The organism is Alicyclobacillus tolerans, assembly GCF_900142255.1.
GTDB lineage: Bacteria > Bacillota > Bacilli > Alicyclobacillales > Alicyclobacillaceae > Alicyclobacillus_I > Alicyclobacillus_I tolerans.
Map to the genome: position 1 here is coordinate 1 of NZ_FRAF01000002.1, position 57,671 is coordinate 57,671.

At 46.2% G+C, this 57,671-nt stretch carries 53 protein-coding genes and 1 riboswitch (1 of these 54 running past the window's edge); of the genes, 43 read left to right on the plus strand and 10 right to left on the minus strand.

Annotated elements, in window-relative coordinates; all coding sequences use genetic code 11:
* The first annotated feature begins 416 nt into the window (after positions 1 to 416).
* Complete coding sequence (locus BUA75_RS16345) at positions 417 to 539, plus strand: hypothetical protein (protein ID WP_278247821.1); 123 nt, start codon at positions 417 to 419, stop codon at positions 537 to 539.
* A 215-nt stretch (positions 540 to 754) separates the two neighbouring features.
* Positions 755 to 1,507 carry a gamma-glutamyl-gamma-aminobutyrate hydrolase family protein gene (locus tag BUA75_RS01250; protein ID WP_072872773.1) on the plus strand — a complete coding sequence of 251 codons (753 nt, stop codon included), beginning with the start codon at positions 755 to 757 and terminating at the stop codon, positions 1,505 to 1,507.
* Positions 1,508 to 1,639: 132 nt separating this feature from the next.
* Here the strand turns inward: BUA75_RS01250 and BUA75_RS01255 are convergent, their stop codons facing one another.
* Both BUA75_RS01255 and BUA75_RS01260 read right to left on the minus strand, forming a co-directional pair.
* Complete coding sequence (locus BUA75_RS01255; RefSeq protein WP_072872774.1) at positions 1,640 to 3,412, minus strand: peptide ABC transporter substrate-binding protein; 1,773 nt, start codon at positions 3,410 to 3,412, stop codon at positions 1,640 to 1,642.
* A gap of 239 nt (positions 3,413 to 3,651) precedes the next feature.
* A complete protein-coding gene (locus tag BUA75_RS01260) occupies positions 3,652 to 5,448 on the minus strand; it encodes a peptide ABC transporter substrate-binding protein (RefSeq protein ID WP_072872775.1) in 1,797 nt (598 codons plus the stop codon).
* Positions 5,449 to 5,711: 263 nt separating this feature from the next.
* On the opposite strand from BUA75_RS01260, the gene hisC reads away from it, so the two are divergent.
* From hisC to BUA75_RS01335, 15 genes are all read left to right on the plus strand, one after another.
* Complete coding sequence (gene hisC / locus BUA75_RS01265; RefSeq protein ID WP_072872776.1) at positions 5,712 to 6,839, plus strand: histidinol-phosphate transaminase; 1,128 nt, start codon at positions 5,712 to 5,714, stop codon at positions 6,837 to 6,839.
* Between the two features lie 147 nt (positions 6,840 to 6,986).
* Complete coding sequence (pdhA, locus tag BUA75_RS01270) at positions 6,987 to 8,027, plus strand: pyruvate dehydrogenase (acetyl-transferring) E1 component subunit alpha (RefSeq protein WP_423219862.1); 1,041 nt, start codon at positions 6,987 to 6,989, stop codon at positions 8,025 to 8,027.
* The gene (locus BUA75_RS01275) at positions 8,024 to 9,010 is read left to right on the plus strand and encodes an alpha-ketoacid dehydrogenase subunit beta (RefSeq protein ID WP_072872777.1); all 987 of its coding nucleotides are present in this window, start codon (positions 8,024 to 8,026) and stop codon (positions 9,008 to 9,010) included. Before pdhA ends, BUA75_RS01275 begins: the two co-directional genes overlap by 4 nt.
* On the plus strand, positions 9,007 to 10,323 hold the full coding sequence (locus tag BUA75_RS01280) for a dihydrolipoamide acetyltransferase family protein (RefSeq protein WP_242650223.1): 1,317 nt from the start codon (positions 9,007 to 9,009) through the stop codon (positions 10,321 to 10,323). Before BUA75_RS01275 ends, BUA75_RS01280 begins: the two co-directional genes overlap by 4 nt.
* Before the next feature lie 140 nt (positions 10,324 to 10,463).
* Complete coding sequence (locus BUA75_RS16230) at positions 10,464 to 11,033, plus strand: TetR/AcrR family transcriptional regulator (RefSeq protein ID WP_278247825.1); 570 nt, start codon at positions 10,464 to 10,466, stop codon at positions 11,031 to 11,033.
* Positions 11,034 to 11,039: 6 nt separating this feature from the next.
* Entirely contained in the window at positions 11,040 to 11,984 is a 945-nt protein-coding gene (gene paaA, locus BUA75_RS01290; protein ID WP_072872779.1) for a 1,2-phenylacetyl-CoA epoxidase subunit PaaA, read from the plus strand.
* Between the two features lie 84 nt (positions 11,985 to 12,068).
* Positions 12,069 to 12,434 (plus strand): hypothetical protein, encoded by a 366-nt coding sequence (locus BUA75_RS01295; protein ID WP_072872780.1) that lies wholly within the window; start codon positions 12,069 to 12,071, stop codon positions 12,432 to 12,434.
* Positions 12,431 to 13,222 (plus strand): 1,2-phenylacetyl-CoA epoxidase subunit PaaC, encoded by a 792-nt coding sequence (paaC, locus tag BUA75_RS01300; protein ID WP_072872781.1) that lies wholly within the window; start codon positions 12,431 to 12,433, stop codon positions 13,220 to 13,222. The genes BUA75_RS01295 and paaC overlap by 4 nt, the downstream gene beginning before the upstream one ends.
* Positions 13,223 to 13,251: 29 nt before the next feature.
* Positions 13,252 to 13,722 carry a 1,2-phenylacetyl-CoA epoxidase subunit PaaD gene (gene paaD / locus BUA75_RS01305; RefSeq protein WP_072872782.1) on the plus strand — a complete coding sequence of 157 codons (471 nt, stop codon included), beginning with the start codon at positions 13,252 to 13,254 and terminating at the stop codon, positions 13,720 to 13,722.
* 36 nt (positions 13,723 to 13,758) lie between these two features.
* Positions 13,759 to 15,075, plus strand: a complete 1,317-nt coding sequence (locus tag BUA75_RS01310) for a phenylacetate--CoA ligase family protein (RefSeq protein ID WP_072872783.1) — start codon at positions 13,759 to 13,761, stop codon at positions 15,073 to 15,075.
* Positions 15,076 to 15,162: 87 nt separating this feature from the next.
* Positions 15,163 to 15,471, plus strand: a complete 309-nt coding sequence (locus tag BUA75_RS01315) for an EthD family reductase (RefSeq protein WP_072872784.1) — start codon at positions 15,163 to 15,165, stop codon at positions 15,469 to 15,471.
* Between the two features lie 3 nt (positions 15,472 to 15,474).
* Positions 15,475 to 16,248, plus strand: coding sequence for an enoyl-CoA hydratase-related protein (locus tag BUA75_RS01320; protein WP_072872785.1), 774 nt, complete (start codon positions 15,475 to 15,477; stop codon positions 16,246 to 16,248).
* 54 nt (positions 16,249 to 16,302) lie between these two features.
* A complete protein-coding gene (locus tag BUA75_RS01325; RefSeq protein WP_072872786.1) occupies positions 16,303 to 17,088 on the plus strand; it encodes an enoyl-CoA hydratase-related protein in 786 nt (261 codons plus the stop codon).
* A 32-nt stretch (positions 17,089 to 17,120) separates the two neighbouring features.
* Positions 17,121 to 17,531: a thioesterase family protein gene (locus BUA75_RS01330; protein ID WP_072872787.1), complete on the plus strand. Its 411-nt coding sequence runs from the start codon at positions 17,121 to 17,123 to the stop codon at positions 17,529 to 17,531.
* 77 nt (positions 17,532 to 17,608) lie between these two features.
* Positions 17,609 to 19,036, plus strand: coding sequence for an NAD-dependent succinate-semialdehyde dehydrogenase (locus BUA75_RS01335; RefSeq protein WP_072872907.1), 1,428 nt, complete (start codon positions 17,609 to 17,611; stop codon positions 19,034 to 19,036).
* A 124-nt stretch (positions 19,037 to 19,160) separates the two neighbouring features.
* On the opposite strand, the gene acs is transcribed toward BUA75_RS01335, so the two are convergent.
* Entirely contained in the window at positions 19,161 to 21,116 is a 1,956-nt protein-coding gene (gene acs / locus BUA75_RS01340) for an acetate--CoA ligase (protein WP_072872788.1), read from the minus strand.
* 265 nt (positions 21,117 to 21,381) lie between these two features.
* Here acs and BUA75_RS01345 point away from each other — a divergent pair, with 265 nt between their 5' ends.
* Positions 21,382 to 21,969: an RNA polymerase sigma factor gene (locus tag BUA75_RS01345; protein WP_072872789.1), complete on the plus strand. Its 588-nt coding sequence runs from the start codon at positions 21,382 to 21,384 to the stop codon at positions 21,967 to 21,969.
* On the plus strand, positions 21,950 to 22,723 hold the full coding sequence (locus BUA75_RS01350) for an anti-sigma factor (RefSeq protein WP_072872790.1): 774 nt from the start codon (positions 21,950 to 21,952) through the stop codon (positions 22,721 to 22,723). The genes BUA75_RS01345 and BUA75_RS01350 overlap by 20 nt, the downstream gene beginning before the upstream one ends.
* Positions 22,724 to 22,844: 121 nt before the next feature.
* Here the strand turns inward: BUA75_RS01350 and BUA75_RS01355 are convergent, their stop codons facing one another.
* Entirely contained in the window at positions 22,845 to 24,395 is a 1,551-nt protein-coding gene (locus tag BUA75_RS01355; RefSeq protein ID WP_072872791.1) for an NHL repeat-containing protein, read from the minus strand.
* 187 nt (positions 24,396 to 24,582) lie between these two features.
* Here BUA75_RS01355 and BUA75_RS01360 point away from each other — a divergent pair, with 187 nt between their 5' ends.
* The 17 genes from BUA75_RS01360 (at position 24,583) to BUA75_RS01440 (ending at position 43,267) form a co-directional block, all read left to right on the plus strand.
* Entirely contained in the window at positions 24,583 to 25,080 is a 498-nt protein-coding gene (locus BUA75_RS01360; RefSeq protein WP_072872792.1) for a hypothetical protein, read from the plus strand.
* A gap of 18 nt (positions 25,081 to 25,098) precedes the next feature.
* Entirely contained in the window at positions 25,099 to 26,025 is a 927-nt protein-coding gene (locus BUA75_RS01365; protein ID WP_072872793.1) for a LysR family transcriptional regulator, read from the plus strand.
* On the plus strand, positions 26,022 to 26,525 hold the full coding sequence (locus BUA75_RS01370) for a hypothetical protein (RefSeq protein WP_072872794.1): 504 nt from the start codon (positions 26,022 to 26,024) through the stop codon (positions 26,523 to 26,525). Before BUA75_RS01365 ends, BUA75_RS01370 begins: the two co-directional genes overlap by 4 nt.
* Positions 26,526 to 26,949: 424 nt before the next feature.
* Complete coding sequence (locus tag BUA75_RS01375) at positions 26,950 to 28,509, plus strand: 4Fe-4S dicluster domain-containing protein (protein WP_083573991.1); 1,560 nt, start codon at positions 26,950 to 26,952, stop codon at positions 28,507 to 28,509.
* Positions 28,510 to 28,576: 67 nt separating this feature from the next.
* Positions 28,577 to 31,567, plus strand: a complete 2,991-nt coding sequence (locus BUA75_RS01380) for a molybdopterin-dependent oxidoreductase (protein ID WP_072872795.1) — start codon at positions 28,577 to 28,579, stop codon at positions 31,565 to 31,567.
* Between the two features lie 218 nt (positions 31,568 to 31,785).
* Positions 31,786 to 32,856, plus strand: a complete 1,071-nt coding sequence (locus BUA75_RS01385; protein WP_072872796.1) for an ATP phosphoribosyltransferase regulatory subunit — start codon at positions 31,786 to 31,788, stop codon at positions 32,854 to 32,856.
* Positions 32,850 to 33,491, plus strand: coding sequence for an ATP phosphoribosyltransferase (gene hisG, locus BUA75_RS01390; RefSeq protein ID WP_072872797.1), 642 nt, complete (start codon positions 32,850 to 32,852; stop codon positions 33,489 to 33,491). The genes BUA75_RS01385 and hisG overlap by 7 nt, the downstream gene beginning before the upstream one ends.
* Positions 33,488 to 34,780, plus strand: coding sequence for a histidinol dehydrogenase (gene hisD / locus BUA75_RS01395; protein ID WP_083573993.1), 1,293 nt, complete (start codon positions 33,488 to 33,490; stop codon positions 34,778 to 34,780). Before hisG ends, hisD begins: the two co-directional genes overlap by 4 nt.
* A complete protein-coding gene (gene hisB / locus BUA75_RS01400; RefSeq protein ID WP_072872798.1) occupies positions 34,777 to 35,409 on the plus strand; it encodes an imidazoleglycerol-phosphate dehydratase HisB in 633 nt (210 codons plus the stop codon). The genes hisD and hisB overlap by 4 nt, the downstream gene beginning before the upstream one ends.
* The gene (gene hisH / locus BUA75_RS01405; protein WP_072872799.1) at positions 35,406 to 36,062 is read left to right on the plus strand and encodes an imidazole glycerol phosphate synthase subunit HisH; all 657 of its coding nucleotides are present in this window, start codon (positions 35,406 to 35,408) and stop codon (positions 36,060 to 36,062) included. Before hisB ends, hisH begins: the two co-directional genes overlap by 4 nt.
* Positions 36,049 to 36,819, plus strand: a complete 771-nt coding sequence (locus BUA75_RS01410; protein WP_072872800.1) for a 1-(5-phosphoribosyl)-5-[(5-phosphoribosylamino)methylideneamino]imidazole-4-carboxamide isomerase — start codon at positions 36,049 to 36,051, stop codon at positions 36,817 to 36,819. The genes hisH and BUA75_RS01410 overlap by 14 nt, the downstream gene beginning before the upstream one ends.
* Positions 36,813 to 37,580: an imidazole glycerol phosphate synthase subunit HisF gene (gene hisF, locus BUA75_RS01415; protein WP_072872801.1), complete on the plus strand. Its 768-nt coding sequence runs from the start codon at positions 36,813 to 36,815 to the stop codon at positions 37,578 to 37,580. The genes BUA75_RS01410 and hisF overlap by 7 nt, the downstream gene beginning before the upstream one ends.
* Positions 37,571 to 38,323 (plus strand): bifunctional phosphoribosyl-AMP cyclohydrolase/phosphoribosyl-ATP diphosphatase HisIE, encoded by a 753-nt coding sequence (hisIE, locus tag BUA75_RS01420; protein ID WP_072872802.1) that lies wholly within the window; start codon positions 37,571 to 37,573, stop codon positions 38,321 to 38,323. Before hisF ends, hisIE begins: the two co-directional genes overlap by 10 nt.
* Before the next feature lie 5 nt (positions 38,324 to 38,328).
* The gene (locus BUA75_RS01425; RefSeq protein WP_072872803.1) at positions 38,329 to 39,258 is read left to right on the plus strand and encodes a DMT family transporter; all 930 of its coding nucleotides are present in this window, start codon (positions 38,329 to 38,331) and stop codon (positions 39,256 to 39,258) included.
* Positions 39,255 to 40,061 carry a DODA-type extradiol aromatic ring-opening family dioxygenase gene (locus tag BUA75_RS01430; RefSeq protein ID WP_072872804.1) on the plus strand — a complete coding sequence of 269 codons (807 nt, stop codon included), beginning with the start codon at positions 39,255 to 39,257 and terminating at the stop codon, positions 40,059 to 40,061. Before BUA75_RS01425 ends, BUA75_RS01430 begins: the two co-directional genes overlap by 4 nt.
* A 70-nt stretch (positions 40,062 to 40,131) precedes the next feature.
* Positions 40,132 to 40,228: riboswitch (TPP riboswitch) on the plus strand.
* 85 nt (positions 40,229 to 40,313) lie between these two features.
* A complete protein-coding gene (locus BUA75_RS01435; protein WP_072872805.1) occupies positions 40,314 to 40,892 on the plus strand; it encodes an ECF transporter S component in 579 nt (192 codons plus the stop codon).
* Complete coding sequence (locus BUA75_RS01440) at positions 40,889 to 43,267, plus strand: ATP-binding cassette domain-containing protein (protein ID WP_083573995.1); 2,379 nt, start codon at positions 40,889 to 40,891, stop codon at positions 43,265 to 43,267. Before BUA75_RS01435 ends, BUA75_RS01440 begins: the two co-directional genes overlap by 4 nt.
* On the opposite strand, the gene BUA75_RS01445 is transcribed toward BUA75_RS01440, so the two are convergent.
* Positions 43,245 to 44,438: a glycosyltransferase family 39 protein gene (locus BUA75_RS01445; RefSeq protein ID WP_083573996.1), complete on the minus strand. Its 1,194-nt coding sequence runs from the start codon at positions 44,436 to 44,438 to the stop codon at positions 43,245 to 43,247. The two genes, BUA75_RS01440 and BUA75_RS01445, sit on opposite strands and share 23 nt — an antisense overlap.
* A gap of 275 nt (positions 44,439 to 44,713) precedes the next feature.
* On the opposite strand from BUA75_RS01445, the gene tkt reads away from it, so the two are divergent.
* Complete coding sequence (tkt, locus tag BUA75_RS01450; protein ID WP_072872807.1) at positions 44,714 to 46,705, plus strand: transketolase; 1,992 nt, start codon at positions 44,714 to 44,716, stop codon at positions 46,703 to 46,705.
* A gap of 113 nt (positions 46,706 to 46,818) precedes the next feature.
* Here tkt and BUA75_RS01455 read toward each other — a convergent pair whose 3' ends face one another.
* Positions 46,819 to 47,427 carry a TetR/AcrR family transcriptional regulator gene (locus BUA75_RS01455; protein ID WP_072872808.1) on the minus strand — a complete coding sequence of 203 codons (609 nt, stop codon included), beginning with the start codon at positions 47,425 to 47,427 and terminating at the stop codon, positions 46,819 to 46,821.
* Positions 47,428 to 47,502: 75 nt separating this feature from the next.
* Positions 47,503 to 48,378 (minus strand): LysR family transcriptional regulator, encoded by an 876-nt coding sequence (locus BUA75_RS01460; RefSeq protein WP_072872911.1) that lies wholly within the window; start codon positions 48,376 to 48,378, stop codon positions 47,503 to 47,505.
* Between the two features lie 228 nt (positions 48,379 to 48,606).
* On the opposite strand from BUA75_RS01460, the gene BUA75_RS01465 reads away from it, so the two are divergent.
* Positions 48,607 to 50,682 (plus strand): peptidoglycan D,D-transpeptidase FtsI family protein, encoded by a 2,076-nt coding sequence (locus BUA75_RS01465; RefSeq protein WP_072872809.1) that lies wholly within the window; start codon positions 48,607 to 48,609, stop codon positions 50,680 to 50,682.
* A 528-nt stretch (positions 50,683 to 51,210) separates the two neighbouring features.
* Here the strand turns inward: BUA75_RS01465 and mnmA are convergent.
* Positions 51,211 to 52,365 carry a tRNA 2-thiouridine(34) synthase MnmA gene (gene mnmA, locus BUA75_RS01470; RefSeq protein ID WP_072872810.1) on the minus strand — a complete coding sequence of 385 codons (1,155 nt, stop codon included), beginning with the start codon at positions 52,363 to 52,365 and terminating at the stop codon, positions 51,211 to 51,213.
* 255 nt (positions 52,366 to 52,620) lie between these two features.
* On the opposite strand from mnmA, the gene BUA75_RS01475 reads away from it, so the two are divergent.
* Positions 52,621 to 53,538, plus strand: coding sequence for a hypothetical protein (locus tag BUA75_RS01475; protein ID WP_072872811.1), 918 nt, complete (start codon positions 52,621 to 52,623; stop codon positions 53,536 to 53,538).
* Positions 53,539 to 53,579: 41 nt separating this feature from the next.
* Positions 53,580 to 53,714, plus strand: coding sequence for a hypothetical protein (locus tag BUA75_RS16350; RefSeq protein WP_278247822.1), 135 nt, complete (start codon positions 53,580 to 53,582; stop codon positions 53,712 to 53,714).
* Here the strand turns inward: BUA75_RS16350 and BUA75_RS01480 are convergent.
* On the minus strand, positions 53,711 to 54,157 hold the full coding sequence (locus BUA75_RS01480) for a hypothetical protein (RefSeq protein WP_072872812.1): 447 nt from the start codon (positions 54,155 to 54,157) through the stop codon (positions 53,711 to 53,713). The two genes, BUA75_RS16350 and BUA75_RS01480, sit on opposite strands and share 4 nt — an antisense overlap.
* Before the next feature lie 159 nt (positions 54,158 to 54,316).
* Entirely contained in the window at positions 54,317 to 54,979 is a 663-nt protein-coding gene (locus BUA75_RS01485) for an HAD family hydrolase (protein WP_072872813.1), read from the minus strand.
* 94 nt (positions 54,980 to 55,073) lie between these two features.
* Here BUA75_RS01485 and BUA75_RS01490 point away from each other — a divergent pair, with 94 nt between their 5' ends.
* From BUA75_RS01490 to BUA75_RS01500, 3 genes are all read left to right on the plus strand, one after another.
* On the plus strand, positions 55,074 to 55,862 hold the full coding sequence (locus tag BUA75_RS01490; RefSeq protein ID WP_072872814.1) for an SDR family NAD(P)-dependent oxidoreductase: 789 nt from the start codon (positions 55,074 to 55,076) through the stop codon (positions 55,860 to 55,862).
* 28 nt (positions 55,863 to 55,890) lie between these two features.
* Positions 55,891 to 56,757, plus strand: coding sequence for a sulfurtransferase (locus BUA75_RS01495; protein ID WP_072872815.1), 867 nt, complete (start codon positions 55,891 to 55,893; stop codon positions 56,755 to 56,757).
* A gap of 63 nt (positions 56,758 to 56,820) precedes the next feature.
* Positions 56,821 to 57,671: the 5' portion of a carboxypeptidase M32 gene (locus BUA75_RS01500; RefSeq protein WP_072872816.1), read on the plus strand. It continues 661 nt past the right edge of the window; the window shows 851 of its 1,512 coding nt (coding positions 1-851); its start codon is at positions 56,821 to 56,823; its stop codon lies beyond the right edge, outside the window.

Below are 57,671 nucleotides of genomic sequence, written 5' to 3' on the forward strand. Positions count from 1 at the left end.
TACGTGAGATATCTAGACTGGCGGCGATAGCTCGACGACTCATTCCTCCTTCATGGTACAGACGTAAGATTTCCTTGAGCTTTGGCATGGGCAACCTCCATTCAGCCAAGACAGTGCCTCCTTTCGCGGATACAACAAAATCCGACAAAAGGGGTAAGTTCCCTGCTTGACTTGGTAGCCCACACAGACGATTTGGAGGAGCGAAGTGGGAAGGCCTTGAACGAGGATATTATCTGTCCAAGACTTTTCGGAATTGGTGTCCAAGAGTTATTGGAATAGAGGGCCGAGAGTTTTCGGAATTAACGTCCAAGACTTAACGGAATCCCTGTCCAAGAGATTCCGGAATATGCAATCTTGGCACATTTGGCGGAAAACATTGGATTCCTGCTCCTTGGGATTCGATTGTTGTTGCTATCATGAGCTTTATCATCTTCTGGATTGGCGTGAAATCTGCCGATTGGTATATGCGTCAAGAAAAAGCGAGTCACTATGAAGAGTATATGGCTTCAGTAGATGAGAATACTGGACTTCCTGGCTGACAACATCAAATAAGCTATGCATAGAAAGATAAACACGGGGAAGCCAGCCATAAAATCCTGTGTACCCGATCGGGCCGCAAATGGAGAAGAAGCGTTACAGCGCCTCTCGACATTGCGGCTCTTTTCGGTGTAGTGTGATAAGGGCAGTCATATTTATCATTTGCATTTTGATTTACAAAACAGTTGATGAATGATTTGTGAAGGAGAGACTATCAATGGCCAAGCCGTTTATTCTTTTAACAGGTATGAGGGAGACTAAGCCATCGCGCGTTCCAGGTATGCCACTTCAGGCTGCCTCAGTCACAGATGATTATGCTCGAGGTGTAGAACGAGCAGGTGGATTACCACTTTTGGTTCCTTATTTAGAAGATATGGATCATGTAAAAGAATTGGTCGAGTTGTCAGATGGACTTTTACTGACAGGCGGAGAGGATGTAGCACCTGAAGTCTATCAAGAAGAACCGAGACATGAGCTAGGTGACTTGTCCCCCGATCGCGATAGATTAGAAATGACCTTGATTCAAGCGATGCATCAAAAAGGCAAGCCTATTTTTGGAATATGTCGGGGTATGCAAATGTTAAACGCTGTACTTGGAGGAACGCTATATCAAGATTTGCGTCTTGAATGGGAAGGAAATATTCAGCACGCACAACGAGCTCCACGGAACTTTCTATCTCATCAAGTTAATTTGAAAGATGGGTCTCAAATTCGTTCAGCTCTCGGTCAGGTATCCGAATTGCGTGTCAACTCTTTTCACCATCAAGCAGTTCGAAAACTAGCCCCAGGATTTCAAGCTGTTGCGTTTGATCCGGAAGGATTGGTGGAAGCCATGGAATCAGACAATCAGGAAACGCTGATGTTTGCTGTGCAGTGGCATCCAGAAAACTTGTGGCGTGATTATCCTGTCTTTTTAGGCCTCTTCCGATTACTTGTAGATGCTGCCGCTGAGAGAAAAACCAAGTTCTAAATTTCAAACAAGATATGTCCAGTTTCTTAAAACTAAACGCTCAATATGAATGAAAACCTCCCGATTTTCTGTCATTGAGCAGAATACCGGGAGGTTTTGACGATACTGAGAAAATATTTCGGTTAGGTAGCCTTAGCTCTGATTGGAGCTATTGGAAACCCACCAGTATTGCATTTGTGGGAAAGCTGTTGCAGCGTCCAAATACTGCAGAACGTTATGGACGTTGGATGAAGTTACCACTAAAGAAGCAATATTCAAGTTCCAAAGGAACGGTAACACATGCGCTGTGTAGTCTTCATATTGGAAGAAATTCTGCATGGTCTGTTGTTCCGTAGGATATGGTTGATGAGTTTCGGAAATTAACTTGTCTTCTTGCGGATCGCTAAATCCTGTTCCAGAAGGTGCACCCGTCTTGAACAGCTGACCGCCAGTTGGATAGAAACCAGGGCCGTTATAGTCCCAACCCGTACCAAATGCCAAATCCCATCCTGTTGGGTTTTTGCTGTTTGCAGTAACGGTCAAGAAGGTGGAGAATGGCATAGGTTTCAATGTGACATCTACACCAATTTGAGCCCAGTCTTCTTTCATCAACTCAGCCTGGTCTTCAGTAGAAGTACTACCACTAGCGTAAATCATGGTAAACTTCATCTGTTGGCCATTTTTGGTCATAACACCATTAACTTCTTTCCAACCGTGTTGCTCAAGCAATTGCTTAGCTTTCGTTGGGTTGTATGGATACGGATTTTGCAAGTTAGGATCAAGGAATTTCGTCTGTGGAACAGGCGGAATTGGACCAAAGAGCGGTTGAGCGTATCCTTTGTAGATATCCTTGGCCGCACTTTCATTGTCAATGGCCATCTGCAAAGCTTGACGCACGTATAATTTGTCAAAGATAGGTGCATTTTTTGCGCCAGGATACATGTTCATTTCTGTCCAGAAAATACCAAACGGATATTCTGGCGTAATGGTGTAACCTTTAGAAGTTAAAGCGCCTTTTTCGCCCAATTGAGTCGGGTCAATATAGCCTACATTGATGTTGCCAGATTGTAAAGCGGCAAACTCGGCAGTATTAGAAGCTTCGTACTGGAAGATAATCTTATCTACCAAGCTCTTATGACCAGGATAGTTTGGGTTGGGCTTAATGACCCATTCTTGGTTTGGAGTAGCGCTGACGGGTTCAAAGGGTCCATCGACAACAGTATCAAACATTAAGTTCGTTGCGTTGCTTCCCAAGTATTTAATCTCTTGGGTCATATTGTTAGGATATTTATCCCAGGCATGCGCCGGCATAGGTGTAATTTGAATAATGCCATTATATTCAAACCATTGCTGGTTGGCCGGTTTTTTCAAAGTAAACGTGACTTCGTAAGGTCCATTCGCTACAACGCTCTTTACACCATTTGGAATATCACCCGTACCTGCACCTACAAAAGGCCAAGGACTTGGTGCGTTACTTGCACTTGCCGCTTTAATCACATTCCAAGTAAACAAAACGTCTTTGGAAGTGACAGGTTGGCCGTCAGACCATTTCCATTTAGGATTTAGATACACGTGATAAACGGTACCCTGACTATTCGCTACAATTTTTTGTGCAATTGAAGAATTCCAATTGATTGTATAGTCGTTGTTGATCCAGAGCATCGGTTTATATAATTGATCGACTAGCTGAGTGTTGTAAACACTGTCGTTTGCCGCATTGGTGATAGGCAAAAACCAGTTTAAGTTGGTTTGAGCAGGCAATGCGTACGTTATGGTTCCACCTTTTTGAGGTGTAAGGTTGGAACTCGAACCTGCACCCTGACTGCTGTTGGTTGGGGATGTTCCACAACCTGAGACAGCCAGCAGTAAACCTGTAGAAAGTGCGCCAACCGCGAGCATGGCTCGACGGCTTTTGCGAACAGCCATTAGCTTTCTCTTCACACATATCGCCCCTTTTTATGGTGTCGTAAATCATGATTCCCTTGAATAGCCGCTGTAATTCTCAAGCAGCCCGGCAAAACAGCACGCCTCCTAATTGGAGGCGTAGACTGATTTTCATGCCGTATATGAAACTATCACAAAATCACGTATATTTCATCATGATTCGCAAAATATTTTTTTGAATTTGTATGACAAATTCACCAAATAGATAGAAATGAGACACATTAATTGCTGCTGTTGCTTTGACCCGATACCCACCAATATTGCATTTGTGGGAAATCAGTTGCGCCATTGTAATATTGTTGCACATTGTGAACATTGGACGCAGAAACTACTAATGTAGCCACATTGTTATTCCAAATAATAGGCAATTGTTTGGCCGTGAACTCTTCATAAGCAAAGAAAGCTTTCATGTTTTGAGCGTCTGTACTATATGGTTGATGGGTAGCCGCGATTAAAGCATCTTCTTCTGGATTGCTGTAACCAAACCCGGATGGTGCATTGGTTGCATAAAGTTGACCGCCTGTTGGGTAGAAACCAGGTCCATTGTAGAACCAGCCTGAACCCGTGGCCATCTGCCAAGAATTCGGATCTTTAGGATTGCTTGTGACCGAAATAAGTGTGGAGAAAGGCATGGGTTTAAGGGTGACTTGAATGCCTTCTTGAGCCCAGCCCTGAACCATGAGTTCGGCTTCGTCCTGTCCTGATGTGGTACCACTCACATAAAGCATGGTGAATTTTAGCTTTTGATTACCTTTCGTCATTACACCGTTTACTTCATGCCAGCCATGTTCTTCTAAAAGTTTTTTTCCAGCCGCCGGGTTGTAGGGGTAAGGATTGTGCGTCAGGGTCGGGTCGAGGAATTGTGTTTTAGGCACGGTTGGAATTGGACCGTATGCTGGTGCCCCGTAACCATGGAAGACTGACTGATCAATAGCGTTGCGATCAATACCCATATCAATAGCCTGGCGAATGTATAGTTGATCAAAAATAGGGGCTGTTTTTGCGCCCGGGAACATATTTAATTGTGTGTTGTAGTATCCGAAACTGTATTCAGGTGTAATGGTATAGCCTTTTGAAAGAAGAGCTTGGCGCGAACCGTATTGGCTTAGGTCTAGGTATCCGACATTGACAGTACCAGATTCAAGTGCCGAAAACTCAGCGGCATTGGAAGCTTCATAAGCAAAAATCAGCTTATGAATAATACTCTTGTGCCCGTCGTATTTGGGGTTAGGAACGAGTGTCCAAGATTGGTTTGGCACAGCGTTCTTCATCATAAATGGTCCATCTACCACGGAATCAAACATAGGATTGGTGGCGTTGGCGCCCAAATACTTAATTTCTTCAGTGATATTATTGGGATATTTATTCCATGCAGATGCTGGCATTGGAATGATTTGAATTAAACCGTTGTAAATAAACCAATGCTGGTTGGCAGGCTTATCTAAAGTGAAAGTTACCTCGTACGGGCTGTTGGCAACAACACTGGCTACTCCGTTTGGAATATCGCCAGTTCCAACTCCAACATACGGCCATGGGTTAGGTGCGTTATTGGCGCTAGCTGCCTTAATCACATTCCAACTGAAGAGAACATCTTTAGAAGTGATAGGTTGGCCGTTAGACCAGTGCCATTTGGGGTTTAAGAAAACATGATATACCGTACCTTTTTTGTTGTAAGTTATCTTACTGGCAATCGATGAATTCCAGTTGATGTTATAGTTGTTGTCAATCCAAATGAGCGGTTTATACATTTGATAGATAAGCTGGAAGTTGGCCACGCTGTCCGCAGCGGCGTTAGAAATAGGGAAAAACCAATCCAGATTGGTTTGTGGAGCCACCGCAAAAGTAATCGTACCTCCGGGTGTTGGCTGACTGTTGGAAGAGCTTCCGGTTGACGAATTGGTGTTACTTGCCGTACCACAACCAGCCACGGTCATCATCAAACCAATGGCAGCTGCGCCCAATGTGTAAGTGGATTTTCTTTTGTACCAAGATGCTGTGTGTGACTTGCGTTTTGACATTTGTTGACCCCCATGGTTTCTAAAATTTTATAAGCTTAGACGCTACTTGGATGACCGTGCGTTTAGCTTTCTTGCTGTATAGGACAGCTGGCCATTCTTTCTGAAAGAATGGTGTTATTTAATCTATCATATTCTGTCTCTGAATTCATCTGGTATTCTCAATATTTTATATATTTTTATCTTTGTGAAGAGACTTGCGAAGTTTGCTTTGAAAGCGTTAACATTAAAGAAAGCAAGCAAGCGCTTGTTTCCTGATGGAGGGGATGAATTTGACAACTCAGCATCCTGTATCCATGCGGCCACAACTGCACGGTTTAGGTGTGTATGCTCCGGGAATGCCCATTGAAGAAGTGGCTAGACGTTATGGGATCTCACGTATCATCAAATTAGCCTCAAATGAAAATCCGCGGGGTTGTTCAACGCGAGCTACTGAAGCTGTGGTGCGTGAAATGCAGCGTGCCTCGCTCTATCCTGAAGCGCTTGGACCGGAATTGCGCGCAAAAATAGCAGCACGAGAGCAACTGTCGGAAGAACAGGTACTCATTGGAAACGGATCAGACGAACTGATTCGACTCCTTACTCGTGCTTATATTGAGCCTGGAGATGAGGTGGTCATGGCGGATATTACGTTCCCGCGATATCCGACCAACGTACGTATTGAAGGTGGAACAGTACGAACTGTGCCTCTCAAAAATGGTGTTCATAACTTGGCAGCAATGTTGGAGTGTATGGGCTCACGAACGAAAATGGTTTTTGTCTGCAATCCAAACAATCCTACAGGGACTGTGGTCGACCATCATCAGCTTCTGGAATTTATTCAAGCGGTTCCTGAGAACATCATGCTGGTACTCGATGAAGCGTATATCGAGTATGTGACAGAAGAAGTTCTGGAAAGCGCGCGTCTATTGCAGAATCACCCCAATCTAGTTATTCTCCGAACCTTTTCCAAAATATATGGTCTTGCTGGATTGCGTATAGGTTACGGTTTGATGCACCCGGATATTGCGGGAGCCTTGGTGCGAGTCAAAGATGCATTCAATACGAGTCGAGTCGCACAGGTAGCCGCTTTTGCCGCGTTAGACGATCAAGCTTTTGTTCAAGCATGTCGACTGGAGAACGCCCAAGAGAGGGAGCGGGTGAGTCGGATTTTGCTTGACAAAGGTTGGGATGTATATCCATCGCAAGCGAATTTTGTGATGGCCAAAGTACAGGAAGATGGTATGAAATGGTTCCAGGCGTTGCTCAGTAAAGGGATCGTAATACGAGCGGGTCAACAATTGGAAGCGGATCCTCAGACTTTACGTATCACTATCGGCACACCCGAAGAAAACGATTTTCTTCTGGAATCTATAAATTCTCTCTATCAGGATGGAACTTTCCAATTGTCTTGAAAGATGATTAGATGAAGCGTTTATCAGTTCACCTTGAGAACTTATCTTTACAATGATGAAAGGAGTGGTCCGTGAGTGTTGGCAGAAAATGAACTCTTACAACATCCTGGTTTTACGAGTGCCGCTGAATTGACCGCTTTACCCGCTTTGCGTGTGGTCCAACCAGATGGTCAAGCGAATGAGGAACTTTTATCTCGGGTTTCTGATGAAGAATTGATAGCTATGTATCAGCAGATGCTGCGCGTTCGTCTGTTCGATCGCAAGTGTATCGCTCTGCAACGCCAAGGGAAGATGGGCACTTACGCTCCTTTTGAAGGGCAGGAAGCTGCACAAGTGGCGAGCGCCGTATGCCTGGCAAATAAAGATTGGATGTTTCCTACTTACCGCGATCACGCTGCAGCCATGACTCGGGGATTGCCTATGCAGACGGTGTATCGCTACTGGATGGGACAGATGGACGGTTTTAGTGTACCGGACGAGTTGAATATTCTCCCGCCGTGCGTTCCGATTGCTACCCATTTACTGCATGGTGTGGGAGCAGCTTGGGCAGCTCGATTGCGTGACGAAGATACGGTCTCTTTCTGCTATTTCGGTGATGGTGCTACTTCAGAAGGCGATTTTCACGAGGCGCTTAATTTCGCCGGAGTCTTTCATCTGCCAGTGGTATTCTTTTGCCAGAACAACGGTTTTGCCATCAGTGTACCTTTTGCTCGTCAATCTGCGTCTCCTACAATTGCCAAGCGGGCGTCCGCGTATGGTATGGATGGCATTCGTGTGGATGGAAATGATGCAGTTGCAGTGTATCTCGCTTGTCAGACAGCTATTCACAAGGCGCGCAATGGTGGCGGACCTACTCTGATTGAGGCAGTCACGCAGCGGTTTGGCGCGCACACGACAGCAGATGATCCAACTCGCTATCGCGATCAGGCAGCTATGAACGAAGAATGGCGCCGCGAGCGCGATGCTGTGCAACGTCTGCGTTTGCTTTTGACGTCCAAGGGTCTATGGGATGACAATCGCGAAGAACAATGGATTGCCAAAGTGGGAAATGAACTGGTGAATGCTTGGGAAGAAGCGGTGGCAAAGCCGTTCTCTGAGCCCATAGAGATGTTTGACCATGTCTATAGTAAAATGCCTGCGCACTTGGAGGAACAGAAAAAGTTGTTAGCAGGAGGTGGACTGGCGTGACTCGGATGTTGAATATGGTTCAAGCTATTCGTGACGCACTGGACGTCAAATTGGCAGAAGACAACCGCGTATTAGTGCTTGGTGAAGATGTGGGTGTCAACGGCGGAGTTTTCCGGGCCACGGACGGACTGCAGGATAAATATGGTCCTGAACGGGTCATTGATACGCCGCTGGCCGAATCGGGTATCATTGGTTCTTCTATTGGGTTGGCCTTAAACGGATTTCGGCCTGTAGCAGAAATTCAGTTTTTAGCTTTCATTTTTCCAGGTTTAGAACAAGTTTTTGCTCATGCAGCCAGAATGCGTTATCGCACTCGAGGGCGCTTTACAGCTCCTCTTGTCATTCGTGCTCCTTATGGCGCTGGTATTCGCGGGCCTGAATTACATTCAGAAAGTTTAGAGAGTTTATTTGCGCATACGCCAGGTCTGCGTGTGGTTGCGCCAAGCAATCCTTATGATGCTAAAGGCATGTTGATATCCGCAATGGAAGTGGACGATCCGGTCATTTTCCTTGAGCCAACTCGGCTTTACCGAGCAGGGACACGTGATGTTCCAGAAGGCAGCTATCGTGTATCGCTTGAGAAGGCTGAACGTTTGACGGAAGGTAGAGATGTATCGCTGTTTGCTTGGGGAGCTATGGTACCTGTAGCGTTGCGAGCGGCGGAACAATTGGAGAAGGAGCAAGGATTGAGCGCAGAAGTGATTGATTTGCGTTCTTTGATGCCGCTTGACAAGGAGACCATTCTTTCTTCTGTAGAGAAAACTGGTCGTGCTGTGATTGTGCATGAAGCGCATCAAACAGCTGGACTGGGTGCAGAAATTGCTGCACTTTTGGCAGATGAGGCGGTCTGGTGTTTAAGGGCGCCGATCAAACGGGTAGCGGGTTTTGATGTACCCGTGCCTCCTTTTTCTGTGGAAGACGCGTATTTACCAACAACAGAACGCGTTTTGGCAGGACTGAAGGAAGTGGTGATGGCTGAATGAGCACTACAATGATTCAAAATGGCGAGACGACGGGTATTTATGAATTCCGACTGGCCGATATTGGTGAAGGCGTTCATACAGCTACTATTGCGCGTTGGCTGGTTGAAAAGGGGCAAAAAGTGGCTTTGGATGAACCTTTGGTACTGGTTGAAACGGACAAAGTAACAGCTGAACTGCCTTCGCCAGTAGCCGGAGAGATAGTAGAATTAGCGGCGCCAGAAGGAGCCAGTTTATCAGTGGGCGAAGTGCTCGTTAAAATTCGTACACACTCCAAGGCAGATGATAACGCTCTAAGCAAAGCTTCAACGGCAGAAACTCCCCCGCAGGCAACTGTATCTTCCATGAAAGCTGACCGAATGTTGGGGGACGTTCCTCAGGCACGAGATACAGTAAATGGCAGTCCCATGTCAGGCCAAACGGCGATGGTGCGAGCTACTCCATATGTGCGGAAATTGGCGCGCAAACTGGGAGTTGATTTGTTGACCGTTGTGCCTACCGGGAAAGAGGGACGCATTACGGAAGCAGATGTGCTTCACACGAGCCAATTGTCCGAACAAACCGGTCAGGAGAAATCTAAACTTAATTTGCAACAGCAAGCCACTTCTGTGCCCAGAGAAGATCGAATTCCATTTACGGGTATTCGTAAAAAGATTGCTGAGCATATGGTTCACTCTGTGCGTACCATTCCACATGTAACGCATTCCGATGAAATTGAGATGGATGCTATATCGGATATATGGCAAAAAGCGAAAAAAGCGGCTGCAAGTCAAGAAATCCGTTTAACATTGCTTGCTTTTATGGCAAAAGCAGTTGCTTTGGCTATTCGTGAGTACCCCTATATCAACAGTTCCATTGATGAAGAAAAAAACGAGATTGTGCTTAAGTCTTATGTCAATTTGGGCATTGCAACCGATACAGATGCGGGACTTTTGGTACCTGTGGTAAAGGGTGTAGAGAATTTGAGTGTGCTCGAGATTGCTCAGCAAATTCAGTCTCTCACAGAAAAAGCTCGTACAGGCAAGTTGGGATTAGGGGATACTGCTGGTGGCACTTTTACCATCAGTAACATGGGTGGGATTGGAAGCCAACATGCAACTCCTATTATTCGTCATCCTGAGGCGGCGATTCTTGCCTTGCACCGCATGGAACCGCGTGTAGTGGTAAGAGACGGAGAGATGGTCATTCGCAAGATGATGAATGTGTCACTCTCATTTGATCATCGACTTTTGGATGGTGCTACGGCAGTTCGGTTCACCAATCGTGTCAAGCAACTGCTGGAGGAACCGGAGCATTGGCTGCTGAACTTGAGATAAAAAAATACTTTACAGACTGGTGGCTTCAGCATACTATAAAAACAAGCAAGCGCTTGTTTGGGAAGAATTGAGGTGCGATAACATCGGCAAAGGACAGTCTACGTGAAAGCGGTACAAAGGAGAAGGCAAGAGAATCTATTCTGGCTGCTGCCCGTAAGCTCTTTAGCGAAAAAGGGTATCACGGTACGACGATTCGCGAAATAGCAGAAGAGCGGGGCATACTGTCAGGCAGTTTATACGCCCACATTGATTCAAAAGAAGATTTACTTTTTGCTATTGCAGATGAAGGTGCCAACGCTTTCATAGACGCATTGACTCCAGTGCTTGAAAAAGATGTGTCGGCTGCTGAAAAACTTCGTCTTGGCTTGGCGGCGCATATTGGTGTCATTGCTCATCGCTTGGAAGCAGCCCGCGTTTTTTTCCATGAATGGCATGCACTGGGTAAGGAACGGCGTCAAGAAATACTGGAAAAACGTCTGAGCTATGAAGCAATGTGGGATGAAATTCTTCAACAGGGTATAAGTCAAGGGGAATTTTCGGCAGATGGCGCGCGGTTTGCCCGCTTATTGATTTTGTCCGTAGCCAACTGGGTCTATCAATGGTACAGTCCCAACGGCAGTCATAGTCCAGAGCAAATTGCCCATCAGTTCTCTGCATTGATTTTGCATGGAATTGCTGCAAACCATGAAGATAAACTTGGACGGAGGTGAATCGGCATGTCGACATCGCTCGATAGAGCCCAATCAGTTGCGGATGATGCACAAAAAATAGAGCATTTTCTTGCTCGCATTGATGCGGGGGAGAAAATAGAGTCGACGGATTGGTTGCCCCTGGAATATCGGTTGCTTTTGCTGCGTCTCATTCACATGCATGGCATCAGTGAAATTATGGGGGCTTATCCGGAAAAAGAGTGGGTTCCCAAAGCCCCTACTTTAGCTCGTAAACTCTCATTGCTCGCAAAAGTTCAAGATGAAATGGGCCATGGTCAGTTGCTCTTACGTGTTGCTGAAGATTTGGCAGCGCCGATTGGAGGCACGCGGGAGTCACTGATGACTGACGTATTTACGGGCAAAGTGAAATTTCACAATGTCTTTCATATGGAAGCCCCCACTTGGGCGGATGCAGGAGTGATTGGCTGGTTGGTGGATGGTGCGGCCATCATTACACAAACGGCTCTTCTTGACGGTTCATATGCGCCGTACACGCGTGTATTGCGCCGCATCTGCGCAGAAGAAAGTTTTCATATGCAACATGGAGAGTCCATTATTCTCACATTGGCAGAAGGAACCAAGGAGCAGAGAAATATGCTCCAGGAGGCGCTCAATCGTTGGTGGCCGTCCCTGCTTTTCTTTTTTGGCCCAACTGAGGTGTCCGATCCGGTTCGCAAAATGATTCGTTACAAAATTCGTGAACGCACGAATGAAGAGTTACGTCAGAAATTTCTTTCTCGTTACGTACCGCGTATTCGTGCCATCGGGTTGACCATTCCAGATCATCAACTAGCCTATGACGAGAAGAAAGGCGAGTGGACGTACACGGCGCCCGATTGGGAATATTTTGGTCGCATGGTTCGCGAGAACAACGGTCCCAAATCAGCGGAACGAGTGGCTTTGCGCCGTCAAGCACATGAAGAACAAGCGTGGGCACGAGTGATTGGCTAAGCCGTCCCAGCTTTCCGCAGTCCGAAAGCAAGTGGCCTATTCTTACGAGATTTTTCTTAGGCCTATGAAAGCGAGTGATACAGTATGAGCCACACTTCACACAATGAGTCTGCACCCGTTACTGGCGAACAAATCTATGAAGTGTTTGTGCAATCCAATCATCAAGAGGCGCATCAACACGTAGGCAGCTTACTTGCACCAGATGACACTATGGCCATGCTCCTGGCAAGAGAAAATTTTCTGCGGCGTGACAAGGCAGTCAGTCTCTGGGTTGTACCGCGATCGGCCTTTATCGTAAAAGACTCCGGGGATGGGGCTTTTTTAAAGCGCGAATTTGACCGCAGTTATCGGGAGGTTCGCGGTTATGCTGATAATGCTGCGCGTTGGAAAGCGTTTAAAGCGAAAGCGCTGACACTTGAAGAAGTTATAGAGGATGTGCGTACACCATGAAGGATTCTACAACGGCAGAAATCGCTCTTGAACGATTGCCCAAAGAGCAGAGAGAGGCTTGGCAAACCGTTTTGTTGATACTCGCCGATGATGAATTGGCGGCTGGACATAGGGCATCAGAGTGGCTTGGTTTGGCGCCGAGTGTTGAAGAGGATATCGCCTTTGCTTCGATTGCTCAAGACGAATTGGGGCATGCGCGCTTTTATTATCAATGGCTTGCTCGACTCGAAAATACGGATGTGGATGCGTTTGTCTTTAGACGCCCTTCAGCAGACTGGCGCAATGCAGTATTTTTGGAACGAGTGCGAGGGGATTTTGCAGAAGCGATGTTGCGTGTATGGCTTTATGACGAGTGGGATGCCATCCGTTTGAAAGCGCTCGCATCATGCTCGTTTGCACCGTTGGCTGTAGGTGCAAAGAAGATGCTTTGTGAGGAAGAGTACCATCTTGAGCACGCGCGAGCCTGGATGAAGCGTCTAGCCAGTGGTGGTGAAGCGCGCGTCCGACTGACTACCGCTTTGGCTCATAGTTTCCCTGCTTTAGCCGATCTCGCTGATTTTGGATCGGCAAACTTCGTTTTACCAGAGTTACTGGGTGTGGATATTCATTCATTGCGGGATGAATGGAAAAAAGAGGTTGCTGAACGGCTGGAAGCGTTGCGGTTGGTTTGTCCAGCATGGCCCGAACCTCAATCCGGCGGTCGCATGGGGCGACATACAGAAGATATGCAAGAGTTGCTCAGTACCATGACAGAAGTTTCTCGTTGGCTTCCAGAAGTGTCCTGGTAACCAGTCCAACCGGAAAGGAGGCTTCGGATGTGGATGCAGCGCTTGGTAACAATCATTCGCAAGCTGTGTGGAAACATTTAGAAAATATTGCCGATCCGGAATTGCCAGCCGTCAGTCTGGTCGATCTTGGTATCGTCCATCGTGTGGAGACGGAAGAGAATCGCGTGAAAGTTGAATTGCTGCCTACCTTTATCGGATGTCCGGCTCTTTCTGTGATAGCAGATGTCGTCGCTAGAGAGCTTCGTTCTCTGGATGGCGTAGAATCTGTTGATGTTCAATTTGTATATGACACCCTTTGGACGTCAGAACGCTTAACTGAGCGCGGAAAGCTGGCACTGAAGCGGTATGGCATTGCCCCGCCAAGTTTAGCGCAACCCGTTTGTCCCTACTGCGATTCTGTGGAGACAGAATTGACGAGTCGATTTGGACCAGCTCCTTGCCGAATGGTGGCTTACTGTCACCATTGTCAGCAGCCGTTTGAAGTTTTTAAAACACTCTGACTGAAGACGAAATTTCTATTTGGGGAGTGGGTCACCATGTTTGAGCCGCAAGTGGAAAGCATGAGTCGGGACGAGTTAGCGGATTTGCAAAGTCGACGTCTGCGTCAGCTAGTGCAACGCGCTTATGAAAAAGTGCCCTTTTATCGTCGGAAAATGGAGAGTCGCGGTTTAGTCCCACAAGATATTCGTTCCATTGCTGATATTCGCTACTTACCCACTTTGCAAAAATCAGACATGCGCGAACAATATCCATTTGGACTTTTTTCTGCTGAACGGGAAGAAATCGCTCGTTTTCACGCTTCTTCTGGAACCAAAGGCAAACCTACGCTGGTGGGATACACGGCTCATGATTTGCAGGTTTTTGCCAATCTCTTGGCGCGTTCGCTCGTAACAGCTGGAGCGACGCCGCAGGACACCATTCATGTGGCTTATGGCTATGGGCTTTTTACAGGCGGTCTTGGTTTTCATGCTGGTGTAGAACATCTTGGGGCTACCGTTGTGCCTGCTTCGAGCGGCCAAACTGTCAGGCAAGTGACGCTGATGCAAGATTTGCGTCCACAGGGAATTTGTTGTACACCGTCGTATGCCATGACATTGGCGGATGTGATGCTTCAACACTCCATACAACCCAAGAGTCTTGGGATTCGCTATGGTATTTTTGGCGCCGAGCCTTGGTCCGAGTCTATGCGTAAGCAGATTGAGGATATCTATGGATTGACAGCTTGCGATGTGTATGGTTTGTCTGAATTGATGGGACCGGGAGTAGCCATAGAATGTTTTGAAGAGCAGAACGGTTTGCATTTGGCAGAAGACCATTTTTACGCGGAAATTTGTCATCCAGATACGGGCGATCCCGTTCCTGAGGGTGAATATGGGGAACTGGTACTGACCGCTCTGAGCAAGGAAGCGATGGCCATTATTCGCTATCGAACAGGAGACATCACTCGTTTGAAGAGTGAGCCGTGTTCGTGCGGTCGAACACACAGGCGAATGGAGAGGCTGCTTGGACGGCGCGATGATATGTTGGTTGTACGCGGAGTCAACGTCTATCCATCAGAAATTGAGCGAGTGATTCTTCAGTGCCCTGAGCTTTCCGCTCATTATCAGATCCGTCGTGTGTATCAAGGCCATTTGGAGCAACTTGAAGTTCATGTAGAGGTGGCTGATTCGAGTGCTGCCAGTGTTGAATTAGCCGCGGCTGCATCCTTCAATTCAGATGCTTTCTCTCGCCAGGTGGCAGAGAAGCTTTACAATACGCTGGGGATTAAAGTCGAAGTGAAAATCTGCCCTCCGGGTACATTGCCGCGCAGTGAGGGGAAAGCCGTACGATTGGTGGAAGAACGTCACTCATAAACCTATCTATGAATGATGATGCAGTGATAGGTTAGCAAGCTATGAATTTTGAAAACCGGGCCAAGCCCACGAAAGCGAGGAAAAACCATGGCCAAATTAATTGCCATTTATCGTCAACCTGAAGATGTAAAAGCTTTTGAGGATCACTATCAAAACATACATGCACCGCTTGCCATGAAAATGCCTGGGTTAGAAAAGATTGAGGTGACACGGATTGAAAGTGACGCAATGGGTCAACCAAGTGAATACTATCTTTTAGCCGAAATGTATTTTAAGAGTCAAGCTGAGTTGCAGTCTGCTATGCGCTCTCCAGAGGGAAAAGCGGCAGCCAAAGATCTGATGGGATTTGCCGGGAAAATTGTTCAAATGGTGATTGGCGAGACGGTCGAGGTGTAAACTATGCAATCGTTTACAAAGGTATCCTTCCCGCATGATGGCGTAGCACTGCTGTCCATCGGCACCGAAGATGGGCTGAATCCTCTTTCCATTGCGGGTATTAAAGAAATTGTGGATTGCTTAGATCGCTTGTCGGAACAGCCGGAAGTCCGGGTTGTGGTACTGACAGGCGGGGAACGTGCACTGGCTGCAGGCGCTGATATTTCAGAAATGGAAAACCTCAGTTTGATGGAAATGAAATTGAAAAATCAATTTCGCGATTGGGATCGGATGGCTTGGTTTCCTAAACCACTTTTAGCAGCCGTGCGTGGCTATGCTTTGGGTGGCGGGTTTGAGCTGGCGCTGCTCTGTGACATGATTTTTGCCGATCCTAAAGCGACGTTTGGATTTCCGGAATGCAAACTTGGCCTTATGCCTGGTGCAGGCGGAACACAACGCTTAGCCCGTAAAATCGGCGCTGGAAAAGCGCTTTCTCTGCTTTGGACAGGAGATTCTGTCAAAGCAGAAGAAGGTTTTCAACTCGGTTTTGTCGATCGTGTGGCACAAGAAGGGGAATGCCTGAACGAGACGATAGATTTTGCTAAACGTCTGGCCCAGGGGGCGCCGCTTGCGATTCGAGCCATTAAGGAAGCTGTATGGCATGGTCTCGATATCCCTTTGCTGGCGGGCATGGAAATGGAACGCAACCTGTTTTATCAACTATTTTCCAGCGAAGATAGCCGCGAAGGAATGTCAGCTTTTCGCGAGAAACGTGCGCCGCGCTTTACAGGCCGTTGACCGTTAACGTCTGTCCGTCTCGCCACGCTTCATTCAGAGAATGGGGGAAGAAGGATGGCTGAACACCAGGATGTTCTTTTTGAAATATCCCAGGGCGTGGCTACCATCACGCTAAACCGGCCTGAGAAATTGAACGCTCTGACCATGGACATGCTGCATCAACTCGCTCTTCTCATCGCTAAGTGTGCAGAACACGATGATGTCCGCGCGGTCTTACTGACAGGAGTTGGACGTGGATTCTCTGCTGGTCAAGATTTAGCTGCGGTACAGGGAAATCAGCCCGTGAATTTTGAACAAGTCGTTCGTGAGGGATACAACCCGGTAGTGCAAGGCATTGCTGCTTGTCCCAAGCCAGTCATTGCTGCTGTCAATGGCGTTGCAGCAGGTGCAGGTGCGAATCTAGCTCTCGCTTGTGACTTGTTGGTGGCTGCAGAGTCGGCTGTCTTTATTCAAGCCTTTACTGCAATTGGGTTGGTGCCGGATTCCGGAGGCACCTGGTTTTTGCCAAGAATATTTGGTCTGCATAAAGCCAAGGAACTCGCCTTTCTCGGTGAACGTCTGACTGCAGCAGAAGCTAAGCAATGGGGAATGGTAGCGCGTATCTTTACCCATGAGAATTTTGCTGCGGAATCTTTTCAATTTGCCCATCAGATAGCTACTTTACCAACAGCAGCTCTGGCCATGACCAAAGCTGCCATGCATCAGGCACTCTCTTTACCGCTTGCTGAGGCGCTTGATGCAGAGGCCAAGTGGCAGGGAAAGGCAGGTCTTACGACCGATCACGCTGAAGGAGTTGCGGCATTTCTGGAAAAACGCAAACCGCATTTTCAAGGAAAATAAAGCGCCGCACGCATGGGGAGAGGAGGAGCGAAATGAAGTCTGGACTCTACGTAGGCTATCAAGAAACGCTTGAATTTGATGTGACGGAGGACATGTGTCCTGAGTTTGGCGGTCAACGTGTCCATGCTACACTCTCCACCGTTTCTCTTGTCTATTATATGGAATGGGTGGCAAGACGAGTTATCTTACCTTTTCTGGAACCCCATGAAGAAGGAATAGGTGCGGCTGTGGAAGTTCGTCATGCGGCGCCAGCTCCGGTAGGTACGCGTGTACGGCTTCTTGCCGAAGTAACGGAATGTAGTCAGAGTAAAGTCATCTGCAAGGTTAGCGCAGAGCACAAATTGGCTCAGGTAGGATACGGTTCGGTTGTACAAGCTATTTTACCTCGCGAAAAAATTTTGGAGCGAATTGATGCAATGCGAATTTGCTCGGAATCGCATTGACTGAGGCTTTGCAAATCGACGGGTAAGGTGAATGATGAATCGGAATAAAGGAGCGATTGGCTTTGGAAATTGGCAAAATGTATATCAATGGTGAATGGGTAGCGGCTGTAGACGCTGGCACTTGGAAAGTTCATAATCCAGCAACCGGAGAATTGGTGGGTGAGGTAGCGTTTGGTGGCGGTGTTGAAGCGAATCAGGCCATTGCTGCTGCACATGCAGCGTTTCCTGCGTGGTCTGGTCTGACACCTAGAGAACGTGCCAAATATCTGCTTAAATTGCACGATTTAGTGCGTGCCAATCGGGATGATTTGGCTGAACGCATCTCGGCGGAGATGGGTAAACCGTTGCGTGAGGCTAAAGGGGAAGTACTCGGGGCTGCGGACAATTTTCTTTGGTATGCCGAAGAAGCGAAACGAGTTTATGGAGAAACCATACCAAGTTCCGTTCCAGGCAAACGTCTTTTTGTCCTGCGTCAACCAGTGGGGGTTGTCGCCGCTATCACCCCTTGGAATTTTCCTGTCAATATGGTGGCGCGGAAACTGGCTCCAGCGCTTGCTGCTGGTTGTACAGTAATCCTTAAACCTGCTGAATCTACGCCTCTTTCTGCGATTCGCTTGTTTGAGTTAATGGAAGAAGCCGGTTTTCCAGCTGGTGTGGCTAATCTTGTCATTGGCAATCCGGCAGCCATTGGAGAAGCTTTCTTGGCAAGTGAGCATGTGCGCAAGATTGCCTTTACCGGATCGACCCGTGTGGGCAAATTATTGATGGCTGGCGCAGCGCGCACTGTTAAACGGGTCAGTCTTGAACTAGGTGGGCATGCACCTGTGCTGGTCTTCGCCGATGCGAATCTCGATCAAGCGGTTCATGGGGTTTTTGAAAGCAAGTATCGCACCTCTGGACAGCAGTGCATTTGCGCCAATCGCCTGTACGTAGAAGACAGTATACATGATGCTTTTGTAGAAAAACTGAAAGAGCGAATTCTTGCCGCTAAAGTTGGAGATGGCCGCGAAAAGGGAGTAGAGATTGGTCCGCTCGTCAATGCTGCTGCGGTAGAGAAAGTGATGCAGCATGTGGACGACGCAGTGAGCAAAGGAGCCAAAGCGGTTGTTGGCGGTCACCGTTTGACCGAAGGAGCCTATAGCCAGGGACATTTTATGGCACCTACACTTTTGACGGATGTGGATGAGACCATGCTCGTCTGCCAGCAAGAGACGTTTGGACCTGTTTTGCCCGTTCTTCGCTTTCAGACAGAAGATGAAGCGATAGAGCGTGCGAATCATACCAACTACGGTTTGGCGGCTTATGTTTATACTAACAATCTCAGTCGCGCTTTGCGTGTATCGGAGAAATTGGAGTATGGCATGGTGGGAGTCAATGATGGAGAATTCACACAAACGCAGGCACCGTTTGGCGGTTTTAAAGAGAGTGGTTTGGGAAGAGAAGGCGGACATCATGCTATGGATGAATTTTTGGAAGTCAAAATGGTCTCCATTGCGCTTGATTAAACCTGTCTATTGTAACTCTGAGCATAGAGTGGCCGCTCATTTTTCATCTTGGGTTTAGATACCTGATCCAACCGGCATGCTGAGCACGATTTCGCTGGCATGCCGGTTGTTATGTTGATGAATTTTACAATGGGCGTTGCATCTGTTCGAGCAAAGTTTCAAGCACGTCGACGTCTTCTAATCCTGTAACATCGCCTTTCACATCACCGGTTTGGAGAATTTCACGCAGCATGCGGCGGATAATTTTGCCCGATCTCGTTTTTGGCATGACATCGACAAACAATATTTGGGATGGACGCGCAAAAGCACCAATGTCTTGTACAATCTTTTCTTTCAATTCATCTGCGATGTTTTCCGATACTGAATAGGCTTTGTCGAGTGTCACAAAGGCAACAGGCACCATGCCCTTGAGTGAATCAGGTTCTCCTACCACAGCTGCCTCCACCACGGCGGGATGTTGAATCAAGGCGCTCTCCATTTCCATGGTGCTGATTCGATGGCCTGACACATTAATCACGTCATCTACTCTGCCGAGTACCCAGTAGTGACCGAATGAGTCACGGATAGCGCTGTCTCCAGTGAAATAAGCGCCCGGCAATTGTGAAAAGTAAGATTGCAAGTATCTATGGCGATCGCCAAAAATATCGCGCGCCAATGTTGGAAAAATGCTGCGAATGACCAAAAAACCAGGAGTATTGTCCGGCAAGGAGCATCCATTTTGGTCAACAATGTCCAGATGGTGTCCAAAGAAAGGTACACCGCAGGATCCAGGACGCATGGCAACCGCACCCGGTAGCGAAGCAAGAGGCGTACCACCTGTCTCTGTCTGTCCCCACGTGTTGTTGATGACTGCTTGACCTTGGCCAAATACGCGCCGCAGAAAATGCCAAGCCTCCGGATTGAGAGGTTCGCCTACGGAAGCAAGCAATTGGACGTGATCAAGCTGATAGGATTTGGCAAGATCTTCACCGTGTTTCATCAGCATGCGGTAAGCAGTAGGTGCGGAAAAAAGTTTGTTGACCTGATAGCGTTCTATCATTTCGTAGAGTCGACCAGTATACGGATAATCCAGTGCGCCTTCATAAAGCAATGTCGTTGCGCCCATGGCCAAGCCGCCTACGAGTACAAAGATGTGAGATGTTAACCAGCCAATGTCAGCCGTATTCCAGTAGATATCTTGTGGTTGCAAGTCTAACTGATATTTGCTGTAAGCATACGTTCCCAACAAGAAACCGCCACCTGCGTGCACAATACCTTTCGGTTTGCCGCTTGTGCCACTGGTAAAGATTAATAATCCTGGAGCATTGGCTTCCATAGGTGTGACAGGGCAGTCAGGACTGGAACCTTTCATCAACTCTTCATAATCGAGATCTCGACCTGTGGTCATTGGCGTAGCTAAGTTTTGTATACGGCGAAAAACAATCACGTGCTCGACGCTGTCCACTCCTTGTAAGGCAAGATCGACAGTGTCCTTGAGAGGCAGAACTTTTCCACGTCGATAACTGGCATTAGAGCAGATTACCAATTTTGCCTTCGATGCGACAATTCGTTCGCGCAGTGCTTCGGCTGAAAATCCTGCAAACACTGTATTGTAGACAACGCCTATACGCAGACAGGCGAGAAGGACAACATAAGTCTCTAACAAATTTTGCATGTATACGCTTACAACATCGCCGGGTTGAAGTCCTAGAGAGCGAAGGACATTGGCGAATTTTGAAACTTGTTGCTGCAGCATAGCGTAGGTCAAACAATCTTTGTCGCCCGGTTCTCCTTCCCAAAAAAGTGCAACCTTATTTCGAAATGCAGGATTTTCGGCATGACGATCGACACAGTTGTCGCAGACATTGAGAAGACTTTCAGGAAAAAAGGAAAAATCGGGCATACTTCCGCTCCATACCGTACTCTTTCGATCCAAAAAACGCAATTCATCTGCAATGCGATTCCAAAATTGTTCGGGGTGTTCAATCGATTCTTGGTAGAGTTGCAAATATTCCTGCATGTTTTGTATGTAAGACGAATTACGATATTTGTCAGATGGATGATAATGTTCGTCAGATGCTAAAAAAACTGGTATTTCCATTCCATTCCCTCCTCTTGATTCAGATATATTCAAAAATTCGTAGAGTTAATATGAAAATCCTTGTTTGATAGGTGAGATCATTCTGAAAAAATCTTCAGCAGAAAACCAGTACAGTATTTCTAACGTATAATTCATAGAACCATTTCATGCATGTTTTCAAGAGGATACAGTGATTTCCGTCCCGGCTGATGGATGGCAGAAAAGAATGCTGAATCGTGTCGTATAATAGACGCATTGGGCTATCCATCGGGGAGTGAACGGGACTGTGGATTTGAATGAAGATGCTTTATTATTTCAGTCGCTTCAACATGGAGATAAGACTGCGTTTGAACGACTATATCATCAATATAGTTCATTGGTATATACGTTTGCTCTCAGGTGCTGTGGTAACCCCGATTTAGCCAGTGAGATAACTCAGGATGTTTTTCTCAGATTATGGAGAACCAAGGCTGTCTATCAACCAGAACTTAGTCGCTTTTCTACTTGGTTACTGACGATGACTCGCCATATCTGTTATGACAAACTGAGAAGCCCGTCACAGCAGGTTCAGAAAAAATCCGTTTCATTGGAATCGGATACGAATCGAGAGATGTTAAGGAACGGATCGACTCATGAATTAGAAAAGAGCTGGTTTCGTAAAGATATGGAAGATGCGCTGTCAGAATTGCGTCCTGAAGAACGAACCATTATTCAATTAGCTTACTTTCAAGGATATACTCTGAATGAAATCTCACAACAACTCCATTTACCGATTGGTACGGTAAAAACCAGATTGCATAAAACTTTACGGCGTTTGAGATCGTACATGCGCGGTTGGGAAGGAGGCATAGATGATGAGCGGGCAAACGTGTGAATCCATGGATTGGCTTGCTTATTTATCGAATCAATTGTCTCCTGAAGAACACATTCGAATGCAGGAGCATCTTCACTCTTGTACGGCTTGTCAAGCTGAATTGAAAGATATAGAACAACTGTTTGACCATTTATCCATCCATCTAGAGTTGATAGAACCCCCCGGTAGTCTTAAAGAGCGAGTGATGTCTTCGATTCAAGCAGAGAGTACAGAGGAGGTTGAAAACTACAAGCAAGAACGAGAAGCAAAAGGGCAACCTTTTTCACGGCTTGAATCTTTTCATCCGGGTTATCAAAGGCGTCGACCCTTTTGGATAGGGCTCGGTTATGCTGTTTTGTTCTTTCTTTGCGGAGGTTTGGGCCTGCAACTCAATCATGAACACAAACTACTTACACAGTTGCAACAGCAAATGCAAGATACTCCTGCGATGTTATCCATGCATGCAACGTCGTATGATAAGGAGGGACAAGGTGAGGTCATTCTCATACCGAAAGGGAATTCTCTGCGCGTCATTGTCGTTGTTAACCATTTAAAACCAACCGTAGGCAGTCAAGTTTACCACATCTGGTTTTGGCATCATGGTACACGAAGCAGTGCAGGTGTGATGACAGTCAATGCAGAAGGGAAAGGAACGTTTGTTCAAACGTTTCCTATTTCCTTTCATGAAATCGATGGAATTGGGATTACTTTGGAACCTAATCCAAATACAACCTATCCTGTTGGCCCTAAAGTTTTAGGAGTGTCACATGTCTAAAGATGAGACGTGTCCATGAAGCTGTTGCGTGTGAGATTAGACTCGTGAAGTCAAAATAAAGGGGCTTTCCTTCCAGTCACTTAGAATGACTGTTGGAAAAGCCCCTTAACGATTTGTCATTTTAATGACTCATTGACAAGTTTAAACTGTCATTGGACAATTGCAGGGATATTCCCGCATTCTCCAGTACGGATGTTAAGTCAGACAGACAAACGTATGTCGTAGGTTTTCCAGTATACGGATCGTTCTCAACCATTTTGCGAACAATCCCTGCATACGTACCATTCACCATCAAAGTAGCGCTTGTCAACGGATCGCCCAATGAACTGGGAATATCTTTAGACATCATCGATGACATCTGACTCGAAGTAGAAATGTTCAATGTCGATCCGTTCCAAGTAGAAGAAAAATTCATGGCATGAAGAGCTTGCTGCAAGTAATAAACAGGTACATACCATTCACTTTTCCCCATATCCATGGCTTGCGTTTGATAAACATAAGGAGTTTCAACCGTTTGCTGATTCACTTGCATCATCATTTGCATTTTACCTGTGATTTGTAGCGAAGGTTGATAGTCCAATTCGTTTACCGTGTTGCTGTTGTCGTCCGTATAATAGACTACCAAATTTCCGCTTGCATCTTTACTCGCGGCAATGCCAAATAATGCTGAGCCTGCACCAGTTTTAGGGTTCACTGGAGTTTTATCAAGCACCACTTTTGCCACAGGCTGTGCTTTACCGTTGGGCAGGATACGCAGTTGAATCAAATCGTTGTTTCCTTGATTCACCACTAACAAATCTCCATTCACAGGATCAATCGTCAGACCTGCTGGTTTATTCAAAAGTCCGTTTTGATAAACCAATTTACCCATCCCTTGATTCTTACTGGCTGTACCGTCCCATTGAAAAGCACGTATAGAATTATCGGCTGTATCTGTGACATAAAGTGTATGAGTCATAGTATCATAGGCCATTCCCTGAGGGCCTTCAATATTGTTGGCACCCCAACCGCTTTTCGCCAAACCACTGCCGAGGACGATAAAGTGAGTCGTTGTTTGAAAATCAGGTGGTGAAAATCCAAACATGGCCACCACTGTGCCATTTTGAGCACCGGTTGCAAAAAAGGCTGCTGGCACAGTACTTCCATTCGATGTTGTATAAGCAGGTGCAAAGGCCTGTCCCCATGGGCCTTTCAATACTGGGTTGGTTATCCAGCCTCCTTGACCAAAGGATGTACCATTTGGCTTTGTCACTTGTACATTTCCGTCTGTTCCATTTTGTCCAAAGTTAGCAATCCAGAGCGGGCCTTTGGGAGAAAAGGCCATAGCAGCAGGTCCATTGGCGTTTGTGACAAAAGGAACAGGTTTACCTGCTACAATCCGTTCAATCGTTGTACCGGCTCCATTGGTACCTGCTTTGTTGGAGAAGTTAGAAACAAAAATTTCTCCATAAGTTGTTGAACCTGGTCGATTATCTACGACAACTGCGTAGGGATTGTTGTCTCCATTTGTTGGGTCAACAGTGGAGGAAACCACAAAATTTTGATTGAGTTGATTGATATTTCCTACACCCATCATGGAAGAATTGGCTGCAAAGACGGTGGGTACGTTTAATACTGCTAGAGAAAATATAGAACCCCCAAGCGCAGCAGCTTTCCAATAATTTTTTTTCATTAAGAAATTCCTCACCTTTCTGTGTAATGATGTCTATCACAGTCTAATACGAGCAAATGTGGCAAGCGGTTTTTATTTTGAAAAAACTATTTAAAAATAAACCAGGTGAATTCTATTTCTTTCAGGCGTACAATCGTTGACAAAGTTATCGAACCGATTCAACTGATTGCCGATGGGGGAGAAAATGATGCAGTTTATACCGAAAGCTTTAGGGCAATCCAATGATTTGTTGACCTTCTGGGATCATTTACCGGAAATGGCGATTCTGTTGCCGCGTCCTCTACAGGTTGTATCAGAAATTCAGTGGGGAATTGGCGAATTAGACAGGCAGCCGTGTTTGATACTCTATCTGTTTGTGGGTGAAGATACGTTAGAATTGTTGCTTCCCCGCGAATTGCCGACGTCTCCACAAGAGCAGGTGGATGTGTGGGAGCTACTTATATCTTGGAGGACTGACTGCGTAAAATTACGTTATGGAGAAAGTCCACTGCATGCGGAGCAAGAAGTCACTCTTTTTTTGCCAGCCTCCGAATCGGAAGCTCTTCTTTCACAATTATATCTCTTCGTTCAAAAATCATTGACATTGTCTTCTACAAAAGAGCTCCCTCAAAGTCATCAAGACTGTCTAATAGCACTGAAAGAAAGGATTGAAGAACACAGAGAGCAAAGCAGGGAATCGGTTTAAGGTCGGGAGAGACGATTGATGCACATAGAAAGTCATGAAGTGTTTTGTGCTGTGGTTGAGCATGGGAGCTTATCCCGTGCAGCGCATTTATTGCATATGACGCAGTCTACAGCAAGTCGTCATTTACAGGTGTTAGAAGAAGAATATGGAGGCTTGTTGTTTGAGCGAAGTGCTTCTGGATTGACACTGACATCGCTCGGACATGCCTTGTATCCCTTTAGCAGAGATATGTTGAGCTGTCATATGCGCGCTAAAGAAGAAATATTTCGTCTGCGGAGTCAAGGCGGGGGATTGTGCGTAGGAGCAACCTTGTCGATTGGCGAATATGTGCTTCCTGAACTTCTTGGTGAATTAAAAAAACAGTATCCTCTTACCGAAATTCGCATGCGTATAGCCAATACAGCTGAAGTGTTGAGGCTTTTAATCCATCACAGTATTGATATTGGTATTGTCGAGGGGCAGGTAAAATCTGCTTCCGATTTTCAAATTACTGAATGGATGGAGGACGATCTCGTTCTAGTTTGTCCACCTTTTCACCCGTTTGTTCATCAATCAGAAGTTACTTTGCAAGAAGTTTTACAAGAACCTCTTTTGTGTCGTGAAGAAGGTTCCGGTACGCGGCAAATTACAGAGCAAGCTCTTGATAAAGCAGGAGTTTTAGATCGAGTATCTTTTATGATGGAACTTGGCAGTACACAGGCGATTAAATCTGCGATTACTGCTGGCCTGGGTATTGCTTTTCTGTCAAGACTAGTGATTCGTGAGGATTGTTTGAACGGTACGTTGGTAGAAATCCCGGTCAGTGAGTTTCGCATTCATCGAAAACTATACATTGTGCAAAGACAAGAACGTTATGCGCGATACATGGTTGCCCATTTTTTATCGCTCTTATTAAAAGAAAGTTCCTCTTCCAAACACCGAGACGGACGGGAGTTGAAAACATGAACTGGATTCCTATGTTATCTATGACGGAGGGAATGGTTACGCCGAATACAGGTTTTATGGAGTTTAATTTGCAAATGCCAATGGGATATCGCGAATGGCGAGGTATGTTTACTGAATTGGGTGTAGAATCCACGTTATTTAATGGATACGCTCTTCAATACAAAGATGGTGGCAAAAAAATATCAGACACAGCTGTCCAACTGCATTTTTTTGAACACGGTTTGTATATTGCTCCACCCTTTGTTACAGAAGAATACTATTTTCACATTCCTATTCGGGAGTTAAAAATAGGAAAAGTTTATTTTGATCTTCCTAAAGAACAGAATTTGCTTTCCTTAGAAGGATATAAGCCGAAAAGAGAGCAACTGCAAGCAATTGACATCTGGTCATGTCTTTCGGAGGATATGGAAGAACAAATCATTTATTCATTTTTTTATGAGGTTCATATCCAAACCGATTCGCGAATCTATCATTTTGAACGTTTTCGTCTGCAACAGTAGCTATTCAACTGATAGTACGTGTGGTTGACATGAAGACAGCTTACCGAACTACAAAACTATTTGTGAAATACTCACCCTAAAGATATTCTGATGCCCGTCAATCGGTTACGAAGTATAGGAAGACGGATGCCCAATGTCGTTCGAATTTATAGGTGTCGATCACGTTCAATTAGCTGCCCATGAAGGTTGAGAAGTGGAAGCTTAAAAATTCTTCACGGAGTTGTTAGGTTAGGGGGGAGATTCCAAAGCCAGAAAACCTTATGCACAGCCCGCGTGCTAGATTTGCATACGGGCAGGGTGAATGGCAATCGTGTGCTGGACAAAGATGCAGAACTCGATACCCGGTTGCAATTTTCGCATAACCTAGAGGCTCCTGACAGTGATACGCTTTGAGTATGCAGATTGTCAAAAGGAGGTCTTTAGGTTGAGCCAAATCATGGTCTCTTCTCCTTTACAAGAAGAAAAACCTATACGTTGGGGCAAAGTGATCAATCAGGAAACCTGCATCGGCTGCCATGCCTGTTCTGTAGCCTGCAAAATGGAACATGATGTGCCTCTCAGTGTCAACCGTACGTATGTCAAACAGGTTGAAGTCGGCGTTTATCCTCAAGTCTCCCGGGAATTTCAAATTACTCGCTGTAATCAATGCGACGATGCTCCCTGTGTACCCATTTGTCCAGTCACAGCGATGTTTAAACGTGATGACGGTATTGTTGATTTCGATCGCGATGTGTGTATTGGCTGCAAAGCGTGTATGGCTGCTTGTCCATACGATGCGATTTATATCAATCCTAACGTTCACAGCGCAGAAAAGTGCAATTTTTGTGCGCATCGGATCGACCAAGGGCTTGAACCGGCTTGTGTCATAGTATGTCCTGTGGAAGCGATTGTGGTTGGAGATCTCAATCAACCCGACAGTGAAGTTTTACAGCTTATCTCACGCCATAAAGCAGATGTCAGGAAACCCGAAAAAGGAACTAATCCTAAAGTTTTTTATGTTGGTGCAAGCGATTACACATTGAATCCTTCCAAAGCTCGCTACGAAACAATGAATATGTACGCTGAAGAGAGAACCGGTTATCCTGTCCATGATGAGCACCGTCAAAAAGGTAAACATAGCGTCGCCGCTGCTCGTTTGGCTTATGATGTTCCGCACCATTCACCATGGCATTGGGAAGTCTCTCTGTATACATGGACGAAATCAATTTCAGCAGGAGCTCTTATTATGCTGGCAATTTTTGCGCTCAGCGGTGTTTCATTAGATTCGACTATAGAGATGGTTGCTGCTGCAATTGGACTTGTATTTTTGGGTATTACAGGTATCCTGTTGATTTACGATTTGGAACACCCCTGGCGTTTTATCCGCATTTTTACACGCCCTCAATGGAAATCTTGGCTGGTTCGCGGTTCCTTCATCATTGCTGGGTACGGCATTGTTCTTCTGCTGCAATTCTTACTGAGCCTTTTCCATCAACAGCAACCAGAAATGTTTGTCGCTGTTGCCGGACTTCTTTTGGGTGCTTTTACAGCCATGTACACTGCATTTTTATTTGCTCAGGCTAAAGGACGCGATTTGTGGCAAAATCCCGCCCTGCCGTTACATCTTTTGTCTCAGGCAGTGTTGGCAGGAGCCGCGTCGTTTGCTATTGTCGGACTCTTTATCCCCATGTCTGGAAAAATGGAATTTATCATACAAACGACACTCATCGTCTCAGCTGGCGTACATTTAGCTTTGGTCTGCAGTGAAATGATGATTCCGCATACCATTGAGGATGCTAAACGAGCTGCTCATCAGATGATCTACGGTCGGTACAAATGGTTTTTCTGGACCGGGTTGTTAGCTGGGGGACTCGTTCCTTTTGTGCTTGGTTTCTTTATGCACAACCATACTTTAGAAATAGTAGGTTCAATTTTTGCTCTGCTGGGACTTTTTCCTTATGAACACGCTTACGTTCAAGCAGGTCAATCCATACCGTTAAGTTGACACCATTAAGTTGACACCATATCGATGCTATTTTCTCTATTTCATATTTTGTTTGGAGGTGTGGAATTTGGGTATTCAGGAGAAACATTTGGAAATGACCAAGGGCTTTGGTCATCTGCGCTCCCATCCTGAACCAGCTAAATGGGATGACTGGAAAGAATTAGATGCCAAAGCGTGGCCGAAAAAAGTGGAGCATCACTATGAACTCATTCCAACCGTTTGCTTCAATTGTGAAGCAGCTTGCGGTTTGTTGGCCTATATAGACAAAGAAACAGGAGAAGTCAAGAAATTGGAAGGCAATCCTCTGCATCCGGCTAGTCGTGGCAGAAATTGTGCTAAAGGCCCAGCAACGGTAAGTCAAATGACCAATCCGGAACGCATTCTGTATCCACTCAAACGTGTGGGCAAGCGTGGAGAAGGCCGATGGGAACGAACCACTTGGGATGAAGCCTTAGACGACATTGCCGCTCGCATTCGTAAAAGTATCTTAGCCGGAAAGCGGGATGAAATTACCTATCATGTAGGTAGACCGGGTGAAGACGAGTATACAGAAAGAGTTTTGAAAACATGGGGTATTGATGGGTTGTCCTCTCACACCAATGTGTGTTCTTCAGGAGGACGTGCAGGTTATGCTTTTTGGATGGGAATGGATCGGCCTTCGCCAGATTACACAAACGCCAAGTTTATCTTAATGATGAGTGCGCATTTAGAGTCCGGCCACTATTTTAATCCAAATGCGCAGCGTATTATAGAAGCTCAACAAAAAGGAACGAAAATCGCGGTTATTGATACCAGGCTCTCCAATACGGCCTCGAAAGCTGATTACTGGTTGTCACCGTGGCCGGGTACGGAAGCTGGCTTGCTTTTGACTCTTGCGAATGTGTTGATTCAAAGTGAGCGATTTAATCAAGAGTTTGTACGTCAATGGGTAAACTGGAGGGAATTTTTAGCGGATCGACAGTATTTGCAAGATTTGAAACAGAGGGGCTTTTTGGATACTGTCCCTACAGGACAAACATTTCGGGACTTTGTGAACGTTTTGAAATCGATTTATGCGAGTTATACTCCCGAATGGGCAGAAGAGGAATGTGGTGTTTCAGCCGATTTAATTCGAAGTGTGGCTGAAGAAATTGCCCGCGCAGGAACAGCGTTTTCAAGTAATATTTGGCGCAATGCGGCTGCAGGACATCGTGGAGGTTGGATGATTACTCGCAGTCTGATGTTTTTGAATGTCTTGATGGGCGCAGTTGGAGAACCTGGAAGTATGATTCCTAACACATGGGTCAAGTTTGTTCCTACACGTCATACGATGCCAGAGCCTATTAGAGTTTGGAATGAAAATCATTGGCCACGCGAATTTCCGCTCTCTTATTTTGAAATGAGTTTTTGTCTTCCACATATCCTCAAAAAACGAAAGAAACGTTTGGAAGTATATATTACTAAAGTTATGAATCCGGTTTGGACTTTTCCAGATGGCTTCCAATGGATTGAAATGTTTCAAGAGCCCGATCGCGTTGGTTGCCATGTGACCTTATCTCCGGTTTGGTCTGAAACCGCCCAATTTTCTGATTATATTCTGCCTGTTGGTCTGGCCACAGAGCGGCACGATTTGCATAGTTATGAGACGCACGCTGCACAATGGATAGGTTTTCGTCAACCTGTCTTGAGAGTTTCAAAAGAACGAAAAGGTAATTTTACAGGTGATACGAGAGACGCTAATCCAGGTGAGGTTTGGGAAGAAAATGAATTTTGGATTGAACTGTCGTGGAGAATCGACCCTGATGGAAGTTTGGGTATTCGCAAGTATCATGAGTCTCCATATCGTCCGGGACAAAAAATTACGGTGAATGAATATTATCAATGGATTTTTGAAAATGCTGTTCCAGGTTTACCAGAGGCAGCGGCGGCTGAAAATATGACACCGTTAGCCTACATGAAACGATATGGCGTTTTTGAAATTACAAAAGATGTGTACGGAGTTTACAAAAGACCAGTAGAAGAATCTGTTTTGCAGGATGCCGTTATTGTTCCAGAACCTTCTGAAGGACGGAACCTACAGGGTCAAGAGCCTGGTGTATGGGTGGATAAATTGCCACATTCCGCAAATCATGCTCCCTTGCCTGGACCGTTCAAGAATAAGGAAGGCAAAGTGAGAGCGGGTATTTTGGTAGACCAGCAAGCTGTGAAAGGCTGGCCAACGCCTTCAGGGAAATTGGAGTATTTCTCCACAACGCTCAGAGATTGGGGATGGCCGGAATACGCCATTCCGATTTATCCAAGAAATGAGCGAGAACGTCAATCCATGATTCATATTGTCAGTCAAGTGCATCATCAATCCATAGATCCAGCCAAAGGAGATTACATTTTATTGCCAACGTTCCGGTTGCCCATGTTAATTCACACTCGAACCAATGGTGCCAAGTGGCTGCATGAGATTGCCCATACCAATCCCGTGTGGATTCATCCTGTAGATGCTGCTCGACTGGGTGTAAAAACAGGAGATGAAGTGCGTATTTCTACGGAAGTTGGCTCAATTGTAGATAAGGTTTGGGTTACAGAAGGTATCAAACCAGGCGTGATTGCGTGCTCCCATCATTTGGGCAGGTGGCGATTACATGAAGAGATAGGTAGTGATCGATGGAGTTCGTCACTGGTTAAAATTGAAAAAAATCAATCGGGTCAATGGACGATGAAACAAATTCATGGTCCGATTCCCTGGAAAAGTAAAGATCCTGATTCCGGACGAGTTTGGTGGACCGATGGGGGTGTGCATCAAAATATTATTTTCCCTCCTCAGCCCGATCCGATTAGCGGCATGATGTGTTGGCATCAGAGAATTCATGTAGAGAAAGTAGAAAATGGACGTCACTATGGAGAAATTGTAGCCGATCCTAAAAAGTCCTACGAAGTTTTTCAACGTTGGCTTGAGTTGACGCGGCCTGCGCCAGGACCGGGTGGACTCTACCGTCCCTATTGGATGCTTCGTGTTTTAAAGCCACATCCAGATGCTTATGTTGTTCCGGAGAGCGTTCCAGGAATGCGTGAAGTGAACCAATAATTGTATGGTCGCGGAGTTTTTGTTTCAGGAGCAGGGGAATAGCCGTCCCTTGCTCCTGAAACTGTTATCCAGATGTCTAGATGGGTTCTTTTCAGTGCAAGATTTACGACGCTTCATTGACAACCGAATCTATTTTCAGTAGACTACGGTCAAATGCTTTATCATATTAGCGAACTAAAGCAAATGACGCAGGTACTTGTCTGCTGGAGAGTGAGAGTGTGAATCGAGTTTTCTTTGAAGAACCAGCAACTTTTTCCGGTTCAAACAATGGCGATCGTCCTGCTGGCTTGAGAGATGCCTATCCTTCCTATGCCTCGAAGCGACGAGCGTTGGAAATACAACTGGTTGACTATTTCGAACAACGTGGATGTTCTTTAGTCAGTGCCTCCGCGATTGAGTCACTAGATACATTTTGGCGTGCCAAAACGTCACTTTCCGTCGATGATGCTTATCAAATACTTATGGCTCCTGGAAAGTTGGCGGTATTGCGCCCGGAAATGACACCCTCCATTGCGCGTATGGCAGCTCCTGTTTTGCAACAACATCCTCAGCCGCTTTACTGGTGTTACGCTGAACGTGTTTATCGCAAACCTGGAAGTGTTTCTTCCTGGTCTGAACTTGCTGTGGACGCTGTGGAATCTACACAAGTGGGAGTGGAATGGATGGGAGTAAGCGAGGCGGCAGATGCTGACTTGCTTTTGCTTTGCCATGAAGCGTTACAACAGTTATCGGTCCAGGGAGCGCGGACGGTAGTTTCACATGCTCGCTTAGCAGTTTTGTTTTTGAATGCTGCAGGAATTTCTGAAGATGTGATTGCGAAAAGTTTACAGCAACTGGTCAGAGGGGACTATGTCGGTTTTCAAGAGCTTATGATGACTTACCATTCGTCTGTATCCTTACTGACTTGTCTGCGTCAACTCAATCCATATGATTCGGAAAGTCTGGAAAGACAATTGGAGCGTTGTGGGCAGGCTGTACAGAAGAACACAGAATTGTATCAAGTGTGGAATACAGTTGTATCTATTGCAAAACAAATTACAGAACTTGGCCGTCAACAAGAATATACTTTCGATTTTACGCTGACGCGCAATATTGCTTATTACACAGGTATTCTTTTTGAAACTTTTGCTCCCGGCGTTGGGGCTCCGATTGCTCTCGGAGGAAGATATGACGAGTTATTGAAGCAATATGGAGCTGACGCTCCTGCGGTCGGATTTGTCCTGGAATTGGAACGTCTCTTGAACGTTGTTGCGTCGACAACAAATCGGGGAGGGGAATCACTTTGTTGACGATTGCTCTTGCCAAAGGACGCACAGCAGAAGATACGTTGCCTTTACTCGAGCAGTCAGGCTGGCCGCTTGCAGAAAATTTTTTCACCAGTCGCGCTCTCGTTTTCCCTGCCCACAGTCCAATCCTCGGGGAGCTTCAATATCTGTTGGCCAAGCCTATGGATGTGCCGACATACGTTCAATATGGTGTGGCCGATCTCGGTATTGTTGGCAAAGATATTTTGCTTGAGCAGCAATCTGATGTCTATGAATTAATCAATTTGGGGACAGCGCGCTGTACGCTTTGTCTGGCTGGCAAACCTGAAACAAAGATGAACCAAATTCGTCGTGTCGCAACGAAATATCCGCGATTGGCGGAAGCGTATTTTCGCAGCGAAGGGCTGTCGGTAGAATTGGTAGAACTAGGAGGGAGTATTGAACTGGCAGCTGTGATCGGTTTGGCAGATGCTATTTTTGACTTGGTGCAAACTGGAGCAACGCTTGCCGCTAATGGACTTCAAGTACTCCATGAGTGTCATAAAATTTCTGCACGCCTGATTGCGAATCGCTCCAGTTTTCGTCTCAAACAAGACAAACTGGAACCGTTGTTGGTTGCTTTACAAAAAGCTACTACGGATGGAGAGGGTTGGATATGATCATCCGTCGCTACAGTTCAGACCAATGGATTTGGCAACGAACATTAACATCAGAAACAGCTGTTCAATCCAAGGTATCCGAGATATTGGAAACTATTCGAAGAGACGGAGACTTTGCTTTGCGTCGTTACACACAGGAATTCGATAGATGGCAAGGAGCTATGAACGCTGAAGAGCCTCTTTCTGTACCGCGATCTGTGCGCGAAGCAGCGTTAGCGGCAACACCTGCGTCTCTTCAGACGGCTTTGCGAGAAGCGGCTCAGCGCATTCGCCGTTTCCACGAAGACGTGCTTCCGGATAATCGTCAATTTGAACAAGCAGGAGCGACGCTTGGGATGGTTTGGCGTCCGTTGCGTCGAGTGGGTGTTTATGCGCCGGGTGGTAAAGCTGCCTATCCATCCACGGTCTTCATGAATACTATACCCGCTCAAGTAGCAGGTGTAACAGAAATTGTTTTGGCCTCTCCTCCACAAGCTGAGACAGGCTGGCCCCATCCTCTGATATTGGCGGCAGCTGAAATTGCTGGTGTGCAAGAGGTGTATCGCATAGGCGGAGCACAGGCGATTGCCGCATTTGCCTATGGGACTGCCAGTGTACCCGCTGTTGAGAAAATTGTCGGTCCAGGCAATCAATGGGTTGCCACAGCCAAACAGCAGGTTCAGTCACATGTTGCAATTGATTCCATCGCTGGACCAAGTGAAGTATTTGTAATAGCTGATCATACGGCTAAAGCCCCCTATGTAGCTGCTGACATGTTAGCTCAAGCAGAACATGATGAAGCTGCTGGTGCTGTCTGTATCAGTACAGATCGCCGTTTGTTGGATGAAGTAGCAAGCGAGTTGGAACGGCAATTGGCTATTTTGCCGAGGAGATCGATTGCTGCTCAGGCTCTACAGACATGGGGTGCGCTGGTTGAAGTGGCTTCAATGACTGAAGCGATTGAGTTAACCAATCAAATGGCACCAGAGCATGTGGAATTACATGTGGCTCATCCATACGAAATTTTGCCTGAGTTAAGAACAGTGGGCGCGGTGTTTCTTGGTGAATATACGCCAGAACCTGTAGGCGATTATTTGGCCGGACCCAACCATGTATTGCCGACACATGGTACAGCCCGTTTTGCATCTGGGCTCTCTGTGCATGATTTTCTGCGTCGTTTTACTTATGTGTCATATGATTCAACCGCTTTAGCTCGTGATGCGGAATCGATTATCCGATTGGCAGAAGCCGAAGGACTTGACGGCCATGCGCGAGCTGTACAAATTCGCTTGGAAGGTGAGCGTTCGTGAATGTAAATCGTTTTGAGAAAGAGGATGAAACAGGCTATCCATCTGTGCGAAAAGCGAAGATTGTTCGTCAAACGGGTGAGACGTCAGTCGAACTGGAACTTTGTTTAGACGGTCAAGGACAGGCGCAATTGGATATACCGGTGCCTTTTTTGAGTCATATGCTCCATTTGTTTGCCGTTCACAGTGGATGTGATTTGACCATTCAGGCGAGCGGTGACATTGAAGTCGATGATCATCATTTGGTAGAAGATATCGGAATTTGTCTAGGGCGAGCGCTTTACGAATCTCTAGGAGATAAGGTGGGCATTCGTCGTTACGGTCAACGTTATACACCTATGGATGAAGCGTTGGCTCGCACGGTACTCGATTTTTCTGGGCGTAGCGCCTTTGTTTGGCAAACGGAATTTCGTCAAGATAAAATCGGTCAATTTTCTACCGAATTGGTTGAAGAATTTTTTAAGTCAGTCGCCAATGAAGCGCGTATGGCGCTGCATATGGCGGTTCTCTATGGATCCAATCATCATCATATGGTAGAAGCTCTCTTTAAATCATTTGCTGCGGCCTTGCGAGAAGCTGTGACACTCGAACATCATCAACGCTTGCTTAGCTCTAAAGGGGTGCTCGAATGATTGCGGTATTGGATTTAGGTATTGGGAATTTGTCGAGTGTACGTGCTGGTCTCGCCAGGGCGGGGGCTGAGACTGTAGTTTTGGCGAATCTCCACGATTGGCAGATGAACTTTGATCCCTCCTCACAAGTCAAAGCCTTAGTTTTGCCAGGTGTTGGTGCTTTTGGTGACGCCATGTTCCAGTTACGGTCCCGTCAGTTGTTGTCGCCGCTAAAAAAACTAGCTGCCTCTGGATTTCCGATTCTCGGTATTTGTCTGGGCATGCAACTCTTATTCAGTACTTCAGAAGAGCATCAAGGTGCCATAGGATTGGGACTATTGCCGGGCAAAATCGTTCGATTTCCTTCTGTCGATCGGGTGCCGCATATGGGGTGGAATACACTGGACGTCCTACGCAAGCATCCGCTTTTAAACGGGATCGACCCTGGTGATTTTGTCTATTTTGTTCATTCTTACTATGCAGTACCTCTTGAAGAGGAAATTGTCTTTGCTGCTACCCATTATGCAGGTGTACAAGTGCCTGCAATTGTTGGACGCGGACAACTCTTTGGAATGCAGTTTCACCCGGAAAAGAGTGGTCGCGTGGGGGCCAAGTTACTAGAAAACTTTGTGGAACTGTCCGAACAGGGGGTACGTCCGAATGTCCGAGTTTAGGATTTACCCTGCGCTCGACTTTCTGGGTGGCCGCTGTGTTCGGCTCTATCAGGGAGAATATGGAAGTGCGGCGGAAGTCAGTACCCATCCGTTGGCTACAGCCGAAACTTATCTGCAGTCTGGCTGCCGTTATTTGCATGTGGTCGATCTCGATGCGGCTCGTTCTCCGAAGCACATTGCGCAAACTTCGGTGAATCGTGAGATTATACGGGACATTTGTCGGCTTGCGTCTACCTGCAATGCAAAAGTCCAAGTAGGTGGCGGCGTCCGTTCCTTGGCTGATCTTGCCGCTTGGCTGGAAGTGGGAGCAAGTCGCTGTGTAGTGGGCACAGCTGCTCGTGAAGAGGGTTTTCTGCAAACGGCGGTCGAACGTTTTGGCGCAGAAGCTGTAGTTGTGGGACTGGATGGACGAGATGGAAAACTTGCCGTTCAGGGTTGGGAAGAGCAAACCAATCAACCGCTGATAGAAGTCGCTGTTTGGGCACGACAGGCTGGGGTAAGGACTGCTGTGGTGACGGATGTGCGTAAGGACGGAACCGGCCAAGGACCCAATTTACAAATCGCTCGGGAAATTGCTGAAGCGACCGGTTTATCCGTGATAGCTTCAGGCGGTGTAGCCCATCTTGACCATGTGCAAGCAGTGCAAAAATCCGGATTAGCTGGGGTCATAGTAGGAAAGGCGCTTTATAGTGGTCAGATAGAACTTTCTCAAGTGGCAGCTTGGTGGCAAAGTGAAAAGGGGGATGTGTCGTGCTGACCAAACGAATTGTCCCCTGTTTTGATGTGGATGCGGGACGTGTGGTGAAACACGTAGGTTTTTTAGAAAATCGCCGCGATGCAGGAGACCCAGTAGCGTTAGCAGAGCGTTATTCTGAAGAAGGAGCCGATGAACTGGTACTTTTGGATATTTCGGCTTCTTTGGAAGGCAGACTGGCCGTCTTGCGAGTGGTAGAGGAAGTGGCCTCTCGTATTCAGATTCCGCTCACCGTAGGCGGGGGTGTCAATCGTATTCAAGATGTGCGTGATTTGCTGATGGCTGGAGCGGATAAAGTGTCCATGAATACGGGGGCCGTGCGTTCTCCAGAGCTCATACAGGAAGCAGCCCGCCGTTTTGGCGAGCAGTGTGTGGTTGTGGCCATTGATGCTAAAAAAAATTCTCTGACAGGCGACTATGAAGTGATGATAAAAGGCGGAAAACAGTCGACAGGGCTTGAAGTTGTCCATTGGGCACGCCGTGCTGTCAGCCTTGGGGCGGGTGAAATACTCCTCACCTCGTTTGTGCAAGATGGAACTAAAAGTGGTTTTGATATTACATTGACGCGGGCGGTTGCAGAAGCAGTTTCTGTGCCCGTAATAGCTTCAGGCGGGGCTGGTTGTGTAGAAGATTTTTACGATGTCTTTACTCAAACAGAAGCAGCCGCGGCACTAGCTGCTACAATTTTCCATTTTTCTGAAACTTCTATTCGTGAAGTCAAGTCGTATTGCCGCCAGAGAGGAGTGGCTATTCGATGGATTTAGCAACAGGCGAATCTGCCATGCAGTCTGTAGCACTGGCTCGCGTCCGTTACGATGCAACAACAGGATTGGTGCCGGTTATCGTCCAAGAGGCTAAGACGCGTGAGGTATTGATGATGGCTTATGCGAATCGCGAAGCTCTCAAACGTACGTTGGCGACAGGTCAAGCCTGGTTTTTCAGCCGATCTCGTCAAGAATATTGGCGCAAAGGCGCAACTTCTGGAAACACGCTGAATGTGCTTTCTATCTGGGTCGATTGTGACGCGGACAGCCTCATTTATTGGGTAGAAGCTGTTGGACCTGCATGCCACACAGGTGAGCGTAGTTGTTTTTATCGAACCTTGGTATCGGACAGTATGGCTGAACAGGCGGATAAACTGAGTGGGGAAGTGAGTATAGAAAGGTCAATAGAAAAACAGATGGACGATTCTGCGAGAAAAGTGTTAGATAATGGAACTGACTTTACACTGCTGGCTGATTTGTGGGATACTGTCATCAGTCGACAATCGGAAATGCCTGCAGGAAGTTATACCACCTATCTCTTCACGCAGGGCATGGACAAAATTGCCAAAAAAGTTGGAGAAGAAGCTGTCGAAGTTGCTCTGGCAGCCAAATCGTCAGATGCTGTCAGACAGCGGGAAGAAGTAGCGGCTGAAAGCGCTGACCTACTTTATCACCTGCTGGTTCTTTGGAGTGCTTCTGGGGTTTCTCCGGCGGATGTAATGGCAGTGTTGAGGAGCAGATAGCGCAGATGCAGTCAGAAGTTGTACCACCTCCTGGAGAAGCGCCTGCCTCGCCATCGCGCGAGGCATTTGGTTTGTTTTCCGTCCTTTTTGTCAATCTTATTTGGGCTGCGAGTTTTCCGGCCACTGCGTTTGCCGTACATAGTTTTCCTCCTGTTTTTTTGACACTGATGCGCCTATCGGTAGGCGGACTGCTTTTGTCGCCTTGGCTTTTTTTGCGATCAGCGCGTCGCCTTTTCCATCCTCGTGTGTTAGCACTCAGTGCCTTCTTGGGTGTAGTCGGTTTTTCCTTGCCAGTTTTTTTCGAGACAGAAGGTCTGTATCAATCGACTCCAGCTGTAGCTGCCATTTCTATAGCGATGGAACCTCTTTTTACAACCTTCATTGCTGCGATGGTTTTGCGAGAGCGGCTAACATGGCGGCGGATTTTTGCTTTGTTTTTAGCGCTGATAGGTGCTTATGCGATTGCAGGGTTTCCTCGTCCAGACAATCCAGGCTATTGGCTTGGCGACTTGTTTATGTTGGCTGCCGTTCTGTGCTATGCTGTGTACAATGCGTTGTCAAAAAAATTGACCGATTCTGTACCTTCTATGCCAGCTGCTTCAGCATCATTGTTATTTGGTGCCCTTGGCAGTTTACCTATCTGGCTTTTGCTCCATCATCCGCTGCCGCACGAATGGATTTCCAAAGACATATATGCAGCAGCCTATTTGACACTCTTTTGTACGACTGGCGCTTATGTGCTCTGGAATCTTATTTTGCGTGTTTTTCACGCCTCTTTTGCAGCGTTGTTTCTCTATTTGCAACCCGTTTTTGGGGTGTTGCTCTCCGTTTGGTTGCTTCACATTCAACCGGAAGCATCCTTTTATGTCGGAAGTGTCGTTATTCTATTTAGCCTATTTCTAGGTAGACAACAGAGAGGAGAACGGTCGGATTGAATCCATTTGTTCACACGCTTATTTCGCCTCACGGATTTGAACTGATTCCTTCGCTCGACACAGCCAAACGTCCGGGAATTCAGCGTTTAAGGAGTGCTTTGGAAAAGCAAGGGAAACGTATGACAGCTGCTAAACCTGATTTATTGGTGGTTTTGACACCGCATGGACTGCGCACGACCCGTTACACTACAGTAACAACCAGCACTTGGGTACGCGGGTTAGCGGAATACGACGGAGAAGAAGCCAGCATGGAATGTCCTGTAGCGCAGTCTTTTGCAGTGGGTTACGTAGAGGCTGCTGAGGCTGCAGGTTTACCACTTTTGGGTGTTCAGTTTGCCACGGCAGCAGGACCGCTCTCTGTTTTACCGCTTGATTGGGGAAGTATGGTTCCGCTCTGGTTTATGCCTGATGTTCCTGTTGTTATTATCACCCCAGCGCGAAATTTGGATAAAGCGTCGTACATTCGCTGTGGAGAGCTATTGGCAGAGTGGACAGTGCGTCAGAAAAAACGTGTTGGCTTGATTGCCTCCTGTGACTGGGCGCATACGCACCATGAGGGCGGACCTTATGGTTTTGCCAAAGAAGCCGTGGAGTTGGATCAAAAAGTTCGGGATGTACTTATGCGTGGTGAATGGGAAGAAATGGCGGATTGGGATTCTTCATTTGTTGAAGCTGCTAAACCCGACGGAATCCCACAAATTTTAATGTTAGCTGGTGCTGTGTCCAAAGCGGATCGTAAAATTACAGAATGCGAATATGAGTGTCCTACCTATTTCGGAATGTTAGTAGCAGGACTCGCTTAAGCGGTTTGTGAACGAGTCTCTTGTTACTCAGACGCGGATTTGCTACACTGCTTGCAAACAGCATAAAGAAAAGAGGCGCTAGGGGTGCCCTTTGGCTGAGAGACCTATGTCAACCCTTTAGACTCGATCTGGATAATGCCAGCGAGAGGAAGTGCCAAGTTCGGGGAGAGTCACCTCTTTTCACGCCATTAGCGGGAGAGGTGTTTTTTTATGTCTACTCTCGCAAAACAATCATAATTTGGGGGAATGTTTATGAGTTGGAAGTTGCGAGACATTGTCTTGTTAGCCATTCTCGCGGTTGTCAGTGGTCTGATTTTCCGTATTTTCGATTTCTTGTACAACATTCTGCAAATCGGCAATATTGTCTGGCCGCCTGGTCAAAATATTTTAAACGGTGTCTGGTTTATTGCTGTCGGCTTGGTACCTTATATCATTCGTAAACCAGGGGCTGCGCTTTTGGCAGAAGTGCTTGCTGCCGTCGTTGAATGGGCGCTCGCTGGTCCTTATGGAATTAGTGGCGTTCTTTCTGGCTTATTGCAAGGTCTTGGCGGCGAATTGGCCTATCTGTTCTTTGCTTATCGTCGCTACAATCTCGGCGTCTTATCACTCTCAGGTGCGCTGGCCGGTGTGGGGTACGCTGTGCAATATTACTATCAGTATGGCGGTAATCATCTCACTCATTTGGATTTTATTCTTGCCGTTCTCATCAACTGTATTTCAGGAGTATTTTTTGCTGGATTTGTGCCGAAATGGATTGATGATGCTCTTGCGCGTACAGGGCTTCTTCGCAATTACGCGATTGCTCAGCGAGCTAAGGGGATTTCACAGTGAGTAGCCAACTGAAGCAGAGTCCTCGTACCCTCGAAGAGATGGCAAGTCCGCTTCTCTTTGTAAAGGATCTCTGTTTGCGCTATGAGGAGCATGGGCCATGGATTTTGCGCCATATTGATTTTGTCCTGCATCCAGGTGAATCTGTATTGCTGCTTGGCCCAAGCGGATCGGGAAAAAGCACATTAGCTATGGTACTTGCTGATCTGATACCCGGGATTCTTGAGGCAGAAGTCAAAGGAGAAGTCTTTTCTAGCGATTCTTTGCGCAAGCCGGGGAATATTGGCTATGTTTTTCAAGATGCGGATACACAGTTTTGCATGCTGCAAGTGGATGACGAATTGGCGTTTGGCATGGAGAATCGGCAAATTCCCCGCGCCAAGATGCGTGAACGAATGAAAGAAGCTTTGGCCAATGTTTTGTTGCCCGTTGCTCCAAACGATCATCATCATGAGTTTTCGGGCGGAATGAAGCAGAAATTGGCGATTGCTTCCGCTTTGACACTTCGTCCTCAACTTTGTGTCCTGGATGAACCTACAGCTAATCTCGATCCGTTAGCTAGTGCACAGGTATTGGCGACCATTCAAAAATTGCGCGAACAAGGGACTAGCTTGCTGATAATTGAGCATCATTTTCAACCTCTTCTGCCCTATGTGGATAGGGTGGTCTTGTTCAATCGAGATGGTAGCATTCATCGCCAAGGTCCTGCTGGAGAAGTGGTTGCTGAAGAATGGGCATGGATGCTGGCAGAAGGAGTAGCAGAAAGTCATGAGCTTGTCCAAACTGCGGTGCGGCGCGCTAATGATGCGTCCAGTTTGTCTTTGGGCAATTCGCTATGGACTTTGAGTGGGTTGGACGTAAAGCGTGGAAAGCGTGAAGTGTTGAAGCAGGTTAATGCAGAAATACGGCAAGGCGAATGGATAGCCATTGTGGGTCCAAACGGATCGGGCAAATCGACATTACTTGAAGCGCTCGCGGGATTGGTTCCGGCTGAGTCTGGAGAGTTGTCGTATGCTGGACGTCCACTCAAGGATTGGTCGGCAGAAGAATTGTATCAACGAATTTCTGTGAGTTTTCAAAATCCAGAGCATCAGTTTGTTTATGAACGAGTGGGAGAAGAGATAGCCAATCAACGTCTGTCAGGTGACATTCCTGATGATGTCCAGTCCTGGCTCAGTGATTTTGGCCTGGCAGGTTTAGCTGAACAATCGCCTTATATGCTTTCCCAAGGCCAGAAACGCCGTTTGTCTGTTGCTTCTATGTTACGTAAGGAACATGAGGCGTATTTGCTTGACGAGCCAACGTTTGGTCAGGATGCTGCGACAACCCGTTTTCTTATGGAACGTTTGGAGTCGTTGCACATTCGCGGTAAAACTCTGATCATGGTTAGCCATGACTTGTCACTCGTCTATCGTTATGCTACGCGCGTTTGGGTGGTGGTCAATGGTCGGTTGATTTGGGATGGTTTGCCGCAGGATTTAAAAAATCATCAAGCGATTCGAGCAAAAGCTCATCTTTTATCGGAACAGGAATTGATTGCGGCAGAGTTGCAACGAACGGAATTGAGCATGAAAGATATTTGGAATGCTTGGGAAACGAAGAGTGTTCCTAAGAATCATGCTCGTTTGTCCTGGTTTCGTAAAATTCACCCAGTCTGGCTATTTATTGGTATTCTGGTGGCAGCGGTCTTGATGGTATTTGCAAACAACTGGCAACAAGGTTTGGCGATGTTACTCTTTCCTATGGTTTTGCTCATGACCTTGGGACATCAATCTCCTTGGCGTGTATTAAAAATTCTTGCGCCATTTGTCCTTATTTATTTTCTTTCCCTTGTCTCTTTGACATTGAATTCAGCAGTACCGTCTGGAAGTGCCAGCGTGACGATTCTTTGGTGGCATCCAAGTATAGCCGGACTTCTCAATGGTATCGTGCTCGCCACACGAATGATTGGCACGTTGGCGCTTGGCCTGCTCTATGTGGATGCCGTGGATTTAACAGAATTGACCATTGGACTGACGCGACATTTTCGCTTGCCGCCTAAGTTCGCCTATGGTTTTCTGGCAGGTTTTCGCATACTGCCGTTGCTGCACACTGAGTGGAACAAAATTCAAGATGCACGTCGCGTGAGAGGATTATCCCCTAAACGGATGATATGGCGCATCGGTATTTTTGCGTTGCCGCTATTGGCTCAGGCTGTACGCATGAGCGAGCGTGTAGCCATGGCTATGGAAGCTCGTGGTTTGCAGGGTGATGCGGCTGCGTCCGCTAAGGAACGCAGCTTTTACCGTGATGTGTCCTATGGAACTTTGGATATTTTTATTGCTCTCGCTTTTCCTGTTTCAGTGTTCGCTTTGCTTATGATTTTTGCTCACCCTTAAACCTGTGGCGAATGGTCCTATTCCAGATCCACGGGAACGCTGCACAACCCATGGGCGTAAAGAGAGCGTATAAAGGCATCAATGGATAACGGAAACGATCCCAAGCAGGGAAAAAGAAAAAAACAAGCGTATAGTAAACTAAAAAGCAGAGAATAACGGCCCATTGTCGAAGCAGTGGGCGTTTTTCTGCTTGGATGGCCAAATACATCAGGCCGAGTAGTACAAAGAGCATAAAAATCCAATAGGCAATTGTATCCACGTTACGCATGGTTGTCACCAACCATGGTTGGGCTCCAGCATTGATGAATGTATAACGAACAGCGTTTACGTCATTATTGTATAGATGATAAATTTTTGCCCAGCCATTCAGGAATGTCTGCCAGGGATGAGTCCAGTAGTATTGAAACGCTACTTTTTCGCCAATTGCATTTTCTAGAACTTCGTTTTTACCAGCCGCAAGTAATGGATTGATGTTGGGATTGTATGACCAATAGTATCCTGAATTTGTCATAATTCCTTGCCAAAGATTGACTCCTCCATTTGTCGATACCAGGACAAAATGATGCATGGCCAGCCAATTGCGCAGCGTCACTGGAAAGATGCCGACGACCATGCCCAGGACGAATGAAACCGTTCGTTGAAAAGCTATTCGCCATGCAATTTGTCCTAACCAACGTTCAGAGAATAAATAAAAGATAGGAAACAACAGCGGGATGGGACGTATATCAATATCTAGACCAAGTAGTAAACCTACAAGCGCAAACGGCCACCAACGGTGTTCTTTTTTGTTTGAAAGCAAGGTTAAGGCAAAGAGTACAACCACAAGTAAAAAAGTAAACGATTCTTCCGATCCGTTGACAGCGTTCCATTCTATTTGACTTGGCAAGAGAGTGTAAAACAGGGCACCAATTGTAGCTAGCCGAGCATGATGGGTAAAGTGTTCAATGAATTTGTAAATCAAGATGACCATTCCAATACTCAGGAGCGTATTAAAAATCAACCCAGAAATCATTACCGGACCGGTCAGACGATAAATGATGGACAGGATAAATGGCCAGCCAATCGGCCAGTATGCGGTTGCCTGTCCGCGCCAATGGTAACCTTGTCCAAGCGCCATTTCTCTAGCATGGATAAAATACCACTCAAAATCAGCGCGTTGTGGCGGTTGCATGTATAAAAGAAAGGCTCCTCTTAGCAAAATGTTGATGAGGACGACCCAGAAGAGATTAGAATGTTGAAAACGGGTAAGATAGGTTATCGGCCAGAAACGTTTTTGGGGTTTGTTGTTTTTTTCCTGTAAAATGACGGATTCACCTCTACAGTTCGTAAGCCTTGTTGTCCAAATTTTACTTTGTAAATGTTATCATATGCGGAGAAGCAGCGCGTTTTGTCCACGTTGCACTCATATTTTCCGTTGCCCATCTTTTGTTGCAGAGGAGTGGAGAAATGCCGTACACAGAAAAAGATTTGTTAGCTGTTCAAACGATTCGTACACTTTCTATTGACGCCATTGAAAAGGCGAATTCAGGCCACCCAGGATTGCCCATGGGTGCTGCACCTATGGCCTATGTATTATGGTCCCGTTTTTTGCAACACAATCCTGAAAATCCCCATTGGTTTAATCGTGATCGATTTGTGCTGTCGGCTGGTCATGGTTCTATGTTACTCTACAGCCTGCTCCATCTCTTTGGTTACGATGTGACCATAGACGATTTGAAATCTTTTCGACAATACGGCTCACGTACACCAGGACATCCAGAATACGGACACACACCGGGAGTGGACACTACAACTGGACCGCTTGGACAAGGAATTGCGACAGCTGTGGGTATGGCTGTTGCGGAAAGATTTTTGGCTGCTAAATACAATCGTCCTGATGCGCAAGTGGTTGATCATTACACTTATGTGATTGTCGGCGACGGCGATTTAATGGAAGGTATCTCGGGTGAAGCGTCTTCACTAGCAGGTCATCTCAAATTGAACAAACTCATTGTTCTTTATGATTCTAACGATATTTCTCTTGATGGGCCTACTTCTTGGTCGTTTACGGAAGATGTAAAAGCGCGTTATCAGTCTTACGGCTGGAACGTTTTGCATGTGAAAGATGGTAACGATTTGGAAGAAATTGAGGAGGCTATCAAAGAAGCTCGCCACGCTAACGCCCCTACACTCATTCAAGTCAAGACCATCATTGGATATGGCGCGCCTACCAAGCAAGGGACATCCAAAGCTCATGGTTCCCCGTTGGGTAAAGAGGAAGCAGCTAAAGCAAAAGCATTTTATCAGTGGGGTCATGACGATCCGTTTCATGTTCCCTCCGAAGTTCGAGAATTGTTTGCAGAACTCAAAAAAGCCTGTGCATCTCGGGAAGCAGCTTGGAACGCTGTCTACGTGGAGTTCCAAAAGAAATATCCTGAGCTGGCTCAAGAACTAGATACAGCCCGCTCTGGGAAAGTTCGTGTTGATTTTCCGCAAGTCATGCCGCAGTTTGAAGGTGAAGTAGCGACACGCGATGCTTTTGCAAAAGTCATCAATGCCATTGCTCCTCACGTTCCAACAATGCTTGGCGGTTCTGCCGATTTATCAGAATCCAACAAAACTTTAATTGCTGGAAAAGATCATTTTGGACCAGAAAATTATGCCGGACAGAATGTTTTTTATGGAGTACGTGAGCATGCCATGGGAGCCATGATCAACGGACTGTGTTTGCATCAAGGTATATTCCCTTATGTTGGGACCTTCCTGGTCTTTTGCGATTACTTGCGTCCATCCATTCGCTTGGCTGCACTGATGAAACAACCAGCACTATATGTGTTTACACACGATAGTATTGCTGTTGGTGAAGATGGACCAACGCACGAACCGATTGAACAATTGGCTTCTCTGCGCGCTATCCCAGGATTAGTGGTTTTTCGTCCGGCAGATGCTCAGGAAACAGGTTATGCGGTGGAATATGCATTGACGCATCGGGAGGCACCGATTGTGCTAGCCTTGTCCAGACAAAAACTCCCGGTTTTACCTGAAATCCAAAAACATCGAACGGAGTTTGCCAAGGGTGCTTATGTCTTGTATCAACATGGGGATGGTCAACAATTAGCCATCATGGCTACTGGTTCTGAGGTGCACCTTGTACTCGAAGCTGCCAAGCGTTTGGCTGCTGAAGGAATCGCGGTGCGTGTGATTAACGTCACATCTTTTGAATTGTTTGAATCAATGGATGCGGCGTATCGAGAGAGCGTCCTGCCCGGTGGATTGCGTAAGCGGCTTGCCGTGGAAATGGCTCACCCCATGTCATGGGGCAAGTATGTGGGGTTGGATGGTGATACGTTGACCATACAACGATTTGGCGCTTCTGGCCCTGGAGAAGTTGTGATGCGAGAATATGGATTTACCGTGGAAAACGTCATCGCAAAAGCAAAAGCCATTTTAAATCGTTAAACGTCAATTTCTATGCAGAATGGGGCAGTCCTTGTGGACGCCCCATTTGTTCAATGCTCGAAGGACAGAAATCGCTTGTTCTCTTCAAACAATCATGATTGTTTTCAGTAATTTCAGGAAAGAGTTTCCGATGATTGTAAATGAGCTTGTAATCCTGCCATGACAAAACGAATAATACGGTTTTCAAATGTTGTTTTATCGGACTCCTCAATATGCATTGCTGCATAATAAGCCATGTCTCCCACCAATGAGATAAGCATGAGAATCGTCCAGCGATCTTCCTTGCTTTGAAAACGTCCCTCGTGGCGACGATTGAGAGCCTCTAGCAGTTTGTCACCGAGAGAACCATACATAGCTTCCTGCTTTCTTTCCATAAATGCTCGGCCGCCACCCGAATAATAAACTGACGCCATGGCCTTATCATGGTCAAACATGCGCAGAACGGTTCTGACTGTCGCTTCAGTTGCCTCTTCAAAAGAGTTTTCAAGATTGTCAAGAATGGGAGAAATTCGAGACCAGGTCTGCTCCACCATCTCGTCAAATAAAGCGGTGAGCAAATCTTCGAGTGAATTGAAATGCAGGTAGAAGGTGCCGCGTGCAATGTTACTTTCTTTGATGACATCGGCAATCGTAATATCGTCATAGCCATATTCTTGAAAGAGCCATTTGGCAGTATTCAGAATGTGTTGATGACGTTGCTCTTTAGTCATGGATTGACGCATTTCAGAAGCTCCTTTTTCAACTGCGCTGAAATGATAGTTACGTAATTTACCCCCGCGCGGTATGTAGAGAATGTTTTATGTCAGTGATGCATAATGATCACGCACGACTTTTAAAAACTGATGGGTGATAGGATGTTCGGCCATTTCTTCTGGATAAGCCAGTAATGTCGGCCGCACCCAATCCTCCAGTCCCACATCAATAGCTAAACAACCCTTGTGGGCCGCATCTGCAAGAGTTCTTCTTGGTAACAGAGAATATCCAACACCGAGTCCAACCATGGCTTTTATAGCGTCAAGACTGTCGAGTTCCATACTCACTTTGGGATAGACATGTGATTTGGCAAGGAGTTCCATGACACGCTTGCGAAAAGGCGCTGTTTCCCGGCTGAATGCGACGAAAGGTTCATTGACCAGTGCCTGAGGACCAGGAAAATGATGTGTAAAAGGATGGTTTTTCGAAACTACCAAATCAATTTTATCTGGAACAAACTCTACAAGACGCACACGTGGATGATAAATCGGCTCACCTAAAAAACAAAAATCCACGCGTCCAGTGGTCAAGGCTTCCACCATTTCATCGTAAAGTCCCATTTGTACTTGCAGGCGAATCCGACTTTGTTGGTGAAAGGTGGCAAGGCAACTAGGCACGTCAGTAGAGACAAAAGCGCGGCCGGACATGATGCGCAAAATAGGTAAAGGTGAACTTTCGGGCTTGCTCATTTCAGTGACCAGCCGTTGCATACGCTCAGCGAGGGGTAAAAACTGTCGTCCTGCAACAGTTAATTCAACTCCTGTCGGAACGCGATCGAACAAAGCATAGCCCAAGTCTCGTTCCAGTCGCTGCAAACGTGTAGTGACGGTGGATTGTGACATAAATAGGCTATCGGCCGTTTTGGAAATCGATTTTAGCCTTGCTATAGCCAAAAAAAGCTCTACATCACGTGTATCCACATCATCACCCAACTGACCTTTTTCTGCATTCTATCATGTGCTGCTTGAAAGGAACAATTAGATATTGATGAGAATTTCGTCATGCTGCCAAGATTTCTCCATCCTCTTTTCGCAATTTCAGAGTAAACTAGAGAATGTGGGTTTTTTCGTGTCGATGCCTGTCAATTGTTGACGATGAAAATGGCTGATAGATACGAGAAAACTGATATTTACACAGGGAGGATTGTCATGCTGAAACGAAAGAATCGAGGCAAACGCGTGAAAAGACACAATCCTGCTAATCGCCTGTGGGTCGTATCCGGTATAACCACTCTTGCTCTGGCGGGACTTTTATTGCGCCTAGGCTATGTGCAAGTCAAGGAAGGTTCGCAGTTTCGCGGAGAATCAACGAATGTTCAGGTGGTTTCTTACCCGGTTTTACCACCCCGCGGATTTATATATAGCAGTAACGGAACTGTGCTCGCTGAGGACAAGCCAGTATATGATGCCTATCTAACTCGCTTGCCCAATGTTTCAGAAAATCTTCAGAATATGGCAGACAAGTTGGCGCCTTGGTTGGGTGAAAGTCCGAAAGCAGTATTGACGGCCATGAAAACGAGCCCGCTTGCTACTCAAGTGCTCATTAAACGAAATCTTTCTGAAGCTGCTGTATCTTACATTTATGAGCATCGAAGCGAACTGCCGGGAGTGCGTGTTGAGGTCGATCCAATTCGCTATTATCCGTATGGCGATTTGGCAGCGCATATCCTTGGATATGTCGGACCGATTACCTCCAGTTCTGAATCTTACTATAACAAATTGGGGTATCTTGATTCACAAATTGTTGGTGAAACGGGCGTGGAAGCGCAGTATGAGTCCTATCTGCAGGGACATGTAGGAGAAGAGGAAGACCTGGTCAACAGTGCAGGTGTGCCTATAAAGTCAATTGGCATGCAGCCACCAGCACAGTCGGGAGACAATTTGCAGTTAACAATTGATTCTACCTATCAGGCGTTGGCCCAAGAAATTGTGGCCAATTATATTCAAAATTCACCACTTAAATATGAGATTTCAGAAGCTTCCGCTGTTGTTTTGAATGTCAAAACAGGCGGGGTGGAAGCTATGGTTAGTTATCCTTATTACAACCCCAATTGGTTTTTGAATGGTAATTATTTAAAACACTCTACTTACTTAGAAAAATCTGATGCGTTGATTAACAATGTGATTCAAAGCCCTGAATATCCTGGCTCTACTGTCAAACCTGCAAACGCGATTGCAGGTATGCAGTCGGGAACAATTACACCGAATACGATAGTGTACGATCACGGTTTCTTGCAAATTGGTAACCGCATTTTTCACAACTGGTATCTTCCTGGATTTGGACCGGTTAATGTGACGCAGGCTATTGAACTTTCCGATGACACGTTTTTCTACCAGCTTGGATTATGGCTGGGGGGATGGAATAACAATACCGGTTACCCCAATGGAGAATCCTACAATCAGTGGGTAAAAACTCGTTTTGTCAAAGCCCTGAATACACTGTTTGGCTGGGAATATCGGTTTGGTCTTGGCGCCATGACCGGCATTGATTTGCCGGGAGAAGTACCTGGTATGTTCTGGGAAGAAGACACGCAGCAGAACTATCTGGAAGTTCCTTATGACTTAAAGCAAGCAGAAGCTTCTTTAAAGAAGAAAGGCTATTATGATAACTGGGGGGCAGTACCTGATTTGGCGTTTGCAGCCATAGGCCAGTCACAAGAATTTACGCCTATCGAAATGGCCCAATATGTGATGACTTTGGCCGATCGCGGAGTAAAACTTCAGCCGCATGTTCTTCAAGCCATTTATCCAGCGGACGAAGCGCCTGGCAGTCCTGGCAGTAAACCGATATACACTTTTAAGCCTAAAGTGGAGGCACGGCTTAACATTAATCCAACGTATATGCAGGCTGCGTTGCAAGGTATGTATTTGATGGCCAATAATCCTATGGGATTACTTTACCAGGGTGGATTTGCTGGATCTCCATATCACGCTGCTGGTAAGACAGGAACTGCTCAGATCTCTGAAAACGGGCGCAATGTGGACGACTCCGTGACCATTGCTTTTGCGCCTTATAACCATCCACAAATTGCTATTGCTGTCATGGTGCCAGGTGGTGGAGCGAGTACAACCACTGCTTCACATATAGCTCATCGTTTATTTAATGCGTATTTTCAATTGCATCACGAGTTTTTCCCTAAAAGTCAATGGATTAATCCCCAATTTCCGGCCAATTGGAGCTCAACTTTTGCTGCTCAACAACCAGAAAAGGGTGTTATGCCCTAATCTGTCTTATTAGGAAGGCTGCAGAAGCCTGCATATGAGCAGGTTTCTGCGACTTTCTATTCTATAAGAGGCTGCCTATGAAGAAATGGGTAACTTTTGAGCAAAAGAAGATTGAATTAATTGAAAATTTCTAATATAATGTTAAGAAACGATTCCTTAGAGAATCGAGAAAAAAGGCTAAAATCGCGTTCGCATTCAATGTCTGTGAATTTTGAAATATTTGCGGATTGCGATGAATACAAGCCTGGGGAAGAGAGGAATTCAGATGGAATACAATCATTCACAATGCGCATTTTGCGGGTCGGAAATGGAGCAAGAAGAGCGGGAAGTAAATTATCGCCAAGTATGTTCTTCTTGTCTCGACAAATGGGAAAGGGATGCTGATGCAACTTGGTAGTAAGAAGTCAGCAAAAAAGGTTGTTCCTCACGGAAAAAGTCAAATCGCTCTGTGCATTTACAATTAGTCACAGATGGCAGAGCTTGGCTTGTCCCTAAGGGCAACCTTTTTTGTTTGACAATATCAACAGATTATAGAGCCATATCAGCAGCTAACGGGCGGACGACGTGCGGAGAGAATGACTTGACGTATGGTTCGAACGACTCAATGATACCACCACCGAGGCAAACTTCTCCATTGTAGAGTACAACCGATTGTCCGGGAGTAATAGCTCTTTGGGGTGTATCAAAGAGGACGTGCGCACCTTTAGCGTGCATATAGACAGTAACTTGTTGATCAGGCTGGCGATAGCGAAATTTGGCTGTACAGCGAAAAGTCTCAGCAGGTGAATGACCAGCAATAAAATGAATTTCACGGGTTTGTAATGAAGTACTGTAGAGCAAGGGGTTGTTCAATCCTTGAGCAACCACAAGCTGGTTGGTAGATAATATTTTGTCCACCACAAACCACGGTTCACCATTACCTTCACGTTTACCACCGATGTTTAATCCATGACGTTGGCCGAGAGTATAGTACATCAAGCCATCGTGTGTTCCTAATACATGTCCGTCTGCATCTATAATTTCTCCAGGCTTAGCTGGTAAATACTGTTGTAGAAATTGTTTAAAGTTTTTTTCGCCAATGAAGCAAATGCCCGTACTGTCTTTTTTCTTTGCTGTCGGCAATTTTGCTTCTGCGGCAATTTTACGCACTTCTGGTTTAGGCAAATGACCAATTGGGAAAACAGCTTTTTGTAAAGCTTCCTGACTGAGTAAGTGCAAAAAATAGGTTTGGTCTTTTTGGTCATCCGCCGCTCGCAACAGGATGGCTTCTTGATCTTGTTGTTCCATACGGGCATAGTGACCAGTCGCGAGTCCATCTGCCCCAAGTTGGAGGGCAACATCCAACAATTCTTTGAATTTAATTTCACGATTACAAAGAACGTCTGGGTTAGGCGTTCTTCCCTGTTGATACTCTTGAAGAAAATATTGAAAGACGCGTTGTTCATATTCTTTTTCAAAATTGACACCGTAATAAGGGATGCCAATGATTTCGCAAACTTTGGCCACATCTTCAAAGTCTTCTGTGGCAGTACAGCGTCCTTCCGCGTCTGTATCGTCCCAATTTTTCATAAAGACTCCAATCACTTCATGTCCTGCTTGTTTCAGAAGCCATGCAGCCACTGAAGAATCCACTCCGCCTGACATGCCTACAACAATTCTTTTTGGAGAGGAAGCCTTGTGCATGTTGTTCCCTCCTTATTTCTTGGCTTGGGCTTTTCATATGCATAACCATCTTACGGTTTTTGCCATGCAAGCGCTCGTACCTTAGTAGTTTGCGCAATTTTATCTATGCGGTCAAGAAGAGGTAAACTGTTTTCGATATGAACTTTTCCTCCATAGGGTGACTGGAGGATACGCGTTCTTTTTGTCGAAACTCAAGATGATTATACTGGTAATTTCCGCTGCAGCGAGTGTTCAAACAGGATTGGAGAGAATCAAATGTTTCAAATCAATCGCCAAGTTATCTTGGAACATCCAAGATTAAAATTTTTACAAGATGTAGTACCTATTGATGAACATATGGACGGGATCGAAAAATTTATTAACCTGTGTTATGTCGACGAAGGTTGGAATGTGGTTCAACATGGACGAGTGATAGCTCTAAGGGCTACTGATGAACAACGACTTTCATCAGCTTTCAAGGCAAGCCTATATCTTGGCAAATATAAAGATATGGCGAATACAGAACGGTTTTTGAAAAGCATGGTATCTGCTGGACATTCCTACGAACCGATTCGAGGGGAAACCATACTCTTTCTGTTTATTGGTATTGGCAAACCGGTTTACGATCATCTGGTAACTTATACGGTCGGTCGACCCACTCGGATTGCTGGTGGGCAGCGAGCTAATGTGCCCTGGGGGTTTGAATTGCCTGTAGAGGCGAGGAATGAAGAAGAGTATGCGGAAGAACTGGACCGCATTCGTCGTGTTATTCAATTGGCTAAAACGGATCGGGTTGAACAAATGCAGGCGGCGCGTGCCAAATTGCCTGTGGGCTATATCATGCCGCCCTTTCTCTTTGAATTCTCTGAAGAAGCGCTCATCAAACATGTTTTTCGTCAGCGACTCTTTGAAAGGGGAGCGCAAGGGGCGACTGTTGAAGTGGTCAGTGACATGATGGAATGTTGCATGCAAATCGATCCTCAGAAATGGGAAGTTCTGGTTGACTATCATGGGCCTCATTTACAACAGTGGGAAAAAGCCATGCGTACATTACGAAAAGAATCTTATCGATTGGAAGATATATGTAAATTGTTGAGTATCTCTTTGGAAGAAGCTCTACAAAAAGATTTATATTCTCTCCTGTTGGAGTCGGTGGGCAAGTTGCCGCCATCGATGTGGGAGAAACAGCGTTAGATGATAGAGTAAGCAGAAAAAGCAAAAAGTGTTTCAAATAGATGAATGAAGACTCCGCTTTGGCAATTATTGAGTGGCAGAGTGGTGCTGTGCCTGCGTATGGTATGCAGAGGGATACAGTCCGGGCAGAGATTGAACCTCTGCCCGTCCCTTCGCAATTTTCAATAGCTGATTAATGAGTCAAATGGCTGTCCTGGCTAGGTAAAATGTTTTCTGGAGATTTAGGTTCCACTGGATAAGCCCGCTGTCCGCAAGTACACCATACAGAAGGGTACGGATGTTCAGATATATGCATCCGTCCACAAGTGCATAGATAACGAATGGCGGGGATATATCTTTCTAGTGTCATCGGATCGACTTGCCGAATCATTGATTTTAAAGTGGGGGGATGCCAGTTTTTTTCTAGGATCTCCAAGTGATTTGGATGTTGCGGATAATCGACAACAATCATCTCACCCGCATAACTTAAAATACGATGAAGACCACCATATTCTCGAATCACTCGCTTTGGCGAAGAAGCTTCTACATAAGTAATAATGGAACGATTTTTTTCTTGTGACGAATCGACAGGACGTTCCTGCCCAATCATTCGATACCAGTGAAGGATTTTGTTGGTCATACAGACACCCCTCTCCAAACTGCTCATAGCTCAGTTGGATCCCCGCTCAAGCCCGATGGCTTCGTTATGGTCAAGGCGGTTTTTCTCATATTTATTTCTCTACTCTGTTAGACGTTTTGACTTTGCGAAATGTTACAAAGTCGCGTCATCTAAGTTACGTTAGGGCCGTTCATTCTGAACCTTGAATAAGGTGAGCAATTGTGACAAATTCGTGATAATTACGTCTGCGTTTGTCAATTCGTCATCATGTCCAAATCCAAATGCGCAACCTATACAAGGAATTCCAATTTCTTTCGCAGCCTCAACGTCGCTCTGTCGATCACCTATCATCACCATACTCTCTATATCGAATACTTTGCAGTGTGCACGCAAAATATCCGCTTTTCGTTTACCGTGAACGCTTTCCAGGCAAAGTGGAAGCGTAAATAACGTATCAAGGTGTTGGGTTGACAGAACAGCGTCTAAGTAATTACAACCGCAATTACTAGCTGTGGTCAAAGTATAACCTGCTTGTTTTAGGGCTTCTAAAGTAAACCTTGTTTCAGGAAAAAGAATATCGCAATGAGACAGGGTAAAAGCTACCTCTTTTCCGCAGTCTGTCTCAGCCTGCCTACGAATTTGCCCAGTTGAGTTGGGCATCAATATTTCCCAGATTTGCTCATCGGGCAACCCGAATGTGCGCGTCATGGTTAGGTCATCCGGCGCTTTGCCGCCATATTGGGCAATGATTTTTTTGTAAATTGGCAGGATGAAGGAAGCAGACGACAATAATGTTCCGTCAAGATCAAAAATAAGGGTGCTGTAATCAGTCCAAGGTCTCATGATATGAGTATACCAGTATGAAAGAAAACGGTGAATTCTTGAACACTTGGCAGGGGCTGAGTTTGGTTTACAATAGAGAGGGGAGGTTTTGTTTATGGGATTTCAGGGACAAAATCGCGTTGCTGTCATTACTGGAGCAAGTTCAGGAATCGGTGAAGCTATTGCCTATGGTATGGCGGAAGCTGGCTTTCGTTTGGCGTTAGGTGCGCGACGCAAAGAACGTCTTGAGCAAGTGGCTCAGCAAATCGCAGAGCGATGGAAGACTGAAGTATACATAGCTGAATTGGATGTGACAAGGCGGGAGAGTGCTGAGGCGTTTGTCAAGGGTGTCGTTGGACATTTCCAACAAGTAAATATATTGGTCAACAATGCTGGTTTGGCTCGAGGCACTGCGCATGTGGCTGAAGTGACAGATGAAACGGATTGGCAAGAGATGTTGGAAACCAATGTTATGGGTGTATTGCGAATGACAAGATTGTTTTTACCGCATATCCAGACAAGCAGTAGTGGACATATCATCAATATTGGCTCAATTGCTGGACATGAGGCATATGCAGGAGGCTCTGTGTACTGCGGCAGCAAATTTGCTGTTCGAGCTATAACAGACGCTTTGCGTCAAGAATTGCTGGGTCAACCGATTCGTGTCAGTACGATTGATCCAGGCATGGTTGAAACGGAATTTTCTGTTGTTCGCTATCACGGTGATAAAAGCAAGGCAGATGCGGTCTATGCAGGTATGCAGCCTCTGACGGCCTCTGATATTGCCGATTGTGTGGTTTATACCGCTACTCGGCCACAACATGTCAATATTGACATGATTGTGGTCAAACCGACCGATCAAGCGGGGGCAGGGAAGGTAGCAAGACATCCCGTTCAGGAATAGTCTCGGTCTGCAAAGGATGTGACTAGGATTGCTCATTTCTGTAGAACAATTGCATGCTGCTATGCAGCAACAAGAAGATATCGTTGTGCTTGATGCGCGGTTTCGACTTGGGAAACCAGAAGCGGGTTTGGAAATGTATCAAAAGGGTCATATTCCTGGCGCAGTATATATTGATTTGGAAAAGGAATTGTCGAAGCCAGCAGCTCGTCCGGGTGGACGTCACCCCTTGCCTGAAATAGACGATTTAGTTGCCTGTTTTGCAGAGAAGGGAATTCATCAGGACTGCCTTATTGTGGTTTACGATGATAATCAGGGTATGGCGGCTCGTGCATGGTGGTTATTGACTTATCTTGGACATCAGCATGTGTTTTTGCTAGATGGCGGAATAGGTGCTTGGTTGAGGGCTGGGTACCCGCTTCGACAAGGAGAAGAGCAGAAGACGCGTCAAACTTTTACAGCTATGCCGATGCAAGGTTGGACTGTCGATTATGAGGAAGTTGCTTCCCTTGCAGAAGCAGGCAATGGGTTGTTTCAGTTGCTGGATGCTCGTGACGCGGTTCGTTTTCGTGGTGAATCCGAGCCTATTGATGCCGTGGCTGGTCATATACCAACGGCCAAAAATTTACCTTGGACGCATTTCCTTCATAGCGATGGGACATGGAAGTCGCCGCAAGAAGCAAAAGAAATTGTTGCCTCTTTGCAACTGTCTGAAGATACGCCAGTTATTGCTTATTGCGGGTCTGGAGTAACGGCTTGCTCGTTGATTTTTGCTTTGCGTCGGGCTGGGCTTCGCCAGATTCGTCTCTATCCGGGAAGTTGGAGCGATTACATCAGTCATTACAATGCTCTGATAGCCACAGGAGAAAAGGATGAAAACAAGTACATCTTGCCGTGACTTTTGACAGTGATATCTCATAGGGAAAATGCTCTACAAACCAGGTGAGGAGGAATTTTCTATATGAATCAGGACTTGCAGAGTTTACTGCAAAAGTTTCGAAGTGAACTGCGAGAAATTGGACATTACGAGGAAGCTACACGGCTGATGGAATGGGATTTACGTACTGGAGCACCCAAAAAAGGACATGAATTGCGTGCGGAAGCGCTCGGAACACTGTCGGCAAAGATTTTCGCCATGTTAACCAGTGAAAATATGGGCCGTTATCTGAATGAACTGACTAGTGCGGAAGCGGAACTGTCTCAGGTCGATCGCGCTCTGCTTCGCGTGGTGCGTGAAACGTATGAGCGCAGCAAAAAAATCCCTCCCGAACGGCACCAAGCGTATGTCATGCTTGTTGCTAAATCGCAATCTGTATGGGAAGAGGCTAAAAAACAGGCTAATTTTAGTCTTTTAAAGCCTTATTTGGAAAAAATCATCGCTTTTAAGCGAGAATTTATTCAATATTGGGGGATTCAAAATCACCCTTACGACACTTTGCTCAATTTATATGAGCCAGGACTGACAGTAGCCAAAATAGATCCGATTTTTAAACAACTGCGGGAGGCTACCGTTGATTTGGTACAACGGATCGGCGAGAAAGGTTTTCCTAAATTCCCTGTTTCGTTGCGTCGGGAAGCGCCGATTCATCAGCAACGTCATTTTAGTGAAAAACTTTTGGAACGAATTGGATATGATTTTCAGGCTGGACGTTTGGATGAGACCGCTCACCCTTTTGAGGAATCCCTCAATCATTATGATGTGCGCGTAACCACCAAGTTTGTTCTCGATGACGTATTGAACGCTATGTACAGCACCTTACACGAGGGCGGCCACGCTCTTTACGAACAGCACGTCAGTGCTGAACTGATTGG

Coding starts and splice junctions, on each gene's coding strand:
- acs (WP_072872788.1), bottom strand. CDS start 21,116: ATGGAAATACCAGTTTTTTTAGCATCTGACGAACATTATCATCCATCT.
- BUA75_RS01475 (WP_072872811.1), top strand. CDS start 52,621: ATGTTTCAAATCAATCGCCAAGTTATCTTGGAACATCCAAGATTAAAA.
- BUA75_RS01355 (WP_072872791.1), bottom strand. CDS start 24,395: ATGAAAAAAAATTATTGGAAAGCTGCTGCGCTTGGGGGTTCTATATTT.
- BUA75_RS01315 (WP_072872784.1), top strand. CDS start 15,163: ATGGCCAAATTAATTGCCATTTATCGTCAACCTGAAGATGTAAAAGCT.
- hisH (WP_072872799.1), top strand. CDS start 35,406: ATGATTGCGGTATTGGATTTAGGTATTGGGAATTTGTCGAGTGTACGT.
- BUA75_RS01365 (WP_072872793.1), top strand. CDS start 25,099: ATGCACATAGAAAGTCATGAAGTGTTTTGTGCTGTGGTTGAGCATGGG.
- hisD (WP_083573993.1), top strand. CDS start 33,488: ATGATCATCCGTCGCTACAGTTCAGACCAATGGATTTGGCAACGAACA.
- BUA75_RS01310 (WP_072872783.1), top strand. CDS start 13,759: ATGTTTGAGCCGCAAGTGGAAAGCATGAGTCGGGACGAGTTAGCGGAT.
- hisIE (WP_072872802.1), top strand. CDS start 37,571: ATGGATTTAGCAACAGGCGAATCTGCCATGCAGTCTGTAGCACTGGCT.
- BUA75_RS01330 (WP_072872787.1), top strand. CDS start 17,121: ATGAAGTCTGGACTCTACGTAGGCTATCAAGAAACGCTTGAATTTGAT.
- BUA75_RS01325 (WP_072872786.1), top strand. CDS start 16,303: ATGGCTGAACACCAGGATGTTCTTTTTGAAATATCCCAGGGCGTGGCT.
- BUA75_RS01255 (WP_072872774.1), bottom strand. CDS start 3,412: ATGGCTGTTCGCAAAAGCCGTCGAGCCATGCTCGCGGTTGGCGCACTT.
- BUA75_RS01335 (WP_072872907.1), top strand. CDS start 17,609: ATGTATATCAATGGTGAATGGGTAGCGGCTGTAGACGCTGGCACTTGG.
- BUA75_RS01280 (WP_242650223.1), top strand. CDS start 9,007: ATGAGCACTACAATGATTCAAAATGGCGAGACGACGGGTATTTATGAA.
- BUA75_RS01350 (WP_072872790.1), top strand. CDS start 21,950: ATGAGCGGGCAAACGTGTGAATCCATGGATTGGCTTGCTTATTTATCG.
- BUA75_RS01360 (WP_072872792.1), top strand. CDS start 24,583: ATGCAGTTTATACCGAAAGCTTTAGGGCAATCCAATGATTTGTTGACC.
- paaC (WP_072872781.1), top strand. CDS start 12,431: ATGAAGGATTCTACAACGGCAGAAATCGCTCTTGAACGATTGCCCAAA.
- mnmA (WP_072872810.1), bottom strand. CDS start 52,365: ATGCACAAGGCTTCCTCTCCAAAAAGAATTGTTGTAGGCATGTCAGGC.
- BUA75_RS01490 (WP_072872814.1), top strand. CDS start 55,074: ATGGGATTTCAGGGACAAAATCGCGTTGCTGTCATTACTGGAGCAAGT.
- BUA75_RS01320 (WP_072872785.1), top strand. CDS start 15,475: ATGCAATCGTTTACAAAGGTATCCTTCCCGCATGATGGCGTAGCACTG.
- BUA75_RS01295 (WP_072872780.1), top strand. CDS start 12,069: ATGAGCCACACTTCACACAATGAGTCTGCACCCGTTACTGGCGAACAA.
- BUA75_RS16350 (WP_278247822.1), top strand. CDS start 53,580: ATGAATGAAGACTCCGCTTTGGCAATTATTGAGTGGCAGAGTGGTGCT.
- BUA75_RS01425 (WP_072872803.1), top strand. CDS start 38,329: ATGCAGTCAGAAGTTGTACCACCTCCTGGAGAAGCGCCTGCCTCGCCA.
- BUA75_RS01480 (WP_072872812.1), bottom strand. CDS start 54,157: ATGACCAACAAAATCCTTCACTGGTATCGAATGATTGGGCAGGAACGT.
- BUA75_RS01485 (WP_072872813.1), bottom strand. CDS start 54,979: ATGAGACCTTGGACTGATTACAGCACCCTTATTTTTGATCTTGACGGA.
- BUA75_RS01445 (WP_083573996.1), bottom strand. CDS start 44,438: ATGCAACCGCCACAACGCGCTGATTTTGAGTGGTATTTTATCCATGCT.
- hisC (WP_072872776.1), top strand. CDS start 5,712: ATGAATTTGACAACTCAGCATCCTGTATCCATGCGGCCACAACTGCAC.
- BUA75_RS01250 (WP_072872773.1), top strand. CDS start 755: ATGGCCAAGCCGTTTATTCTTTTAACAGGTATGAGGGAGACTAAGCCA.
- BUA75_RS01435 (WP_072872805.1), top strand. CDS start 40,314: ATGAGTTGGAAGTTGCGAGACATTGTCTTGTTAGCCATTCTCGCGGTT.
- BUA75_RS01465 (WP_072872809.1), top strand. CDS start 48,607: ATGCTGAAACGAAAGAATCGAGGCAAACGCGTGAAAAGACACAATCCT.
- BUA75_RS01370 (WP_072872794.1), top strand. CDS start 26,022: ATGAACTGGATTCCTATGTTATCTATGACGGAGGGAATGGTTACGCCG.
- paaA (WP_072872779.1), top strand. CDS start 11,040: ATGTCGACATCGCTCGATAGAGCCCAATCAGTTGCGGATGATGCACAA.
- BUA75_RS01455 (WP_072872808.1), bottom strand. CDS start 47,427: ATGCGTCAATCCATGACTAAAGAGCAACGTCATCAACACATTCTGAAT.
- BUA75_RS16345 (WP_278247821.1), top strand. CDS start 417: ATGAGCTTTATCATCTTCTGGATTGGCGTGAAATCTGCCGATTGGTAT.
- tkt (WP_072872807.1), top strand. CDS start 44,714: ATGCCGTACACAGAAAAAGATTTGTTAGCTGTTCAAACGATTCGTACA.
- BUA75_RS01410 (WP_072872800.1), top strand. CDS start 36,049: ATGTCCGAGTTTAGGATTTACCCTGCGCTCGACTTTCTGGGTGGCCGC.
- BUA75_RS01260 (WP_072872775.1), bottom strand. CDS start 5,448: ATGTCAAAACGCAAGTCACACACAGCATCTTGGTACAAAAGAAAATCC.